Below are 43473 nucleotides of genomic sequence, written 5' to 3'. Positions count from 1 at the left end.
CGTGCATACGGGGAACACAGCTTTCTGCCTTTTCTCAGCTTGCCTTTAAACGGTTTAGCCCCGTGCATACGGGGAACACAGTTGTAAAGATGTCTGATTTTAAAAAACATGCGGTTTAGCCCCGTGCATACGGGGAACACCTTGTGCCCTAATGAATTGGACAGCTTAAAAACGGTTTAGCCCCGTGCATACGGGGAACACAGTGCAGCTACGTAGTGCGGGTTGTCATCTAACGGTTTAGCCCCGTGCATACGGGGAACACATAAAAATAAGGTTCTTTTGCCGTTGGCCACTCGGTTTAGCCCCGTGCATACGGGGAACACGACTATTGATGTAATGCACTAGATTGCCTGTGCGGTTTAGCCCCGTGCATACGGGGAACACCTTCTCCACGCGCTCAGGAGTAATACCAAGCGCGGTTTAGCCCCGTGCATACGGGGAACACACATCATCACCATCCGAAGTATCTATACCTAGCGGTTTAGCCCCGTGCATACGGGGAACACTTTGGCTACATTACGAAATTATTGTTTGCCTCCGGTTTAGCCCCGTGCATACGGGGAACACACTGGAATCTGACCAAAGAGGAAGCCGTCGAACGGTTTAGCCCCGTGCATACGGGGAACACCTCTTGGTCTCCATCTGCTGATGACTGCACTGCGGTTTAGCCCCGTGCATACGGGGAACACTATCAATTAATTAGTTAGCTCCTAATATGCGCCGGTTTAGCCCCGTGCATACGGGGAACACTATCGAGCTGACTCGAATAGACAGTTGCCAATCGGTTTAGCCCCGTGCATACGGGGAACACCCAGTTTTGCGTACTGCTTTCGCCCCCGCTGCCGGTTTAGCCCCGTGCATACGGGGAACACTCTAAATTTATACCATTGATTTATATAAGTAAATTTAACGCATAAAAATCCACCAAAAATTTTGGGTACAATACGAGGTTTAAATAGCCATATTTTTAAAGAGCAAAACAATTATTCATTATCAATAGAAGAGCTTTCTTGCGGTGTATATTTCACCAACCTCAGCCCATCAAAATCAACTGGCATTCGAGCATTTTTACCATAAGAAAATCAAAGCCCGATTCAGTATTGGTTGCCCATGCCATTACTACATTACCGTTTTCAGCTAACTCACTAACTTGAAACCACACCATTTCTCTAATGCGGCGACTAATATCCCCCACATATACACCCGCTCTGATTTCCAGCAGCCATACAGCGAGCCTACCTCTCAGCCTTGGCGGTACCGCCTCCGTTACAACAACACACATACTCATAATGGACCACCACTGCGGTGACCATCATCGCCAATTGATTCGGGTTCAGGAATTGCTGGAGGTTGCGCATCTTCATATGGTTCTGGGGGATTAATCTCTCCTGCTGCTAATACTTCTTCAATTAAAGGAATTAAGCGTTGCAGTACTTTGTCTTTGCGAAAAGCCTCTCTGCATGCAAGTCTTACTTGGCGATCTGGTGAGTGCGGACGTTTTTTAGCGACCTTAAATGCCACGGGTACCACTGTGTCAAATTTTATGATATCCGCGATATCATATACAAAAGACAAAGGTTTTCCGGTATGTAAAAAGCCAATAGCCGGTGCGTATCCAGCAGCTAGGATCGCCGCTTCGGTCACCCCATACAAACAAGATGTTGCGGCACTAATGCACTGGTTAATAAGGTCTCCTTTAGCCCAATCTTTTGGATCATAACGGCGACCTTGCCAATTAACTTGATGCTGCTTGGCGAGTAACTCGTATGTTTTGCGAACTCTGCTACCTTCTATGCCCCGAAGCTGGTCAACACTGCACCGCTCAGGTGCAGGCTCTCCAAATCGTAATTCAAACATTTTACGTACGACTTTCAGCCGTAGATTTTCATCCAGTGCTAACTTTGCTTGATAAAGGAGTTTATCTGAACGCGCACCGCCGGGTTGACCTGCTGAGTATAAACGCACGCCTGCTTCACCAACCCAGATAAGTAAAGTGCCTGTGGTTGCAGCCAACTTTACGGCAGCATGACTTACTCGTGTACCCGGCTCCAACATGATACACACTACAGAACCAACGGGAACCAACATACGTTCACCGTTTACTTCATCAATCACAGCAAAAGCACCGTCACGCACATCAATGCGACCCATACCAATGAAAATCATGGAATTTCGGTCTTTGATAGGTATTGGTTTTAAGGGGAGAAATGCCATTCCTTGCACTCCAATAAGAAAAGGCGAGCAAACTCGCCTATATAATTATGACAATGGTTTTATCAATAAAAGTCCACAGCCAAACGCTTTAGATCGGCCGACGCCTGAAAGTAGAGCTTGCTCTAGCTTTTGTGCATCCGTAACTTTTGCTACACCAAAATAATCCAAAGTACTTAAATGAATTGCTTTTGGATTATTATTCTTAACAATTTTGTGCTGCTTATAATTGCTAAACTCAATGCATTGACTTAACAGCTCTAGGCCGCCTTGTTTTAGCTTTTTTTCCAACCAAGCTTTTGCCGCAGTATCCACAGCCTCACTCACATCAACGTTGGATTTTTGAGCTTGCTTTTTAGCATGCATCAACACATCATGACGACGAGTTTTATCCCCTTTAAGCGTGATATCCACGGTAGGATTAGCACGTAATGAAAACTGCACTAAACCTTGGCCTATTTGCTGCTCAATACCTTTACTAAAAACGGCTTTCCAACCTTGGATCGCTGCTTTTAACTGCCGCTTTGAGCGAACAAACACGGTAGGTACTGGCAGTGTCATATCAACACGAAACATAAAGTCAGCTTGAGTAAGGTCGCTTTGCTCAAAACAGCGCCAAACCCACTGATGCTGTTGATACAAATCATCAGGATGTAAATACCCTAAATCTTCGCCTTGCTGCTCAGGGTCAAAATACAAGCGCGTTTCATACCAAACTTCTTCAGACATAAAGCACTTCCTCTGTATCCACTAGCCCCCAACTGCTTTTCACACATCTAAATGTGAAAGCCCGATGGTTTAGTTCAAAACTCAACGGCACATCATGCCGCTGTTCAGTCCCAGCTTTGTGTTCACTGTCAAAAATAAATTTTATAGGTATATTAGCTGGCTTTTCATGCTCGGCTATCATCCTCGGGGCCCGTTGTATAGCTGTCTCTAAAGGTATATCGACAAGCGCATTATGTGGGTCAACCAAAGGTATCCCCGGCAAATACGATTTTCGCCCCAAAAACTGCGGCCATACTGGATTCAGTAATGCTGCGTATATATGTTCAAGCAATGGTTTATCACCTTCAAAGCCAACCCAGAAAGCGGCATCAGCTAAATAAGCCCGGTGCGACAACTGGGTATCTGGTTTTCCACCATCCGCTTTAGCCACATTAAGTGCAGTTTGATAGTCAAATGCCAAGTCACCTGGCTTATCTATCCGAACGCCCATACGTAGCGATGTTAGGTCTTCTAATGACTCATTACGCTCACGACCAAGCGATGCACACAGAAGACCGACCACCCCACTTTTAGTAGGATCAAGCTGAGTATTGCGCAGCTCAAAAGCACTTTTTAGCCCCCATGATTGCATTGGACCCGCGAGCCGGATCAGTAATGTGCTCATTTACACTCCAAAGCACCTTGCAGTGCATCGAGCATATGCGCTTCAAGTTGAGTAATTGTGCCGCTGTCTTTATCTTGATACTCCTCTAGGTTATCAATATAAGTGCTGCGCCCTTCAAAAATAAAGCCGCTTTCACCATACATAGACGATAACTTTTTAGCGAACATTTCTAATTTTTGTGCCGATTTTTGCTCCAACCCTGCTTCATCAGGCTTATCTATCACCACTGCTTGCGTAAATGCATTACTTAAAGACCAAGGCGCGCCTTCTTTTCGTACATTCACCTTGACATAACTCGGGGGGTTTTGTGCTGCAAAGCTATTTTGTTTACCAGATGGAACCGCTTGTACCAATGCACGGAAAAACCCTTGAACGGCGCCAAACACTTGCTCGTTGTCATGTCCTAGATTTGCAGCCAATTTATCAATATTAATTTGCGCATATCGGTAATAACACGCACTGTTGAAGTACACACCGCCCATCATTCCTGAGCCTTGCTCTCCCGCTTGTAACTCATCGTCCACCGCGGTGAAAAAGTCCATGGCGGGCGTTACGATATTAGTTGAAATTGCATGCGCAACCTGACAAGCAGCATCAACGTTGATGTTATTGTTATCCGCGACCATACGACCAAATAGAGCAATATCTGCTGCGAAAGATTTACCGTCTTTAACAAAAACATCATTCACTGCTTTGGTGATGGATTTGTCTAATTTTTCTTGTTGTAGCTCATCAAAGTGCTGTTCAGCAATTGCCTTCAACGCCGCTATTTCATTTAATCCTAAAAACAATAAATACTCAGTTTTAAATGGGTGCTTTTTATCTTTACTTAAGCTTAGTTTAACTTGCTCTAACAGCCTTTTTGCAGCCACTTCGCTTTGCGCTTCAGACTTACCTAAAGCCACAAAATGGTCCCGAATATCAATGGCTAATTTGCGTGTACGTACTGCGCGGTCTCCTTGATGCGTGACAACCGCATCATTAAATGCTCCATGAGTGCGAATTGCGCGTTTTTGGCATTGGCTAGAGATACGAGCACGCTGTGAGCCACCGAATACACACGATTTTGGCGTATTCGTGTCGTCACGATTTAAGTTGCTTGGCGCAAAGTTTTGTAATAAGTGAAATTCGATAAATGACATAAGAAACTCCTTTTTTAATGTGTTGTATCGGATGAGCTTTCAAGCTCATCCGATTGAATTGGTTTAGCCCAGTAATCTTTGGCCCATTTTAGTTGAATGCGCTTGTCATCGCAGTCCCAGTGGTAAAGGTCTTCCATCAAGGTACGGTAATCAATCGCAATGTCTTTGCTTTTGAGAATTTGCACCATTTGCCGCAGTATTTGTTTTAACTGATCACCTTCGGACTCTAGGAGGCATTCAAAGCGAAAGCTCATACCTGGGCGTTTGCTTTCATCTGCATAACGCCACAATGTACCTAGGCTCTTGTGGCTCGATTCTTCATAGATTTTATAATGGCTTGCAAATAACCCCGCTACATAAGCTTGCATCTCTGCACGCTCCCCTTGTTCAGAAAGTAAGGGGCCTAAATACGGCATACTGGCAAGCAGTGAGCTTTTTTGAAGGTCAAGAGATTTACGCAGTGCTGCTAAAATATCTCTCCTAGGAGAATCAGGGTTTCCCCATTGGTATAACTTTTTTATAATTTCTTGTGTATCTTGACTCCAATAGACATGTCGCTGCCAAGATCTGCCATATAATACTTCTTCCAATTGCTGTTTGGCGAGGCTCAGACCTTTTTGTGCCTTAACGCCACCATAACACCAGCTTTGTGTTGCACCTTCAAATGCTGCCAACGCTATACTTTGACAAACCTTTCTCCAATGAGATTTAGCATCTTCGCTATTAGCGCTAAGTGCCCAAATAAACTGTTCAAATGATTCATTTAACTTAGGCCAATAAAAGCGACTGGGTTTAATTGATTCCAACTTAGTCGTCACATCCTTTACTCTCGCGCCTTCAGGGAGTAAATGTGAAGCAAAAGTACGTACGGCACTTAACAGCTGAGCATGAATTGCTTCAGCAGTTTCTAACCCTTTAAGTAAATGAGTACTAAATTGATTGTGTGACGCGCGATCTTTTTCAATCAAGTTAAGTGATAACGGTAACCGCTCCTCAAACCAGCACAGCGGGTTCGCTTTATTATTATCTAAACCAACCAATAAACAGTTCAGTTTAAGTGCATCAATTAACTCGTTATCTTCCGCAGCCAATAATTGAATGCCTGCTGGTCTTAAATCTTCAGGGTCTATGCCTGTTTTCTTAGAACGTGCATATTGCAGTAAGTTTGCAGTGTCTCGCCAACACGCTCGCTCAAAACTTAATCTTATTGGTAGTTTTTTATCGTCTTTATTCAAGCGGTAAGCAAAGTAGGGCTCTTGCTCCATTTCTTTTGGATTGGGCAACCCCTGAGCAAAAAACATCCTAGCTACCCGCCCATCACTTTCAGGAATTAGACGTACATGCCGCGCTCGCCAAGTTAGATAATCAGTCAGCCCTTTCATTGGGCGAGCTTGAGGCTCTTCAGGCTCAGTTTGCTCCCAAATAGGCAAGTCGACTGTATGCTCTAGCCACTGTTCATTTTTCGGCATCTGTAAATTGAGCATCAAGGTTTGGAAAAGGTTTTCGCCCTCAACCAATACAACTGCCCCGCCAACCAATGGCGCATTGGTTAGATTAGGGTGTTTACCAAATTGCACAGAGCTGCCACTCACACCGCCACCTAGGCTAAAGTACTGACAAACAAGTAGCTGAAGCGCAGCCTCTTTAGGTGATAATGAAAAATCGTGAGCATCAGCAATGTGGCTGAAGAGACTTTTATTGTTGCCACTGGCCAAATCAAGAGAGAGCTTTTTAACTGACGTTGTCACCCCTTTGTCTTTCGTGAAATTCGCAGTTTGGAAAAAAGGATAACGCTCTGAAAACAAATCAAATCGCGCTTCACAACATGGCGATGACAGGTAATTGGTGACTTGACTGCCAAACTCAGCGGCTTCGAAAATCTCATCCCACTCGTCCATATCGAGATACCCATAGCTGCGATATAAAATGGCGAGCAACAAGCGTTGTACTGAGGCCACAACCAGTGGTTTTTCATGGACTATCCGCTGCAACCTTGGTGCAGCTTCAAGTATAGATATAATTGAATAATCACGGGTGTGCCCATGTTTATCCAAAGCTGGTATCCAGCTTTCTGTCAAAAGGTTATAACTCATTCTCTTTAAATTCCTTTAAATAAATCAAATGCGTATCGAGAGCTTTATACATTTCTCACTTCAAGTCTGAAATAAAGAGACTAGATCTACTATTTTCCAAGTAAGACAAGTGCAAGCAATCAAAACCAACAAATAATATGTACGCTTATCAAGTGTCTTAAGCGCTTCAATAAAACTTTTCCAATCCATGCTAATAAGTACTCATACTTTTCAATCGACATGACAAAACCTATCATGCCCAAAAAATAAGCGCAAATTCTTTTGAAGTACTATTAGATTTAAATTTAATTAAATCTATTTTAAGAAGATAAAAATCTCTAATACAGGGTTGTATGGGTTTCTATTTGTATATTTTACTTCCTCTCCATTTCGATGTACCCTCCACTTTCTTTAGATATAATCTACTGTTGCTTATCTATGAACTAAAGTTCCTTGTTTATACAGGGCTAAACCGTGCTATTAGATCTAAACAATGCGTTCCCCGTATTCACGGGGCTAGCCGGTAGTATTAACACTACCGGCAATATTACTCTATTCAATGTTACCTCCTTTACCCACAATAAGCCCCAGCTTCGAATCTAATTTAAGCTCACCTAACCCTTCAACTTGGTAGACTAGGCTCGTATCCAAGATCACGGGGATGCAATTAAATAAAGTGGGTGAGCGCTGCCATACGCTTTTAGCTACAAATGAATACAGCCATTGCGCTTCTAGCTCTTTAAAATGGGCAACCCATTTACTGTGGGATATAGAGATCATGGACTGTTTTAAGCGAGCAATATCACTTTTTTGCAAACATTGTTTACCTTGCCAGTCAATCTCATATTCTAGTTCTTGTTTGCATTTTGATAATGGAAACTCTGCTCCCTGCACACCTTGCTTATAAGTCGAAAACTCGGTTACTGGAATCACGCTACCATCTTCAACAACAAGAAAAATCAATTGCACGCTGATGCTGGTTAACCGCGTACTGAGTGCAACTTCATCGTGGTCAATTTCACTATTGTTATACTTTAATAAGTCCCTAACGCTCTTTTTATCCGCATCAAACATCATATTCTTAGCGAGCGTAAACTGCGTGCGTTTATCTAATCTGAATTCAAACGCTTTATCATACTCCTGCTCAAGCCACGTTACTTGCTGCTCAACATCTGCGTAAACACGGTTGATCCAATTATCCATATCTCGATTAATATCAATCTCAAATGCACTCCCTTCAACATTGGTATTTTCCCATAACAAACGCGTTGTGACGGCTAGTATGTGAGATGGGTAAATAAGTACCTCACCATGACCAAACCAGTCTCCATAGTCGTTCGGAATTTTATCCATTGAAGGCAAGTAAACATTTAATCTAGGTACTTGAGTGAACTCCGACCGTACAGGGTTATTAACCTGATGACGCCAAACTCGACCAACTCGCTGTAGCAGCAAATCAATTGGGGCTATTTGGGTGAACATTTCGCACGCATCATAATCCAAACTTTGCTCTAACACTTGGCTTCCTATCAGGATTAAGCATTTATCTTTCACCGGTCGATTTGGGTTAATTGAGCTGTGTTCCTCTGGATGTTTACCAACTAAATATTCAATCATTTTTTCTATCGATAAACGCGTAGCCAGCGGGTATTTTGCATGAAAAGTTAACAGCTCGATGCCGCAATGAGGAACTTCACTGCAGTGACGTGCAATTAATTTCGACAGCTCTTGAACTTTAGAAACAGTATTTAAAATACAGACAAATACACCTGTGCCTGCTTTCTTTGCTGTCGTTAAAACATCACCTGCCATTGTGCTCACACATTGAGATGGCGACGTAGCATGCAATTTGATCTCATACTTATTCGGTGGGCGGCTCACACTTTCTTTTTCATAGAGGTCTTTATCATCAGTAATTGTGTGGGATTGTGCTAAAGCCCCCGAACTATATGTTGTGACTCTTGGGTATGGCTTATTTTCAACTTCAACCTCTTTTGTTACTATTTGCCCATATGCTTTAACTAACTCAACTAACATAGTCCGAGGTAAAGTAGCCGACAGTATGATGACCCTGACTTTTAACTTAGCCATCCAATGCAAAGTGTTTTTTAGCAGATCTAGTTGAAAGCTTTGTAATGAGTGGACTTCATCCAGTATTAAAACCTTGTTTGCAAGGCCAAATAGCCTGACAAAATTATGTTTATACAACATTGCGGCCATCAGAAGCTGATCAATAGTGCCGACACAAACACCCGCCAATAAGCCATGCTTTTTTGACGTAAACCATTGGTTTGCTCTAACAGAAAGTGCGCTATTTTTCTCATTTGAGGAGTCAATACTGCTCAACCTTAATGCTTCATAGTTTGGCTCAAAGTCAGCATTACTGTGCTTTAGATGCGTTTCAACATTTTGATACCCCAACGCCTCATGTTGAAGAAATTTTAGCATGCGCTTATAGAGCTGATTCGCCGTTGCCTGTGATGGCATAGCGACATAAAGGCCAGAATGCCCAGCTTGGCGAATGAAGTGATCAGCAAGTATCTGTGCAGCCTCGGTTTTACCACTACCCATGCCACTTTCAATGATAGTTATCCAAGGTAGCGCCTTACTCTCAATAATGTTAAGTACCTTTTGCTGCAATGCATTCGGTTTAAAAGTAAACACATCCGCAAACTTAAATGGATTATTTGAAGCGAGGATATGCTTAATGTTTAATTTATCAGCAAGCGCATTTGCTTTACGCTGCCTTTGTTCAAAGACATATTCCTGCGCCTCACAGTAACAAAAATGAGATTTGTCTGATCCAACCCAATCCGCAACTGAACATAAACCCGCGGTATACGAAAACCAAGTTGGCGTCAAAGCCTTGCTATGCAAGTCAGTTAATAAATGAAGGTCTACAGATAAATAACTTGCAAGCCATTCAATTGCAGTCACCTGCACTTGATTCCAGTAATGATTACCACATGGGCCACTTTGGCCTTTATTGGCTACAAATACACCATGATGACTGGCCACAGCAGAAATCATCACTCTTGCGGCGTTTTTATTTACAGCATATTTGTCACATAGATAGTCGTGTAGAATTACAAAACCAGCAGTTCCATGTTTTGTTTCTGCACCTTCACAGTTACTAAAATGATTTATATTAAACAACTTATCGATTCGCTCGACAGGTAGCTTATATTGAAAACCCGGCGTGATTTTACCAATATCATGCAATGCGATAAGCAGTACGACGATTGAAATTGCAGCTTTTTCATCGACGCCTTCAATAGATAAAAAAGGGCCAATTAGGGTTGAACGTTCTTGCTCAGCAAGCTGATTGATAATTGCCCTAGCAACAAAGGCAACATCCAGCATATGACATACGGCAGGCAAGGTATTATGTTCATCTGCTTTACCCCAAAACTGAAAAATTTCACTCTTTAAATCACTCACACTGCACATTCCTTGGTTTTGACGTGATTAGGTTATACCTGAAGTATTTACTCTGCAATTCTGCTGATTCAACCAGTAAAAAATTTACTAGGTTGGTCGTTACGATCTATTCCAAAGCAACTTATTGGCTTTCAACTCGCGATAACATTTAGGGTCCATTACAATTTGCTGGGCTTCTGGGCTTGGATGCTGTAAAATGCCTATCAAATAATTAAGCAGCGCCACGTTAGTTTTAAGCAGCTTTTTATTGCCATTCATATCAAAGTCATGGGCAATGACTTGCTGGGCATATTCGCTTAAGCGCGGATCAGGCATGATGGTTAAAGTTACCTCCTGTTGCCATGCTTCATCATCTTGTTTGTATTTTTGCGCCTTACATTTAAATTCAGGGGACGCCGATAGGATGCGAGATAATGAAAAGTCTCTAAACCCTTTTGCCTCTTCGCAATATGCTCTTAAGTGATAACGAAGGCCTGAGTTTACAAGTGTATGAGGGCGAATAATACGCTCTGTTTCTCCCCCTTCTTTTATCGACTGATAACAGATATCGAGCACACTTTGCCTGCGGCAAGCGTTTAAAATTGGTCGTAAAATGGTGGGGTTTAATTTTCTATGCGGTAAAGGCAGAGTTGCAATGGTCGAGGTACTTAAATTGTGTACATACTGCTCACCAATTAAATTGGCGTACTCGGTAAAGTCTTGGGAAATATAAATTGGTGTAAAGGGGGTTGCCAGTACATAGGCTTTTTCAGATTCGTTGTAATTTGCGTCAACTTGATAACGCGCTATAAAGTCAGTTAGATAGCGTCTTGCACTGGGTCTTGATAGTTTAAATTTATCTTGAAACGTGCCCGTTTGGATTTCCCCTTGCCAAAATAACACGGCCTCAATATATCTAAAATATTGCTCTTCCTTAGCCTGCATAAACAACTATCAGTAAATTAAAAGTGAAATAAATGTATCAAAACTCATTAAGGCTGTCATTGATCAAAGACAAGTTATCGAAATGCCATCAATTGCATTATTTTTGTATATGTTTGCCAACTAGCAAGAACGCTGCTCTTTCCCTGTCTCTTATACACAAATCCTCGCTAAGAAATTAGCGGGGATTTTTTTGAACTAAACTTCCTTAGTGTGATCAGACCTTCAAACCATACACTGGAGAAGATAATGATTGACCAACATACCAAGTGGGCAGAGCAACAATTTGCAAAAAGTGAGTTAGGAGATCCACGAAGAACAGCACGTTTGGTAAAGGTAGCTTCAACACTCGCTAACGAATCTGGAAAACCCCTTGTGAACATCACACAATCCCCCCGCTGATATGGAAGGCGTTTATCGCTTTGTTTGCGTCACTGGTATTTGCGAACTAGCGGTTTAGCCCCGTGCATACGGGGAACACTTTTATAGTCTCTCTATTATGATTTTTGTTTGCGGTTTAGCCCCGTGCATACGGGGAACACATGGCACTGTCAGTTTGACAAGTTTTGACCTGCGGTTTAGCCCCGTGCATACGGGGAACACGGAGGATAGCAGTTGAGTGATTTAATTACATGGCGGTTTAGCCCCGTGCATACGGGGAACACAGCCTCTGCTAATGCACTAATGGCACTAACTCCGGTTTAGCCCCGTGCATACGGGGAACACCCCAGTCCACTCCCATTAAAAACTCATTCATACGGTTTAGCCCCGTGCATACGGGGAACACAAATGTGAGTTGCGTCCCTGAAGGTGAGTATACGGTTTAGCCCCGTGCATACGGGGAACACTCACCACAAAACCAGTCTGTGCTTCAACAGGACGGTTTAGCCCCGTGCATACGGGGAACACTTTACGAAGTCACCTAAGATAAACATGTCTTCCGGTTTAGCCCCGTGCATACGGGGAACACCAAAGGATCCCCGCCGAACAAATTATTTACGGCGGTTTAGCCCCGTGCATACGGGGAACACTTTTATTGGTGAAGTGGTCGGCACTGTTACCAGCGGTTTAGCCCCGTGCATACGGGGAACACTCAAAGCGCCACACTGGCATTCAATTCCTATGCGGTTTAGCCCCGTGCATACGGGGAACACCAATTCCTGCCTGCTCCATTCTCTCGATAAGCCGGTTTAGCCCCGTGCATACGGGGAACACTTGTCATTGAAGTGAGACAGCAACGCGCCATGCGGTTTAGCCCCGTGCATACGGGGAACACGTTTCACAGCTGCAAATGCACCCATAGCCACACGGTTTAGCCCCGTGCATACGGGGAACACTTACTCAACACTTGCACACTTTCGTTTAATTGCGGTTTAGCCCCGTGCATACGGGGAACACCTTTTCCGCTATTAATCAGCACGTCACCATAACGGTTTAGCCCCGTGCATACGGGGAACACTGTAGAATGAGGACAGTTGAAGTGCTGGAACACGGTTTAGCCCCGTGCATACGGGGAACACGCCTGAGATAAAGCAATACATCAGACTGCACGCGGTTTAGCCCCGTGCATACGGGGAACACTCATCGTTTAAAATCTGATTTTCTTTATTTAGCGGTTTAGCCCCGTGCATACGGGGAACACTTTCCCGTTAGTTCCAATAAAATGAGCTTTATCGGTTTAGCCCCGTGCATACGGGGAACACGGCGCTTTGATAAAACTGCACCTGATTAGGTTGCGGTTTAGCCCCGTGCATACGGGGAACACCTGTGCTTTCATTTTCGAAATCATAGCACCAACGGTTTAGCCCCGTGCATACGGGGAACACTTGGTTTTGGTTCAAATGGTGCGGTGCCTACTCGGTTTAGCCCCGTGCATACGGGGAACACCTTTAAATCAGGGTTTCAGAATCTGCAACCATCGGTTTAGCCCCGTGCATACGGGGAACACACGCAAAGAAAAGATAAAAGCCCATTGCTGGGCGGTTTAGCCCCGTGCATACGGGGAACACTGTATTTACGGTCTTTGAAATAACATTTTCGTCGGTTTAGCCCCGTGCATACGGGGAACACCCACCAATATCAACCGTGATTTTTCGAATTGTCGGTTTAGCCCCGTGCATACGGGGAACACTCATCTGGTAGATTTAAATTCAGCTTCCATTTCGGTTTAGCCCCGTGCATACGGGGAACACCAACTCTAAATTGAGGTATTGTAGTGACACCACGGTTTAGCCCCGTGCATACGGGGAACACTCCGTGTACGTAAAGTACAGCCATAGCGCCATCGGTTTAGCCCCGTGCATACGGGGAACACTCGCCTTGAGTATTACAGCTTTAGCCTCTGCGCGGTTTAGCCCCGTGCATACGGGGAACACCTCTTCGTCGATGTGTGCTGTCATAATTGCACCCGGTTTAGCCCCGTGCATACGGGGAACACGCCATATCTGAGTATTCAGAAAAAAATAATTACGGTTTAGCCCCGTGCATACGGGGAACACGATTTGTTGGTAGGTGGTTCGCCCTGCCAGGGCGGTTTAGCCCCGTGCATACGGGGAACACTGGTTAAATTACCGTTTGGCAAATCAATCACCCGGTTTAGCCCCGTGCATACGGGGAACACTTCCAGTGCCATATTCATATGATGTTCTTTTTCGGTTTAGCCCCGTGCATACGGGGAACACTTTTAGCTGGGAGTGCTGTAGAGAAATCAACACGGTTTAGCCCCGTGCATACGGGGAACACCTTGTTATGCCGTTTTGCTTTGCCATTGCAGCCGGTTTAGCCCCGTGCATACGGGGAACACAGGATTATATTATGGGTATATTTGATTGGTTTCGGTTTAGCCCCGTGCATACGGGGAACACCGTACTGGTCGTATGGGCGGTCGGTTTTCTGGCGGTTTAGCCCCGTGCATACGGGGAACACCTGTGTTAATGCAGCTAATGTTTGCTGTTTTACGGTTTAGCCCCGTGCATACGGGGAACACCGCGTCACTATATTTTCCGTGACTACATAGTGCGGTTTAGCCCCGTGCATACGGGGAACACCTCCAAGTGCCGTCACTGTTTAAAGCAATTGGCGGTTTAGCCCCGTGCATACGGGGAACACGCCCACCCCGCACCAATTAAAGATTTAGCTTGCGGTTTAGCCCCGTGCATACGGGGAACACGAAGGTGAGTGATTTTTTAATACTGTTTTTTGCGGTTTAGCCCCGTGCATACGGGGAACACGTGTTTTAACCAAACCTATTTTTTGATTAGGATGGTTTAGCCCCGTGCATACGGGGAACACGTTCAGCAGTAAATATATTCCAATCGTTGATACGGTTTAGCCCCGTGCATACGGGGAACACTGGCTCGTCGTGCGATAGTCACAGCGTAGGGCCGGTTTAGCCCCGTGCATACGGGGAACACTGTAACTGACTTTTGATAGCTGTCTGTAAGAACGGTTTAGCCCCGTGCATACGGGGAACACGCATCCTCTCTTGTAAATGGGTTGGTTAGCTCTCGGTTTAGCCCCGTGCATACGGGGAACACAAACGCTTTTAGTTTTACAAATGCTTCGCTAACGGTTTAGCCCCGTGCATACGGGGAACACTGCCTGTACGTGCTGCTAAAGCATTAATCATGCGGTTTAGCCCCGTGCATACGGGGAACACTTTTTTTAACGTCATCAACTTTCTTAGTTACGCGGTTTAGCCCCGTGCATACGGGGAACACCAGTAAATGAAACACTCAATGCAATTGATAGTCGGTTTAGCCCCGTGCATACGGGGAACACTCTAAATTTATACCATTGATTTCTAAAAGTAAATTTAGAACATAAAAATCTACCAAAAATTATAGGTACAAAGATTAGGTCAAAAACCACTTCAAGTTTACAATGAACTACATCCTATATTTCCCAAATTTTTAAAGTGCAAAGTCAGTTTTAACCTGAATAAATACATATGCTCTACGCCCTTGCAACCTTATCTTTTTGTGTAAAGAATATACAGTGATAAATTACTCTTACGCTTTATTTTTTATCCTGCTATGTTTCATGAAGCAGGCTCCCCCATCACTCGTCACAAATCTGAGGTGCTTCGTACTCCAAATCCATCAGGTTGAAGTAGTTTTGTCCAAGAGCAATATTACGAAATGCGTTGTCGTTTAAGAATTGGTTGATATAACTTGTGAGCTCGACTTCACGAGCATAATGTTTAAAGCGTTTGGTGTCGGTTGCCACAAAATCGGAGCCGGGAAGAATACGAGTGGAATATTGATTTAAAAAGGTCACATAGTGGTCACGTATTGCTTCGTGTTTAAAGTATTCGTCGTATAAAACACGCCATGAAATATCCAGCATCAGTTTGGGGTATTGATCAAGTAGTCGAGATAAAATTTCGGTATGGCGTGTGGGGTCAAGGTTGGTAAGCTCTCTTGATAGCCCCATATGCACCCACACAATGGGGTTGTCGGGGTATTGTTTTAGTACTTCCTCCATTAAATACAGGTACTTTTCAGGCGCTTTGTTGGAACCGATATCAGCATGAATGGAAATAGGAATTGGCGTACTGCCGGGGCCACGGGGGCTTCTTAGCTTGGCCATAAACTCGTCCCACTTGGCGATGTTCTCGATGGCGGTAGTCCGATGTCGATTAATAAACAGCGCCTGTTTGACCAAATTTACCTCTCCCATCCAAGTGAATGTATTTGGGTATTCCTGCTCCAACAGATCCATTTTATAGGCAATATCTTGCGGTGCATTGAGGTCTGGAAAGCTCATTGACAAGGTTAAATGGGTGCCTTGCGGTGCGTGCTCGTAATAGTTTGCGGCATTGCTAAAGTCATTTTTGATACTGGGTTTTACCAGCGCGGTCGGGCAGTTATAAAAGTAATCACACTCTATAGGCACCATCTGGCCAATGCCAAATACGTTTACAAATAAAATGCCTAGGCGCTCAAAATAGGTATTTAGCTCGTTGATTGGCAGTGCATTTCCCCCAAACGGGCGAAAGTGATTGTGAGCATCCACTATAAAGGTGTGTGGCATGGTAGCGCGGTTATAGCACTGGGTATTGCCTTTTTTAAACATTTCAATGTTGCGTACATTTTGTGTTTGAACACACCCACTCAACAACATAATTACCAAGCTAATTACTCCCCATTGCTTTATCACCGCTACCTCCGCTTACTTCTTTGGGATTTAAACTTGGTTAAATAATGACACGGTAAAAATAAATCGAAAGGGAAACACGATGACTTGCACATGGATTGAAATAGCGCCCTTTTGATAAAAAAGGCGCTGCTGTAAATCCCCTTTACGCAGCTTGTACTTCCTGCGCTTTCCAGAGACTCGTATAGTGTCCACCGAGCGACACCAAACAACGGTGACTGCCCGACTCTACTACTTTGCCTTGCTCAAGTACGATGATGTTATCAGCGTCCACAATGCTAGAAAGACGATGCGCAATGGTGATCACAGTGCGGTTTTTTAACAGGTTATCCATGGCACTGACCACCTCAGCTTGTGTGATGGGGTCAAGCGATGAAGTTGCCTCGTCGAGCAGTACAATGGGTGCATCTTTTAACAACGCTCTGGCAATGGCAATACGCTGTCTTTGTCCACCAGAAAACAGTAAACCACTGTCACCAACACGGGTGTCCATCCCCTCTGGCAACTTGTTAATAAACTCCAAACAGTTAGATAAGCGACACGCTTCCATCACCTCTTCATCACTGGCATCTGGCCGGCCAATACGAATGTTTTCAACTATGCTGGCATCCACCAACTGAATATCTTGAAATACCATGCTGACCACTTGATGTATCCCTTTTGAACCAATGTCCCTGAGATCTGACGCACCAATTCTCACACAGCCCGAGTTTGGGTCAAAAAAGCGTGCGCACAAGTTTAAGAGTGTCGATTTACCACTTCCAGACTCACCAACAATTGCGGTTGTTGTCCCTTGTTTCACTCGAAAACTCACCCCATCAATCACCTTTTTATCGCCATATTTAAATGACACGCGGTCAAGCTCAATATCAAAATACTCAGGGCGCTGCGGGTTATCCGGCTCTGCCAGCACGGGCTCATTTAAAATGGACTCTATTTTGTGTTCAGACTGCACAGCTATGCGTAATACCGTCAAATACTCTCCCACTTCGTAAAGCGGTTCGAGTAATTTCACTAGTAATAGGGCAAACAAAACTGTAGTAAAATCTATGCCAGTAAAGCGATGCTCGGGTAAAGTCACCGCCAATGTAATTACAAACACAGTGAGCACCATATTGAGCACCATTCGATAGGTTAAAACCGGCCCTGCACCCCACATTTCTACTTGTAAACTATGCTGTTTAGTGCGCTCTAACTGTTTAGCCACACGCGTTAACCAAGTCTCAGTTTGACCATACAACTTCAGGGTTTTTAATGCCTCAACATAGTCAGTGATCATACTGCCTGTCTGACGATATGACTGCTGCTTGGCGCTTGCAACTTGCCCAAATTTTTGCTTTGACATCTGCATTACCCAAAATGCAAATGGCAGTAATATCAAAGCACCAAGTGCATATAAAGGATTAACAAAAAGTAGTACAACCATACCTATCACAGGTGCCACCAACGCCGAAATCAAGTCAGGGGCAATATGCGAGAATATGCTCTCAATTTTTTTAATATCTTCAGTGAGCAACTCTAAAAACTCGCCACTATGAGTACGGCGCATACGCCCAAGAGGCAACTGTCTAACGTGGTTGATCAACTTAATTCGATACGCGTGCACAACTCGATAACTGCCCACAAAGCTCTGATATTGGCCAATATAAGCAAACACCAGTTGCAATAAAAAAATGCCGCCCAAAACCACTAAATAATCAATCGGTGTAAAGAGCCAAGGTGCGCTTTGTGCGATTGTTAAAAACTGCTGCTGTAACCAGTAAAAACATAACAACAGCGGCGCAATCGCGACACAGCGTTCCAACACTCGAAAAGCAACGCCCGTATAAAAACTCCACTTTCCTACGCCAGCATGACCAATAACTCGACCAATACTTAATAATGCTTGTTTGTCCATTTAAATCTCGTAGCTTATCTGTTGGAAGTCTAGCGGATGCCCTTTTGTGCTCGGGGAATCATTGTCACTTTCTTGCAACAGCCAACTTTCGCGGTAGTAGTCACAGCGCGTAAGCAAAGCTTCATGAGTTCCTTGTGAGGCAATTTGGCCATCTTTTAAAACAAAGATTTGGCCAGTGTTTTCTAGCCCTAAATATTTATGGGTAATAACCAAAAAAGTGGTATTTGGATAATGGCCTTGAATGGCCTGATAAAACTTAGATTGGGTGACATTGTCCATTGCCGCAGCAGGTTCATCTAAAATCACCAAAGGTGTTTCACTCACCAGCGCGCGGGCGATAGCAATACGCTGCTTTTCTCCACCGGACAAGTTTTGTCCACGTACTTGTACTGGCGTGTCTAACCCGTCGGGTAATTGCGCGATCCATGGCTTTAACTGAGCTGCAACAATGGCGTGATCGAGCACTTCAGAGCTAACCCCACTGAGGCCAAACAAAATATTCTCACGCAGTGTGCCTTCAAACAAATAGCACTCTTGTGTCACTACGCACATAAACTGAGCGCGTACACTGTCGGTTAACATTGAAACATCTTGCCCATATATCTGGACTCGGCCAGACGATGGAGATAGTAATCCACATGCCAGCATCGCAAGCGTCGATTTGCCATTGCCAGATGCCCCCACAATCACATTCAATGAATTGGGTAGCAATTTAAAATGCACACCTCGCAAAATTTTATGAGATTGGTAAGCAAAATCTACACTATAAAACTGCATCAGCGGTTGCTTCTTTTCAGCTTGAATTTGCGTGTTATTGAGTTTGGGTTCTTGTGATAAATAGATGGGCGTGATGCGTTTAACACCCGCTAGTAGCTCATTGGCTTCCATAAAAAACCGGCTGACTTTTATAATTGGACTAAGCATGCCAACTGCCAACAGCATACTTAGAATAACCTGCTCAGTGCTTACAGACTGCGTGCTATGCAGACCAATTGCTGCTGGCAGCAAACAGACAAATGAAGCGCCTAACAGTGCAGTATAGAGCGTCCAGCCTGGTACAGTTTGGCCCGTAAGCTCTAAAACGAGCTTGTGGTAGCGATCTAATTTGCGGTTTAAAACAGCAAAGCGCTTGCTGTCCAAGTTGTATAACTTCATCAGTGGAATGTTTTTAACGTAGTCACTTAAAGTTGCTGTTAAATCCTCCGATACGCCGCTAAATCGCTCATATTGAGCCGCTGTTTTGTGCATAAATAAGCCGCTCGCAAAAAAAGCCAGTGGCACAACGGCGACGGCACTTAGCGCAAGCCGCCAGTCGATAAATGCAATCACAGTAAATACCACTAGAGGTGTCAATAATGCATTGAACAACTCCACACTTTGATGCGCTATAAAGTTTTCAATATGCTCAACATCTTGAAGAATATTTTGTTTGAGCACCGCCGGGTTTTGCGCAGTAAGCCAAGTCAATGGTAAAGTTGCCAGCTGTGTAGCCAGTTTCATTCTGACTTCAGTAAGGGCGTTAAAGGCGACTTGGTGACTGAAGTAATAGGCTCCTATAGAGCATCCTGACTTGAGTACAATCGCTCCGCAGATACCGGCGGCTATCCACAATAACTGTTCCGCAGATGAGAACAGCGGGTTTAGCAATTCTTGTATTGCAAGAAATAATAAATACACCGGTAACAGCTCAAAGACAGTAACAAACGCCATTAAGCTCAATGCCATAAACATCTTGCCTTTATGAGGTGCACAGATCGCAAATATGATTGACCAAGGACTTTGATTTTCCTCGGTTTCATGCGACTCAACACGCATATACCTACTCCTTTAAATGCGGTTAAAAATCGGCTGAATAAACCAACTCAAATAGTTATTAAAATCGCCCAACAATGCAAATATGGTTCTACCGATAACTCTGTTTGTTGACATATCATTGTTTTATATCAAACAAACGTCCCAGCTTTACCAACAAAATCAATTATAAAGGACTGGTGTAGACTACAATTTTATTCATTTTTATCAATGTAAAATTGCTCATTTTCACAACAAGCCTATAGCACAACACCATATCCAGACGATCATCTAGAGAGCTTACCTGGTTTTTTCAACAACTTTCACCGCACAGTGATTTGTCTAATCGCAATAAAAAATAGCCGCAAGCCTACTGGAGTAAAGCCATTTGCTCTCCCCGCATCCGTTAACTAACCCCCAGATCGGAAATAAGTGTGAAGCCCCTAAAAAAGCAGGCAAATTCCTCCGAAAAAATTACCGATAGGGGCATACAACAACTTTTAGGGGTGGGAACAAATTGCTTGAGCACCTATTTTTTGAGGCCGTGAAAACTTCATAAAAAAATAACACTCGCAGTTGTCGCTAATCAGAACACAAACCGCGATCGTGCCTCATAATCGGAGAACTATTGTGAAAACAACACCAGATACCCCAGTCCGGCCAAAGGCTAAGCAAAACCTCTATATTGAAAAGAATATATGGCAGCAACAAAGCCTTGGTTCCCTCATCTCAGATTGGCGTTCTCAATTTTCAGATAACGTCGCCTTGATTGAGGGTGATACAACGCTCACTTACGCTCAATTTGAGCAACGTGTGATAGAGCGCAGTGCAGGTTTTTTTAATTTAGGTTTGAAAACAGGCGACCATGTGATGGTACAACTGCCAAATACCCTAGATTTTGTGATTAGTTGTTTTGCTATGTTCCGCTTGGGCATCATTCCGATTTTAGCGATGCCCGCACAGCGTGAGTCTGATATCGCAGCGCTTTGTGAACTGAGTAACCCCGTGGCGTATATCGTACCCGACAGCTACTTAGGCCACGATTATATTGCTATGGCCGAGCGCATTGTATCTGTATGTTCAAGCATTGAGCATGTTTTGGTATCAGGTAGTACCCTAAAAGAAACGGCATTTACTTCTCTGTCTCACTTAGACAGCACAGACTCCGTTTCGGCTGCAAACATTGATCCCTCATCCACAGCGCTGATGCTGCTCTCTGGTGGCACCACAGGCACGCCCAAGCTCATACCGCGTAGTCATAACGACTATCACTACAATGCCCAAGCCTCTGCTGAGTTATGTCAACTTGGTCAGCAAACCACGTATCTAGCGGTTTTACCGATCGCACACAATTTTCCACTGGCTTGCCCAGGGATTATTGGCACGCTGTCACAAGGCGGTAAAGTGGTGCTTTGCCCAGCGCCTGGGCCAGACGAAGCCTTCCCATTGATTGAGCAGCACCAAGTTACTCATACAGCCCTCGTACCTGCGTTAACCAAGCTTTGGCTTGAGGCAAAACAATGGGATGACACCGACATCAGTAGCTTACAACTTTTACAAGTAGGCGGCGCGAAATTCGCTTCTGAGCAAGCATTGCAAGTGCCCGAAGTGCTTGGCTGCCAGCTACAGCAGGTGTTTGGGATGGCAGAGGGGCTACTGTGTTTCACCCGTCTAGATGACTCGAAAAGTGACGTTGCACATACCCAAGGTCGTCCACTTTGCAGCCTAGACCAAATTCGTATTGTTGACGAGCAAGACAATCCTGTCGCGCAAGGTGAAATTGGTGAGCTACAAACCAAAGGACCATACACCATTGCGGGTTACTACAAAGCGCAGGCACATAACCAAACAGCTTTTACTTCAGAGGGCTTTTATCGCACGGGTGATTTAGTGCGCATGAACCAAGCTGGCAACCTGATTGTTGAAGGGCGGATCAAAGAGCAAATTAACCGAGCAGGCGAAAAAATCGCAGTTGCCGAAATAGAACAGCGCCTGCTTTCTCACCCCAATATTGATGAAGCCATATTAGTACCCGTGCCTGACGCGCATCTAGGCGAACGCAGCTGTGCATGCATTATTTCTAACCAGCCTGTTTCACTCAGTGATGTTCATGAACTCTTAAAAGAACAGCAAGTTGCGCGCTTTAAGTATCCGGACCAAATCATCTCACTCAGCTTTTGGCCACTCACCGCAGTAGGAAAAATCAATAAAACAGCACTGGCAAAACGTGCTGAGGAAGAATATGTAGAGACCACCATGAACCACTCACAATCAACACCTTATTTTGAAAAAACCATTTCCATTCGGTCTACACCCACGCAGTTAGCCCCGAGTATTTCTGAGTTAAGCACTAATCCGTTCAAGGCCGTTTACGAGAGCAAATCAGCGTGGTCTGTTGGGATTGGCAAAGTGGCTGAGCTGTACTCCAATGGCAGCGAAATTACCTTGCAGCAGGGTGAAAGAACAGCGCAGTTTAGCGGCGAGTCATTCCCCGAGTTGATGGCACAAGCCCTGCAAAGTATTGAGTTCGAAAACTGGCGGTTATACGGCGTGGCAAAGTTTGAGCTGGCCAGTGTATTTCACGGGATCCAAGCGCGCACTGAGCATGAAAAATCTCTCCAATTATTTGTACCCGAGCAAGAAGTCCGCCTTGAAGCAAACCAAGCCACATTGCGTGCTTTAAATGCAGAGGATCTAAATATACTTGAAGCTTTAGTCTTGCAAGCAGATAAAACATGTGTCCAAACGGAAAGCATCGCCGCACTTGAGCCTCTACAAACGCCGCAGATCAACACCCAATACAAAGACGAATACAAAACGTCAGTAGCCAAAGCTATTGAAGAAATCTGTAATAAACAATATCAAAAGGTGATCTTGTCTCGTCGAATTCATGTGCCCGACAGCGTGTGCTTAAACAAGAGCTTCCGCTTTGGTCGCTTAAACAACTCGCCAGCACGCTCATTCTTATATCAATTAAACGACTTTTCAGTCGCAGGCTTCAGTCCAGAAACCTTACTTGAAGCCAGCAACGAAGGTTATATCAGCACACAACCACTCGCAGGCACCCGCGCCTTAGGTAGCTCGCCTCAAGAAGAGCAGCAACTACGCGAAGAGCTTCTTAACGACACCAAAGAAATCGCAGAGCACGCCGTATCGGTAAAACTAGCCCAAGAAGAGTTAGAGCAGATCTGTGAACCCAGCTCAATTTCAGTCAGTGAATTTATGGCTGTACGCCGCCGTGGCAGTGTTCAACACCTTGCTTCACGCGTTTGTGGCCAACTTAGTGAAACCAAAAACCCTTGGCATGCGTTTCAAGCGCTATTCCCTGCGGTCACGGCGTCTGGGATCCCGAAGCGCGAAGCCATTGAAGCCATATTGCGGCTTGAGCCAAACCGCAGAGATTGGTACAGCGGCTGTGTAATGATTGTTGATAGTGATGGATTTATGGACTCTGCCTTGGTACTGCGTTCAATTTATCGCGCTAACAACCGTACTTGGTTGCAAGCGGGCGCTGGCGTTATCGACCAATCAAAGCCAGAGCGAGAGCTAACCGAAACCATCGAAAAACTTAGCTGTATCGCCAACTACCTAATTGAAGAAAAAACGTTAGAAGAGGCGGAGAGCTAACCAATGGCACACACAATGAACACACAGCTAAGTAAAGAGCAGCTATTAGAGCACGTGCAAGCGTTTGTGCAAACACCGCTTAAAGATAAGTTAGATGCCAATCTAATCGAACTTGGCTTAGATTCAATGCATATGATGCGCTTGGTAAATCAGTGGCGAAAACAAGGTGCAAAAGTGACCTTTTCCAAACTGATTGAGCAACCAGTGCTCAACCAATGGATAGCGCTTTTATGCACGCAAACAGGCTCTGTTACTGAGGTTGCTCAAGCACCTGAACTACCTAATATCGATCCATACGGCGAGTTTGAACTCACTGACGTGCAATATGCCTATTGGATTGGTCGTCAGGATGAGCAAGAGCTTGGCGGCATCGGGTGTCACGCCTATCTAGAAGTGGACAATCAAGGCATCGATCCGCTCAAGCTTGAACAAGCTTGGCATGCGCTTTATCAGCACCACCCAATGCTACGTGCGCAGTTTACTGAGTCTGGTACCCAGCAAGTGCATTCGCCACTGCCAACACCTGGGCTGGCAATCAATGACTTTAGGTCGCTGACGCTTGATGAGGCAACGCAAGCAGTAGAACAAGTTCGCAGCCGCCTGTCACATCGTAAACTGGGCATTGAGCATGGCCAAACCATGGGGCTGGAACTGAGCTTACTTCCCGGGGGGAAATGCCGAATTCACTTTGATGTGGACCTGCTGATTGCCGACGTACAAAGCTTAAATATCTTACTGAAAGACTTAGCGGTGCTTTATCATGGCGGTACGCTTGAGACTGACCCAAATTGGAGTTTTGCAACATACTTAGCCTATGAAAAAGCACAAAATCAAGACAAGCTAGAAGCGGACAAAGCCTACTGGCAAACGCGTTTAGCCACGCTGCCATCAGGCCCGCAGCTACCACTACGTTGCGATCCACAGACGGTAGCAAAACCAGCGTTTGCTCGCCGCTTGCATACCTTGACGCAAACCCAATGGCAAACACTTAAAAATACGGCGCAACAACACCAAGTAACGCCAGCCATGCTGCTTGTCACAAGTTACGCGTATGTGCTTGCAAAATATAGCGCTGAGCAAAAGTTCACTCTGAACTTACCGCTGTTTGATCGTAAAACTCAGCACCCAGGCATCGAAAATGTGGTTGCAGATTTCACCAATTTGTTGCTATTAGATTGCGATTTTAGTGACGTAAAAGGCTTTATTGACCACGCAAAAGTGATACAAAACCAATTTCACCAAAATGTTGCCCACAGTGATTATTCAGCCGTTCAGATCCAGCGGGATCTAGTCAAACACGGCTATGCGCAGGGTGTTAGCGCACCAGTTGTATTTGCGTGTAACTTAGGAACCCCGCTGCTATCGCAAAACGACACTGTACTGGGCCAATTTAACTATATGATCTCACAAACCCCACAGGTTTGGTTAGATCATCAAGTGTACGAAGTCGATGAAGGGTTAATGTTGGCATGGGATGCAGTAGACGAGATCTTCCCAGACTCACTGATTGATACCATGTTTGCAAGCTATGTCGCATTGCTTGAAAAACTGGCGGCAAATAGTAGCGTATGGCGGTCGCAGCATCTTGTTGAGTTACCTCACCATCAACAAGTCCAGCGAGCAGCAGTTAATAACACAGCAGCGCCGTATACGCCGCACACTTTACACGAAATGTTTTTTAAAGGTGCTCAAACACACCCTGATAAGACGGCTTTGGTATTCAACAACCAGCCCTTGAGCTATTCCACTGTCGCCGAAAATGCCCTGCGTGTCGCAGCCTATTTGCAGCAGCAAGGACTGAGTCAATCAGAACCTGTGGCCGTGACACTGCCTAGGGGCGCGGAGCAGATCATTGCGGTACTTGGCGTGCTCGCAGCCGGTGGCAGTTATGTGCCAATTGGTATCCACCAACCCCAATCGAGACGCGCGAAGATCCATCGCACTGCCGAGATCAAACTGGTACTCGCTGAACATGGCGACCCTGAACATGACGCATCAGTAAAGCACATTGATATTCAACAAGCACTACAAGCCGACCCACTACAATCAGCTTTTATTGCCAGCCCAACAAGTCCGGCATATATCATTTTTACCTCGGGTTCGACCGGAGAACCCAAAGGGGTTGAAATGAGCCATCAGGCTACCGCCAATACCATTTACCAGCTTAATAAAGACTATCAAATCGGCGAAAATAGCAGCGCGCTTGCGGTGTCGGCGTTGGATTTTGACCTATCTGTCTATGATATTTTTGGCTTGCTGAGCGCAGGCGGCCAGCTGGTACTGGTTGATGAGCAACAGCGCCGTGATGCGCAAGCATGGTTAGAGTTGGTGCATCAGCACAAGGTCACAGTTTGGAATACTGTACCCATATTGCTAGACATGCTTTTGACAGCTGCAGAGCAAGACAGCCGCCAGTTGAACTTTGAACAGGTGATGTTATCTGGCGATTGGATAGGCCTAGATCTTCCACCACGACTACAGCATATCAGTGCCACTAATCCACCCATCATTGCCATGGGTGGTGCAACCGAGGCAGCAATTTGGTCAAACAGCTGTGAAGTGCGTGCGCCACTGCCGCTTCATTGGCATTCAATCCCATACGGTAAGCCACTACCAAACCAAAAATATCGCGTTGTTGATGGCCACGGCCATGACTGCCCAGATTGGGTACCAGGAGAGCTGTGGATTGGCGGTGTGGGTCTGGCCACTTGTTATCGTGGCGACAGCGCACAAACCGCAACGCGCTTTGTTGAACAACATGGCGAGCGCTGGTATCGCACCGGTGACCAAGGTCGTTACTGGCCTGATGGCAATCTTGAATTTTTAGGGCGCATCGATCATCAAGTAAAGGTACGCGGGCATCGCATTGAACTGGGTGATATTGATACCGCACTAGCTAACATCAACGGTGTTCAGCGCGCGGTTACAGTAACCATTGGCGAACCCAAAAGCCTAGCGAGTGTCGTGGTCTTGGCCGCTCAAAGTGCGCTGGACAGCACGGCAATTCAACGCCAATTACACACGCTACTGCCAGATTATATGGTGCCAAGTCATATCGAATTTGCACAAAGGATACCACTCAGTGCCAATGGCAAAGTAGACCGAAAAGCGCTTATAAATCAGTTAGCTGAAACACAGCAACAGTCAGTAGTGAGTTTAACAGCTCCGCAAACGGACAACGAAAAATGCCTCGCTAAAATCTGGCAATCATTGCTGGGGGTTGAGCAAATCGGTCAGCAAAGCCATTTCTTTGAATTAGGTGGAGACAGCTTGATTGCCACCCAGCTAATTGCAAAGCTTAAGCAACAAGGCTTGGCATCTCCAAAGCCACTGCGCGACCTATTCTCGACCCCTCAATTAGGTGCCTATGCAGCACGTTTAGACAGCGTCGTGTCGGTACCAAAACTAGAAGTAGTGCCGGATCTGGATAATCGTTTTGCACCATTTCCGCTCACCGAGGTACAACGCGCCTATTGGATGGGCCAAACACCAGGGTTACCGCTTAACTGTAGCACCTTGTATTTACTTGAGTTAGAAGGCGAAAACGTCGACCTACAGCGCATGGAAAAGGCTTGGGATCAACTCGTTGAGCATCATGAGATGCTGCGCGCTGTGATCACCCCAGATGGTCAGCAACAACTGCTCTCTCATTTACCCGCGATGTCTATTGCACAAGTGAGTTTGAATTCAGAAACACACAATCATACCGAAGCTGCACGGGATCACCTCCATCAATTTTGGCGTAAAATTTGTCAGCAAGCGCTACAAAGTCACGACCGAAGTGATTCAGCCGCATTGCCTAACCACCGTATTTGTGCGGTACATTATGGTGACAATAAAACCCGTTTAGGGATTATTTTCGATTACCTGACGTTAGATGGGTTTAGTATTAAATTGCTGTTAGATCAGCTTTCTAGCCTGTACAACGATCCCGCTTATCACCTACCTGAGATCAATGTTTCATTTAGAGACTATGTTATCCAAGTGCAACACGATGATGCAGAGCGAGCAGCCGCTGAAGCATACTGGCGTGAACAGATTAATACCTTACCACCTGCACCACAATTACCGTTGGCACAAGATCCTCAAAGTATTACCAAGCCTGAATTTGTGCGCCGCGAAGCACAACTCAATGCAGATACTTGGCAAGCACTTAAGAATAAAGCGAGATCTTATGGCATTACGCCTTCAGTACTATTGTTGACGGCGTATAGTAATGTACTGAGACGTTGGAGCGAAGGCGACCACACGCTCAATTTAACCCTGTTCGATCGCCAAGACGCGCATAATGATATCAATAAAGTATTTGGTGACTTCACCACATTGGCACCCATTGCGTATCGTACAAACGCGGGGGCTTCGTTGCTGGCACAAGCGCAAGAAGCGCAGTTACAAATTGCACAGGCCATTGAACACAAAGCGATTTCATCAATTTGGATCCAACGCGAGCAAGCTCGCCACGGCACATTCACATCTGCCGCACTGCCGGTAGTATTTACCAGCACTTTGGGCCTTGGCGGCGGTCTGTTTGAACACTCCAATGGCGATTTTCCACAGATTGTACCGGGTGGCTTGTCACAAACACCGCAAGTTTGGCTCGACCATCAATTATACGAATTTGATGGTGCACTCATCTTGTCTTGGGATGCGGTGGATGCGCTCTTCCCAACGGGTATGATTGATAACATGTTCAATAGCTATGTTAGCGCACTACAAGAGCTGTGCCACAGCAGCTGGGAACAAGCAATGTCATTGCCGCTGCCCGATGCACAAGCGCATACGCGCATAGCGGTAAATCACACCGAACGTGCGCAATCATCGCGTACTTTGCACCATGCTATTTTTGCTCACGCTCAACAAAACCCTGACGACACTGCACTGGTGTTCGAAAACTCGGGTGTCAGTTATGCACAGCTATGTGAGCAGGCGCTAAGCATCGCCGCTCTATTGCAGCAACACCAGCTCGAACCAGCTGAACCGGTTGCAGTCACTTTGCCACGTGGCATAAATCAAATTGCTGCCGTATTGGGAGTAATGGCTGCTGGCGGTTGCTATGTGCCAATCGGGATACATCAGCCAGCCAATCGTCAGGCAAAAATACATCGTACAGCTGGGGTTAGGCTCGTCCTTACAGACAGCGAGCACTTGGACCTCGAATCCATCGACTCGGTGACAAGGCTAGATGTTGCAACAGCGCGTGCACCGCTATCCAAACCTGAGGAGGTGTCTCCGGAACACCCCGCGTATATCATTTTTACCTCGGGGTCTACCGGTGAACCAAAAGGCGTAGAAATGTGCCATCAGGCAACCGCAAACACCATAGATCAGCTCAACCAAGCCTACAACATTGATAAACACAGCTGCGTATTAGCGGTATCGGCACTAGATTTCGACTTGTCTGTCTACGACATTTTCGGCTTACTCGGAGTGGGTGGTCAGGCTGTGTTGCTCAGCGATGAAAACCGCCGCGATGCCAGCCAATGGTTACAGCTCGTTCACCAACACAATGTCAATGTCTGGAACTCTGTCCCCGTCCTGCTCGATATGTTGCTGGTGGTTGCAGAGCAAGATGATAAGCAACTGCCTTTCAATCAAGTCATGCTGTCCGGCGATTGGATCGGCCTTGATATCCCACCGCGTTTACAGGCTAAAAGCAAAGCCAATATACCTCTTATTGCCATGGGAGGCGCAACAGAAGCGGCCATTTGGTCAAACTTCTGTGAGGTGAGAGGCGATATTCCTACGCATTGGAACTCCATTCCTTATGGTAAGCCTCTACCGAACCAAACTTACCGCGTGGCCGATGCGCAAGGGCGCGATTGCCCAGATTGGGTTGCAGGTGAGCTATGGATAGGCGGCGCTGGTCTTGCCACCGCTTATCGAGGCGATGAAAAACTCACCGCTGAGTGTTTTATCAGATATAAGGGCAAGCGTTGGTACCGTACCGGCGACAGAGGCCGATACTGGCCAGATGGCAACCTCGAGTTCTTAGGACGAATTGACCACCAAGTAAAAGTGCGCGGTCACCGTATTGAACTGGGTGAAATTGATACGGCTCTGGGCCGCATTGAAGGGATTTCTCGTGGAGTTTCCCTAACCATTGGTGAGCCAAAAGTGTTGGTCGCTGCACTGGTAATGAATGAAAACACTGCACTTGATAGTGATACGGTGAACACCGAACTTGCCCTTGCCTTGCCAGATTACATGGTACCGAGTCATTTGCTGGCCGTGGAGGTACTGCCACTAAGTGCAAATGGTAAGGTAGATAGAAAGCAACTTGCCGCTCAGTTTGACAGCCAACTTAGCAACGTTGAAATGGCTGTAACACCGCCACAAACAGACAACGAAATTCAAGTTGCACAGCTTTGGACAGACTTACTGGGGGTTGCTGATGTCGGCCTTGAAAGCAGCTTTTTTGCGCTAGGCGGAGACTCTCTGCTCGCGACCCAATTCCTAACGCAGCTTGCCCAACAAGGATTGTCGACTAAGCAGCCTTTGCGTACCTTGTTTGCTAATCCAACCCTAGGCGCATTTGCAGCTACGCTGGAGATACATCAAGCTACACATCGCCAGCAAATTGTGGCCAATCCCAAACAGCAGTTTGAACCATTTGCACTGACTGAGGTGCAAAGTGCCTATTGGTTAGGTCAAACGCCGGGGTTCCCGCTTAATTGTGGCACCCACTATTTGCTCGAACTCGATGGCTTAACCCTCGATGTCGAGCGAATGAGGCACGCATGGCAAAAGCTATACGCACGTCACGACATGCTGCGCGCTCAGGTGAGCGACGATAATCAACAGGTTGTGTCACAGCAAAGCAGCGTACCAAAACTGGATATCGACCCATCGACTTACGCAAGTTTAGACCAAGCACGAGCACAAATTAACATTTGGTGGCAAGCCCAAAACAGCCAGCATTTGCATGATGCGATAACGATTAAAGTTGCACGTTATCAAGCAGGTGAAACTGAACGTACGCGCCTAGCTTTGATGTTTAATTACATGACCTTAGATGGCTATAGCATCATGTTGCTATTGCGCGAGTTTGCTACTTTATACCAAGCGCCAGATACCGAGCTGGCACCACTGACCTTGACCTTTAGAGACTATGTGACCCAAGTTCAAGACAATCAGCAAGCAATAGATGACGCACAGGCATACTGGCAAGAACGTTTAGCCACATTGCCAGATGCAGCGGCGCTGCCACTGGCACAAGATCCACTACAAATTGAACACAGTGAATTCTCACGTCGCAGTGCTCGCTTACCAAAAGCCAAGTGGCAAGCCATTAAACAAGCGGCTCGCGCGCACAGTGTTACCCCGAGTATTTTAGTGCTTAGTGCTTATGCGGAAGTGCTCAGTCAGTACAGTGGTGGCCATGCACATACGCTAAACTTGACCCTCTTTGACCGTCAAAATGTACATCCAGAAGTGGGGAGTATCGTTGGGGACTTTACTTCACTGGCGCCACTTGCTTATCACCCTGACGAGCAAAGTTCCATTGCCCATCATGCAAAGCAGCTGCAAAACCAACTTGCAGATGTGCTTGAGCATCGTGCGGTTTCGTCTGTTTGGGTGCAAAGAGAGCGCAGCCGAACCATGGGGCGCACCGCAGCGGCACTACCCATTGTCTTTACCAGTACGTTAGGGATGGCCGATGACTTGTTGGCGGACTCGTTCAATGAAGACTTGCCACAGTTTACCGACGGCGGATTGTCGGCAACCCCGCAGGTTTGGCTAGACCATCAAATGTATGAGTTCAGAGGCGAGCTAATTTTGTCTTGGGATGCTGTGGACGCGCTGTTCCCAGCTGACTTGCTAGACAATATGTTTGCTCGCTTCTTAACACTACTTGACGAATTAGCCGTATCAACGGACGCACCATTTAGCCATACATTGCCAGAAGCCCAGCAACTGGTGCGAAACAGCGTAAACAAAACCTGCGCCGAACAAACGCCTCGCACTTTACATCAGGCAATGTTTGACCATGCGCATCAGCACCCAGACGCCATTGCACTCATTGCAGATGAACAAACGGTGACCTATGGCCAATTGGCAGACAAAGCACTGCGTATCGCGCACTTGCTTACTCATCAAGGTTTGGAAGTGGGTGAACCGGTGGCCGTAAGTTTACCAAGAGGGATAGAGCAGGTCGCCGCTGTATTTGGCATTATGGCCGCCGGAGGTTGCTATGTGCCAATTGGCGTGCACCAACCCACCAGCCGCCAAGCAAAAATTCATCGCACTGCGGGGATTCGTTGGGTACTAACGGACGAAGCACACATCAACCAAGACGTTGAGAAGAATGTAACTCGCCTCAATGTGGCGGATGCAGCGGGCTTTATACCACTGGAAACCCCCTTGACGGTAGCAACAGATGCGCCTGCCTATGTGATCTTTACTTCGGGCTCCACCGGTGAGCCAAAAGGGGTAGAAATGTGTCATCAGGCAACTGCAAACACCATTGACCAGCTTAATCAGCACTACGCTATCGACAGCAATAGCCGAGTACTTGCCGTTTCGGCACTCGATTTTGACCTCTCGGTATACGACCTATTTGGCCTGCTTAGCGTCGGTGGTAGTGTGGTGTTGCTCAATGAAGATAACCGTAGAGACGCGTCAACTTGGCTTGAGGTGGTGCATCAACATCACGTCACTATCTGGAACTCAGTGCCGGTATTGCTCGACATGTTATTGGTGGTGGCAGAAAACGATGCACGTTCGCTGCCATTTACGCAAGTGATGTTATCAGGTGATTGGATTGGCTTAGATTTACCGCCAAGATTACAAGCCAAAGCTCACTCACAAATCCCATTAATTGCGATGGGCGGCGCGACTGAAGCAGCGATTTGGTCGAACTCCTGTGAAGTCAAAGGTGAACTGCCAGCCCATTGGGCATCTATTCCTTATGGTAAACCACTGCCCAATCAAACGTACCGTGTGGTAGACCCATTTGGCCGTGACTGCCCAGACTGGGTTGCAGGTGAACTCTGGATTGGTGGTGTTGGCCTTGCCAGTGCCTATCGAGGCGATGAAAAGCTCACAGCACAACGATTTGTGATGACAGATGGCAAGCGTTGGTACCGTACAGGTGACCGTGGCCGCTACTGGCCGGATGGCAACCTTGAGTTTTTGGGCCGAATTGACCACCAAGTTAAGGTGCGTGGACACCGTATTGAGCTCGGTGAAATTGACGCAGCTCTTGCACACGTTGAAGGCGTAAGCCGCGGTGTAGCCCTGACAATTGGTGAGCCGAAAAAGCTCGTTGCCGCCTTTGTTAAAGACGCACTTGCCACGCTGGATGCACAGGCAATTACCACACAACTTGAGCAGCAATTACCTGAATACATGGTGCCCAGTCACTTATTAGAACTCGAAACACTGCCACTAAGCGCCAACGGTAAAATTGACCGCAAGCAATTGAGCATTGAGTTTATTGCATTGGATCTAGAACAAGCCGAGTTTGAAGCGCCAGAAGGCGAACTTGAGCAACAACTTGCAGAGATCTGGCAAACACTATTAAAACGCGCCCAGATCTCACGCCACGATGACTTTTTTGCCATAGGTGGTGACAGTTTAAGCGCAACGCAGCTTATCCAAACTCTGCAACAACAACACATTATTCCTACATCTTTGTCACTCACAACGCTATTTAGCGCACCAAGCATTGCCAGCTTGGCTGCTGCCATTACACAAGCTTGGCGTGATCTAGGCGGCATGGCCTGTGACACAGATGAACTATTTGAAGAGGGTACAATATGACCATCGCCAGTATTATTGCTGATTTTGAAAGCCGCGGTGTTTACCTGTGGGCCGATCAGGGCAACCTAAAATTTAAAGCACCTGCTGGGGTAATGACTCCAGCACTTAAAACACAGCTAAAAGACAATAAAGCAGCGCTTATCGACTATTTAAGTGACCCAGTAATGGCAGCCATAGAACCTAATCATGCCGAGCGCTATCAACCGTTTCCGTTGACAGATTTGCAGGTCGCTTACTTGGTTGGGCGTAACAATGCCGTCGAGTTCGGTGGCGTTGGCTGTCACAGTTACATTGAATTAGACCTGCCTAATATTGATGCTAAACGGCTGCAATCGGCATGGCACAAGTTGGTTGAACGCCACGATATGCTGCGCGCCATCATCAACCTTGATGGCACCCAGCAAATTGTCGCACAGGTTACGCCAAAGGCGATCCGCGTGCATGAATTTTCAGAGTGTGATCCGCAGACTCGCCAAGATAAGCTGTTAGACCTGCGTGAACAGTTAGCTCACCGCCACTATCAACCAGATAAATGGCCACAGTATGACTTACACCTGAGCCAAACTGGTGCTGGGTCAATACTACATTTTTCTATCGATTTGCTTATAGCTGACTTTGCCAGTATTCAAATTATGCTCGCTGAACTCGGTGAGTTATACAATCATCCAGAGCGCGCACTTGCGCCTCTGGGAGTTTCTTACCGTGATATTGTGATTGCGCGCAAAGCATTATTGGCGCATCCAAAAACAGCGCAGCGTTATGAGCAGCACAAAGCCTACTGGTTGGAGCGCATTAAAACGCTTCCTGCGCCACCCGAGTTACCGCGCGCAAAAAGCACAGGCAACGAGGAAAATGTCGCATTTTCTCGCTTGCATTTTAGTCTAGAGCCCGCTCTGTGGCAGCGTCTTAGTGAACGAGCAAAAGGCCACAAATTAACACCTTCTAGCCTTGTGTTGGCCGCATTTACAGAAGTGATTGGCCGCTGGTCACGTCGCCCTGATTTTTGTTTGAATCTCACCATGCTTAACCGCGCTAATGTGCACCCAGATGTGCGTGGTGTAGTTGGCGACTTTATCGCAGTCAACGTATTGGGAGTGTCGCCTGATCCACAAGTGGGCTTTGCGCAGCGGGCAAGCCAGTTGCAACAGCAACTTTGGCGCGATTTGGAGCACAGCGACTTTACGGGCGTTGAAGTACTTCGTGCAATGAACCAAACCCAGCAAAGCAACACCATAGTGCCGATTGTGTACACCAGTACCCTTGGTTTATCTGGTGATGAGCTAGATAGCAACCAATTTATGCACGATGCACAGCTGCGTTACGGCATTACTCAAACACCACAAGTCTGGTTGGATTGCCAAGCAACGGAACGTGCTGGTGAGCTGATTGTAGACTGGGACATCCGCCAAGGAATTTTCCAATATGGCGTCATAGAGCAAGCACATCAGGCATTTTGTGAGCTACTGCGTGCACTGGCTGAGAACGATGCACTGTGGCAGTCCACCAGCCCAGTGAGTTTGCCAGAGCAAACACAAGCGCATATTGCAGCGCTTAACAACACCAAAGCAGAGCGCGTTAAAGGGTACTTACACTCCGGCTTTGCACAGCACGCATTACAAGCGCCAAATCAAGTTGCGGTAGAGGACCAAAACGGTGAAATGAGTTATCAACAGCTCGCCGAGTTAGCAATTCAGATCAGACAAACCTTTATAGACTCCGTCAAACCTGGTGACCACATTGCTATTGTGTCTGATAAAAGTCGACATCAAATTGCGGCGGTGTTTGCGGTATTATTTGCCGATTGTGTATATGTGCCCATTGAAGCGCAACATCCCCTAGCACGCCAGCAATCGATTATTGCCAATTCCGGTGCCGAGATAGTGCTGACAGAATCTTTATATCTCGCTCAAGAGTTTGGCCCAGATGTGACTGTGATCCCATTTGATCAAACGCTGCCAACAATTCCTGAACAAGACTATAAACACCTATTGGACGCTTTTGGGCAGCGCCGGCAGCAACAAACATTTGTCGACTCACCTGCATATGTAATTTATACCTCGGGTACGACAGGTCAGCCAAAAGGGGTCCAACTGTCGCATGGTGCCGCACTGAATACGGTGCTTGAGATTAACCGCTTGTATGATGTCAGTTCCCAAGATAAAACCTTAGGGTTGGTAAGTTATGGGTTTGACCTCTCAATTTGGGATATCTTCGGAACGCTCTCTGCAGGCGCAACACTGGTATTGCCAAATCAAGAATTAAGAGGCGACCCAAACCATTGGCATCAAGTCATTGCCAAGCATAATGTGAGCCTCTGGAATTCGGTGCCGGCACAAATGCAAATGTTGATAACCAGCTTACCTTGGGCTGAGGACCAAAATATTAGTTCGCTCAGGCTGGCAATGCTCTCTGGCGATTGGATCCCAGTTCAACTTGCACATCAAGTAGTCCAACAGTTGCCACACATTAGTTTAATCAGCCAAGGCGGTCCGACAGAAACAGCTATTTGGTGTGTACAACACACAGTGACAGAGATCGCCTCTGATTCGGTCTCGGTGCCATATGGCAAACCGTTGGCGAACCATCAGATCCACATTTTAAATGACCGACTAGAGCCCTGCCCAACTTGGGTCACCGGTGAGATGTATATTGCCGGTGATGGGTTAGCATTGGGATATTTAAACGATGCACAAAAGACAGCAGAGCTGTTCATTGAGCACCCGCACACAGGAGAAAGACTCTACCGCTCAGGTGATTTGGGCTGCATCATGGACAACGGTATTATTGCCATTCAAGGGCGCGAAGATGGTCAGATCAAAATAAATGGCCACCGTATAGAACTCGGCGAAATTGAATCAACCATTGCAAAACATCCGGCGGTAAAGAGTGTTGCAGTGGTCAATCTATCTACCGATGGTAACTTGGCAGCTGCGCTGGTGCTCGAAGACGCTGCTGACAACGAAATGGCGATCAGTGATTTAGGTGACTTACTCAATGATAAACTGCCAAAATATATGCTGCCTACGCATTACTTTGCTTTAGGCACATTACCTCTGAGCCAAAACAGTAAGGTCGATAGAAAACAGCTGAAAGTACAACTAACGCAATTACAGCAACAGCTGACAACGCAATTTGAAGCACCGCTAGACAATCATGTTGAACAAACCGTTGCCCAAATCTGGCGCGATCTGCTCGGGGTGAGTGACGTATCTCGTCATGATGACTTTTTCCAACTTGGTGGTACCAGCTTAAATGCTATCAACCTGCTAAGTGCGTTTTTGGCGGCGGGCTTTGATGCAGATATTGACCTCATTTTCAATCATGCCGTATTCAGTGAAATGTCCGATGCTCTGGCCAAAGCAAACGAGGCGAAACAGGCTTGGCTAGAGAGCATTGATTTAAACGATATGGCGACCAAGGCGCTAAGTGGCCTTGCAAACGCCCTAGCGTACGAGCCAAACTCTGAACCTAAAACAGTGCTATTAACTGGCAGCACAGGTTATTTGGGCAGCTATGTACTGCGCGAAATGTTAGATAAAAGTGATTATCACATCGTGTGTTTAATGCGCTGCGATGATGTGCAACATGGCTTCTCACGCTTAGAACAAGCCGCAGCAGAAAAAGGTTTGCCTACAAAAATTCCGCACGAACGCATTCATGTGGTCAGCGGCAGTATGTCTGAAGTCAACTTTGGGCTAAGCGACACAGACTATCAAGCCCTCAGTGCAAAGGTTGATGTGATAATTCACAACGCGTCAATCATTAACTTGATGGATCCGCTGTCAGCTCTCTACCCAACCAATGTGGAAGGTGCGCGCGAAATCATCCGCTTGGCAAGTTCACACCAAGTGAAACCAGTACATTATATTTCGACTATCGGAGTACACCATGCGCTGCCTGCCGATGTACCACAACCCGTAGTTGAACAAACCCATGTAGTACCATGGAGAGAGGTAGATTTAACGTATGAGCAGTCAAAAATCATGGCTGAGACCTTGTTCACAGAGGCCAGAAGACACGGCGTGCCGGTGAATATTTTGCGCCCAGGCACAATCACATGGGCAACCACAGAGGTACCATTTATTAACGACGATGCGTTTTTAAAGTTTTATCGTGCGTGTTTGAATATTCACGCCTACCCGGCATCAGAGTTAGCGGTGAACATTGTACCGGTGGACTACGTGGCAACCTGTATCACGGCCATTGTAAAAGGTGCGACGGGACAAAACAGTAACTTCCATTTAGTGTCAGACCAAAGTACCGATGTTGTACAGATCTACAATTGGTTTAACGAGCTCGGTTGTGATATTCAACCACTTGATTTTACGGACTGGAAAGACACCCTGAATGACAACTTTGTCCGCAGCTTTGTTGAGCTGTATTTCAAACAAGGAATGGACTCTGGTGGCCACCATCAATACGCCACAGACAATCTAAAAGCCATATTGGCCCAATTCGACCTACCTAACTTTGCAGTCGACCGCGATTACCTAAAACCGCTCACGGAGCAATATAACAATGCTTAATGCTACACACACCAATAGCGGCGCGTGTTACCGTATTTTCAAAGCGCGTCCAAATGCCTCTAAGCGTTTGATTATATTGCCTCATGCAGGTGGCTCTGCGAGCTACTTTCGCCAGTGGGCCAGTGTTGGCGACCCGAACTTAGAAATTGTGGTCGTACAATATCCCGGTCGCGAAAATCGCATGGCAGAACCCTTAGTGTCAGATATGAATCGCTTGGTTAGCACGTTGGCAACAGGCTTAAAGCCACTGCTCAATAAACCCTATATCTTGTTTGGCCACAGCATGGGCGGCGGCATTGCTTACGAGCTTGCAATGCGTATTCAAGCCTACCGCTATCCAGCACCTACTCAGCTGGTGGTTTCTGCTGTTGAAGGGCCAAGTTGTCACCATGCAACTGAAGTTCATAAAGCCTGTGATGAAGTAATGCTTGATGAACTTCAGCGTCTCAATGGTACAGGAGTGGACCTCAATGCTTACCCAGATCTTTTAGACATGATGCTGCCGCTGCTGCGCAATGACTATAAGTTGATAGAAACCTATCAGCCAAATCTCAATGCACCAAAGTTACAACATCCACTCACTGTGATGCTCGGTTCAACTGATACCGAGCTCACTTATGCAGAAGCCGAGGCTTGGCAGCAAGTGAGCACTCAACCTATCAATATTGAGACTTATGACGGTGGTCACTTCTACTTGGCGGACCATATTGCGGCGATTCTCTCCCATTTAAGCGCGTTGTTCCCAGCACCAAAAACTTGGGTATGCGCGCCATAATACTTGAGGGTCTGTTGACCTGTCAGGATTAAAATCTGTCCCAACTAGGAGCTGTAAGTGCAGCTTCTTTTTCTCAACCACCTTATAAAAATTATCTCTTATGGGGAAAAGAAACCCGATATGGGTAGTGTTTAATAAGTAACCACTGCAAAATAAGCCAATTTACTTCCATAAATTTTTCGCAAGGAATCGCTAATGCGCCGCTTTATTTTGCTGTTTTGTGTGTTCTTCTTCGCATTGTTATCTCACAGCGCGAATGCTCAATTCCCCGTAACAGTGAAAGATGACCGCAACAAACTGGTCACCATTAACTCAGCACCTAACAAGGTCGCAGCTGTTTCAGTATTTGGTGCTGACTTACTCAATGCACTAGGCATGCAAGCCGTGGGGATTTCTACACTGAACCACCAATTGTCACCTTATCTTGGCGCTCAGACCAAGCACATGGTCGATCTTGGGGAAATTCACGAAACAAACTTAGAAGTACTCACCGCACTCAAACCCGATCTTACTATCGGGCTGCGCACTTATACCGAGCCCTTTGCGACAAAGTTTGAAGAAATTGGGCACTTTTTAGCATACGATTTAGTCACCAAAGCAGACTCTGACCGTGCGATACGCTCTGCTGCGAACGCTTTGGGTAAGCCAGCACAAGGTGAAGAGCTAAACCAAGCATTTAATGGTCTGCTAAAACGCTATTCGTCAGCGCCACTCAAACAACAGTCAGTGGTGTTTTTATGGCATTGGTCGGATGTACCCTATGCCTTTTTTGACCATCATTTCACCATTGAAATGATGCATGCCCTAAACGCTAAAAATAGTGTCGGTACCTCACCACAGCCAAATTTAAAGAAGTTTGATTCGGCCCCTATTTCGATGGAGTCTTTACTAAAGCTCAACCCTGATGTGATCATTTCCTTTAAAGGTGAAGCGGGGCCATTCAAAGCGCACCCTGTTTGGCAGCAATTAAAAGCCGTTAAAAATGGCCGAGCCTATCGTGTTGCCGATCATTACGTCATGCCTCATGGCCCTGTTGCAAGGCGTTTAATATTGCAGGAGTTGGCACACCTTTTTCATCCCGATAAATTTGCAGCGCCTAGCGCTTTGGTAAAAGAAGCGCGGGCTATGACAATGCAGTTTGGTGATTTATAACGCTTACTTAGACTCACTATTATGAACTTTGTTGTTTCACGCTCAGCCATTTCTCCGATTGGATTATCTTTAGCTGGCTTAGGTATTTTAATGCTTAGCCTGCTTTTGTCGGTTTCCATCGGCGACTATCAACTCTCACTAAGCGAGGTTTGGTTGGTGCTTATCGCCCCTTCAGACTCCCTTGCTAGCTTCGTCGTTTGGGAGTTGAGAATGCCTCGCTTGATTTTGGCAATCATTGCTGGAGCAACTTTGGGGATATCCGGTGCCATCATTCAAGCAGTAACCCAAAATGAACTTGCTTCGCCCTGTTTGGTCGGGGTTTCGTCAGGCGCTGCACTGGCGATTGTCATGGCCATCGTATTTACCGGTTTGAGCACACGCTATCATTTTTTTGCAGGTATCCTAGGTGGTGCAACCGCTATGGTAATCACACTATGGCTATCTTGGAAACAAACATTAGAGCCTGTAAACCTCATACTATCTGGCTTGTGCATTTCGTTATTTTGCGCAGCGGCAACGACTTTGCTGTTGATTTCAGTGAGCACTGATACGCGGGGCCTATTTTATTGGCTGCTGGGCAGCGTCGCCAACCGTACTTGGCAGCATGTATCGTTATTGGCACCTACCGCCTTAATCGGCTTCGTATTTTGTGTTTTTTTAGCAAGGCCTTTAACTGTGTTGCAACTTGATTCTGCGGTGGTAAAAAGCATTGGCGGGCAAGTAAAGCGTTGGCGTATTCAAGCCTTGGTAATTGCGGTTGTACTCACTTCTGCCACAGTTTCAGTCACGGGTCCAATTGCCTTTGTTGGGCTGGTTGCTCCGCATCTATGCCGTACCTTGCTACCAAAGCACTTAGCTTATGATTACCGTTGTGTTTTATTTGGTAGCGCCATGAGTGGCGCGGTGCTTGTAAGTGTCTCTGACCTATTGGCAAACTACCAAGAGATCCCCGTCGGCATTTTATGTGTGCTGTTTGGCGGTCCGAGTCTCGTATGGTTGATCCGCTCTCGATATCAAAAGGCGTCATTATGAATCAATCGTTTGCTACACATACGCCGTTGAGCACGAAAGCTTGGCCGTTTTACGTACTAATGATGGTATTGACCGCACTGCTTATCAGCCTATTTATTGCAGCCCTGTGTATGGGCTCAGTCCCTCTTTCATTAAATGAAGTTTGGCAATCCCTTAAAGCCACGGCAATCCTTACTAGTGAGTCCGATATACTCTGGCAGTTACGATTACCACGCTCTGTACTGGCGATGGTTGTCGGTGTTCATTTTGCGCTAGCTGGGCTAATTTTACAGGCCGTTATTCGCAACCCGCTCGCAGATCCGAGCATATTAGGCGTAAATGGAGGAGCAAGCTTAGCCATTGTGTTGTGCTTACTGGCTGTTGATTATGTGCAGTTGCATTTACTCAAATTAAGTGACGCACACTTTGACTTTGTGTGGCTGCCCACTATCGCCCTACTTGGCGGCGTTTTAGCAACTGGCTTAGTGTTAAAGCTTAGCTGGCGACAGCAACTACAACCCAATCAACTTGCACTCAATGGCGTAGCGATTGGCGCTGTGCTTAATGCGCTGGTTATGTGGGCAATTTTAGCCTGGGGTGGAAACCGCACAGAGACCAGCCTCATTTGGTTGGCAGGCAGTTTGTATGGCAGAGACTTTAGCCAATTGTATTTGCTCTTACCTTGGACATTTGTCGGCGTAGTTGGTTGCTTTTTGCTGCTAAGACACCTTGCAATACTGCAACTTGACAGCGAAGCCGCACAAACCTTAGGACTCAATGTAAAACGCTGGCGATTAGTTAGTTTATTTATCGCAGTGGCACTGGCAGCAAGCGCTACTGCCGTCACGGGGCCACTCGGATTCGTAGGCTTGATAGTGCCTCATTTTGCCAAAGCGTTACTCGCCCGCTTTGGCTTAGGAGCTAGCCTGCCACACCTTATGATCATGTGTATTTTATCCGGTGCGGCGCTCACACTCGCAGCCGACATCGCCAGTCGTACACTCATCTCGCCTTTGGAGATCCCAACAGGCACGCTCACTACCTTGATGGGCATTCCCATCTTGCTCCTGTTGATCCGCCGTCAAAGTTAGGGTATACCATGCTACAAGCAGATAAAGTCTCTTTAAATTATCAACATAAGCCTGTACTACAAGATTTATCGGTCTCAATTGCGCGTCGTCAAATCACTGCGATTGTTGGCCCTAACGGCAGTGGTAAGTCAACATTACTCAAACTGCTTGGCGGTCTCTCTAAACCAAGTGAAGGTGCTGTATCACTAGAGCAAAAGCCACTGTATAAATGGCGTCCAAAAGCTTTGGCAAAAAAGCTCGCGTTACTCGGACAAAGCCCACTGGCTCCTAGTGGTATGCTTGTCAGGCAACTCGTGGGACATGGCCGATTTCCATACTTAGGATTGTTCAACACTTTATCGCACATCGATCAGCACGCTATCACGTGGGCACTGCGAAAAACACAGCTTGAGCACTTGCAAAACCAGCCTCTAGAGTACCTTTCTGGAGGTGAGCGACAGCGTGCTTGGCTAGCCATGGCACTGGCACAGCAATCAGAGATTTTGCTGCTAGACGAACCCACCACTTATCTCGATTTAGGGCACCAATTTCAGCTCTTAGATCTATTAAAGCAACTGCAAATTCATGAGCAAAAAACCATCGTGATGGTGCTTCATGATATTAATCAGGCCAGTCAGTTCAGTGATCGTATTATCGCCCTTAAAAATGGCGAAATTGTAGCTGACGGTACACCGCAACAAGTAGTGACAGAGCAAATCATCAAACAGTTGTTCAATATTGATGTTTCCGTTGTGCCCCAACGTTACGGCAAAACAACTAAGCCGCTGTGTTTACCAATTGACAGCCACAACCAGATAACCCCTAACTCAGCGGTGCCATTGCGCAGCGCAGCAATCTAAAATCAACAACAGAAGCCAGTGAGATGGAATTAGAAATTCGCGACGTATCAAAAACATATTCAAATGGTGTACATGCACTTAAAGCCGTCAACTTAACCATAGGCAAAGGGATGTTTGGCTTACTTGGTCCAAACGGTGCCGGTAAAAGCAGCATTATGCGTACCATAGCCACATTGCAAACACCGGACAGCGGAGAAATACACTTTGATGGGCAAAATATATTTGCAAACCCGACTGAGTTTCGCCGTCAACTTGGCTATTTGCCCCAAGATTTTGGCGTTTATGCAAATGCATCTGCTACTGATATGCTGGATTACTTTGCCCGTTTAAAAGGCATTAAAAATGCCAAGGAGCGAAACAGCAGAATAGGTGAACTTTTGGAACTCGTAAACCTCACTGAGCACTGCCATAAATCAGTAGATACCTACTCAGGTGGGATGCGTCAGCGCTTTGGCATCGCACAAGTTTTGCTCTCAAACCCAAAAGTGATCATTGTTGATGAACCGACCGCAGGCTTAGACCCAGCTGAGCGCAATCGCTTTTACAGTATTTTGCATCAGTTGACTGACAGCGCAATTGTTATCCTATCAACACATATCGTTGGCGATGTAACAAACCTGTGCAGCGACATGGGCATTCTCAACCGAGGAAGCATACTGGCGCGG

General features: G+C 46.2%; 20 protein-coding genes, 1 pseudogene and 2 CRISPR repeat arrays (1 of these 23 running past the window's edge). Of the genes and pseudogenes, 10 read left to right on the top strand and 11 right to left on the bottom strand.

Annotated elements, in window-relative coordinates; genetic code table 11:
• Nucleotides 1-50: 50 nt before the first annotated feature.
• Nucleotides 51-872: a CRISPR direct-repeat array (repeat unit 29 nt; unit sequence CGGTTTAGCCCCGTGCATACGGGGAACAC).
• A gap of 161 nt (nt 873-1033) precedes the next feature.
• The 8 genes from cas2e to N482_RS16440 all read right to left on the bottom strand — a co-directional run bounded on the left by cas2e (nt 1034) and on the right by N482_RS16440 (nt 11183).
• Nucleotides 1034-1288, bottom strand: coding sequence for a type I-E CRISPR-associated endoribonuclease Cas2e (gene cas2e / locus N482_RS16475; protein ID WP_269202117.1), 255 nt, complete (start codon nt 1286-1288; stop codon nt 1034-1036).
• Nucleotides 1285-2214, bottom strand: a complete 930-nt coding sequence (gene cas1e / locus N482_RS16470; RefSeq protein ID WP_063378059.1) for a type I-E CRISPR-associated endonuclease Cas1e — start codon at nt 2212-2214, stop codon at nt 1285-1287. Before cas1e ends, cas2e begins: the two co-directional genes overlap by 4 nt.
• Nucleotides 2215-2259: 45 nt before the next feature.
• Nucleotides 2260-2940, bottom strand: a complete 681-nt coding sequence (cas6e, locus tag N482_RS16465) for a type I-E CRISPR-associated protein Cas6/Cse3/CasE (RefSeq protein ID WP_063378058.1) — start codon at nt 2938-2940, stop codon at nt 2260-2262.
• Nucleotides 2933-3604: a type I-E CRISPR-associated protein Cas5/CasD gene (gene cas5e / locus N482_RS16460; protein ID WP_063378057.1), complete on the bottom strand. Its 672-nt coding sequence runs from the start codon at nt 3602-3604 to the stop codon at nt 2933-2935. Before cas5e ends, cas6e begins: the two co-directional genes overlap by 8 nt.
• A complete protein-coding gene (gene cas7e / locus N482_RS16455) occupies nt 3601-4746 on the bottom strand; it encodes a type I-E CRISPR-associated protein Cas7/Cse4/CasC (RefSeq protein WP_063378056.1) in 1146 nt (381 codons plus the stop codon). The genes cas5e and cas7e overlap by 4 nt, the downstream gene beginning before the upstream one ends.
• Nucleotides 4747-4760: 14 nt before the next feature.
• Nucleotides 4761-6839 (bottom strand): type I-E CRISPR-associated protein Cse1/CasA, encoded by a 2079-nt coding sequence (gene casA, locus N482_RS16450; protein ID WP_063378055.1) that lies wholly within the window; start codon nt 6837-6839, stop codon nt 4761-4763.
• A gap of 531 nt (nt 6840-7370) precedes the next feature.
• Nucleotides 7371-10259 (bottom strand): CRISPR-associated helicase/endonuclease Cas3, encoded by a 2889-nt coding sequence (locus N482_RS16445; protein ID WP_063378054.1) that lies wholly within the window; start codon nt 10257-10259, stop codon nt 7371-7373.
• Between the two features lie 99 nt (nt 10260-10358).
• A complete protein-coding gene (locus tag N482_RS16440; protein ID WP_063378053.1) occupies nt 10359-11183 on the bottom strand; it encodes a helix-turn-helix transcriptional regulator in 825 nt (274 codons plus the stop codon).
• A 246-nt stretch (nt 11184-11429) separates the two neighbouring features.
• Between N482_RS16440 and N482_RS24445 the strand changes: the two are divergent.
• Nucleotides 11430-11607, top strand: a pseudogene (locus N482_RS24445) (transposase DNA-binding-containing protein); the annotation flags it as partial.
• 25 nt (nt 11608-11632) lie between these two features.
• Nucleotides 11633-14960: direct repeats of the CRISPR family, unit length 29 nt; unit sequence CGGTTTAGCCCCGTGCATACGGGGAACAC.
• A 279-nt stretch (nt 14961-15239) separates the two neighbouring features.
• Here the strand turns inward: N482_RS24445 and N482_RS16435 are convergent.
• The 3 genes from N482_RS16435 to N482_RS16425 form a co-directional block, all read right to left on the bottom strand.
• Nucleotides 15240-16340: an amidohydrolase gene (locus N482_RS16435; protein WP_231100882.1), complete on the bottom strand. Its 1101-nt coding sequence runs from the start codon at nt 16338-16340 to the stop codon at nt 15240-15242.
• A gap of 142 nt (nt 16341-16482) precedes the next feature.
• Nucleotides 16483-18234, bottom strand: a complete 1752-nt coding sequence (locus N482_RS16430; protein WP_063378051.1) for an ABC transporter ATP-binding protein — start codon at nt 18232-18234, stop codon at nt 16483-16485.
• Complete coding sequence (locus tag N482_RS16425; protein ID WP_081228018.1) at nt 18235-20049, bottom strand: ABC transporter ATP-binding protein; 1815 nt, start codon at nt 20047-20049, stop codon at nt 18235-18237.
• Between the two features lie 606 nt (nt 20050-20655).
• Between N482_RS16425 and N482_RS16420 the strand changes: the two genes are divergently transcribed.
• From N482_RS16420 to N482_RS16380, 9 genes are all read left to right on the top strand, one after another.
• Nucleotides 20656-23652 carry a salicylate synthase gene (locus N482_RS16420; protein WP_063378050.1) on the top strand — a complete coding sequence of 999 codons (2997 nt, stop codon included), beginning with the start codon at nt 20656-20658 and terminating at the stop codon, nt 23650-23652.
• Nucleotides 23653-23655: 3 nt separating this feature from the next.
• The gene (locus N482_RS16415) at nt 23656-33414 is read left to right on the top strand and encodes a non-ribosomal peptide synthetase (protein WP_081228016.1); all 9759 of its coding nucleotides are present in this window, start codon (nt 23656-23658) and stop codon (nt 33412-33414) included.
• Entirely contained in the window at nt 33411-37940 is a 4530-nt protein-coding gene (locus tag N482_RS16410) for a non-ribosomal peptide synthetase (protein ID WP_063378048.1), read from the top strand. The genes N482_RS16415 and N482_RS16410 overlap by 4 nt, the downstream gene beginning before the upstream one ends.
• Nucleotides 37933-38715 carry a thioesterase II family protein gene (locus tag N482_RS16405; RefSeq protein ID WP_063378047.1) on the top strand — a complete coding sequence of 261 codons (783 nt, stop codon included), beginning with the start codon at nt 37933-37935 and terminating at the stop codon, nt 38713-38715. The genes N482_RS16410 and N482_RS16405 overlap by 8 nt, the downstream gene beginning before the upstream one ends.
• A 195-nt stretch (nt 38716-38910) precedes the next feature.
• Nucleotides 38911-39867 (top strand): ABC transporter substrate-binding protein, encoded by a 957-nt coding sequence (locus N482_RS16400; RefSeq protein ID WP_063378046.1) that lies wholly within the window; start codon nt 38911-38913, stop codon nt 39865-39867.
• Between the two features lie 21 nt (nt 39868-39888).
• Entirely contained in the window at nt 39889-40899 is a 1011-nt protein-coding gene (locus N482_RS16395; protein ID WP_081228015.1) for a FecCD family ABC transporter permease, read from the top strand.
• A complete protein-coding gene (locus N482_RS16390) occupies nt 40896-41969 on the top strand; it encodes a FecCD family ABC transporter permease (RefSeq protein WP_063378045.1) in 1074 nt (357 codons plus the stop codon). The genes N482_RS16395 and N482_RS16390 overlap by 4 nt, the downstream gene beginning before the upstream one ends.
• A gap of 8 nt (nt 41970-41977) precedes the next feature.
• A complete protein-coding gene (locus N482_RS16385; RefSeq protein WP_063378044.1) occupies nt 41978-42808 on the top strand; it encodes an ABC transporter ATP-binding protein in 831 nt (276 codons plus the stop codon).
• A 23-nt stretch (nt 42809-42831) separates the two neighbouring features.
• Nucleotides 42832-43473 carry the 5' portion of an ABC transporter ATP-binding protein gene (locus N482_RS16380; protein WP_063378043.1) on the top strand. The gene runs 234 nt beyond the window's last position, so the window shows 642 of its 876 coding nt (coding positions 1-642); its start codon is at nt 42832-42834; its stop codon lies off the right edge, out of view.

It is taken from the genome of Pseudoalteromonas luteoviolacea NCIMB 1942 (genome assembly GCF_001625595.1).
Taxonomy (GTDB): Bacteria; Pseudomonadota; Gammaproteobacteria; order Enterobacterales; family Alteromonadaceae; genus Pseudoalteromonas; species Pseudoalteromonas luteoviolacea_A.
This window is presented reverse-complemented; position numbering and strand designations above follow the sequence as displayed.

Coding starts and splice junctions, on each gene's coding strand:
- cas1e (WP_063378059.1), bottom strand. CDS start 2,214: ATGGCATTTCTCCCCTTAAAACCAATACCTATCAAAGACCGAAATTCC.
- cas5e (WP_063378057.1), bottom strand. CDS start 3,604: ATGAGCACATTACTGATCCGGCTCGCGGGTCCAATGCAATCATGGGGG.
- N482_RS16400 (WP_063378046.1), top strand. CDS start 38,911: ATGCGCCGCTTTATTTTGCTGTTTTGTGTGTTCTTCTTCGCATTGTTA.
- N482_RS16430 (WP_063378051.1), bottom strand. CDS start 18,234: ATGGACAAACAAGCATTATTAAGTATTGGTCGAGTTATTGGTCATGCT.
- N482_RS16440 (WP_063378053.1), bottom strand. CDS start 11,183: ATGCAGGCTAAGGAAGAGCAATATTTTAGATATATTGAGGCCGTGTTA.
- cas2e (WP_269202117.1), bottom strand. CDS start 1,288: ATGAGTATGTGTGTTGTTGTAACGGAGGCGGTACCGCCAAGGCTGAGA.
- N482_RS16425 (WP_081228018.1), bottom strand. CDS start 20,049: ATGCGTGTTGAGTCGCATGAAACCGAGGAAAATCAAAGTCCTTGGTCA.
- N482_RS16410 (WP_063378048.1), top strand. CDS start 33,411: ATGACCATCGCCAGTATTATTGCTGATTTTGAAAGCCGCGGTGTTTAC.
- N482_RS16415 (WP_081228016.1), top strand. CDS start 23,656: ATGGCACACACAATGAACACACAGCTAAGTAAAGAGCAGCTATTAGAG.
- cas7e (WP_063378056.1), bottom strand. CDS start 4,746: ATGTCATTTATCGAATTTCACTTATTACAAAACTTTGCGCCAAGCAAC.
- N482_RS16390 (WP_063378045.1), top strand. CDS start 40,896: ATGAATCAATCGTTTGCTACACATACGCCGTTGAGCACGAAAGCTTGG.
- N482_RS16405 (WP_063378047.1), top strand. CDS start 37,933: ATGCTTAATGCTACACACACCAATAGCGGCGCGTGTTACCGTATTTTC.
- cas6e (WP_063378058.1), bottom strand. CDS start 2,940: ATGTCTGAAGAAGTTTGGTATGAAACGCGCTTGTATTTTGACCCTGAG.
- casA (WP_063378055.1), bottom strand. CDS start 6,839: ATGAGTTATAACCTTTTGACAGAAAGCTGGATACCAGCTTTGGATAAA.
- N482_RS16385 (WP_063378044.1), top strand. CDS start 41,978: ATGCTACAAGCAGATAAAGTCTCTTTAAATTATCAACATAAGCCTGTA.
- N482_RS16395 (WP_081228015.1), top strand. CDS start 39,889: ATGAACTTTGTTGTTTCACGCTCAGCCATTTCTCCGATTGGATTATCT.